Origin of the sequence: Novosphingobium lentum NBRC 107847 (assembly GCF_001590965.1) — a bacterium.
In the GTDB taxonomy this organism is placed as follows: Bacteria; Pseudomonadota; Alphaproteobacteria; order Sphingomonadales; family Sphingomonadaceae; genus Novosphingobium; species Novosphingobium lentum.
The window spans coordinates 1-57,671 of the sequence record NZ_BCTW01000022.1; the positions used below are offsets into that span (position 1 = coordinate 1).

Annotated in this window: 51 protein-coding genes (1 of these 51 running past the window's edge); 32 read left to right on the top strand and 19 right to left on the bottom strand. The window is 66.6% G+C overall.

Annotation, left to right across the window (positions count from 1 at the left end; genetic code table 11):
* The 10 genes from NL2_RS17160 to NL2_RS17205 all read left to right on the top strand — a co-directional run.
* Positions 1-2,226: beta strand repeat-containing protein (locus NL2_RS17160; protein ID WP_218006123.1), on the top strand; the 2,226-nt coding region annotated here is incomplete at its 5' end.
* A gap of 117 nt (positions 2,227-2,343) precedes the next feature.
* Complete coding sequence (gene cysS, locus NL2_RS17165; RefSeq protein ID WP_068077127.1) at positions 2,344-3,888, top strand: cysteine--tRNA ligase; 1,545 nt, start codon at positions 2,344-2,346, stop codon at positions 3,886-3,888.
* Between the two features lie 142 nt (positions 3,889-4,030).
* Positions 4,031-4,543, top strand: coding sequence for an endonuclease domain-containing protein (locus tag NL2_RS21790; RefSeq protein WP_084356177.1), 513 nt, complete (start codon positions 4,031-4,033; stop codon positions 4,541-4,543).
* Positions 4,540-5,484 (top strand): D-2-hydroxyacid dehydrogenase, encoded by a 945-nt coding sequence (locus NL2_RS17175; RefSeq protein WP_068077034.1) that lies wholly within the window; start codon positions 4,540-4,542, stop codon positions 5,482-5,484. The genes NL2_RS21790 and NL2_RS17175 overlap by 4 nt, the downstream gene beginning before the upstream one ends.
* A gap of 184 nt (positions 5,485-5,668) precedes the next feature.
* Positions 5,669-7,345, top strand: a complete 1,677-nt coding sequence (locus NL2_RS17180) for an acetolactate synthase large subunit (RefSeq protein WP_068077036.1) — start codon at positions 5,669-5,671, stop codon at positions 7,343-7,345.
* A gap of 154 nt (positions 7,346-7,499) precedes the next feature.
* The gene (locus tag NL2_RS17185; RefSeq protein ID WP_068077038.1) at positions 7,500-8,936 is read left to right on the top strand and encodes an aldehyde dehydrogenase family protein; all 1,437 of its coding nucleotides are present in this window, start codon (positions 7,500-7,502) and stop codon (positions 8,934-8,936) included.
* 263 nt (positions 8,937-9,199) lie between these two features.
* A complete protein-coding gene (locus NL2_RS17190; protein WP_068077040.1) occupies positions 9,200-10,618 on the top strand; it encodes a multiheme c-type cytochrome in 1,419 nt (472 codons plus the stop codon).
* A 1-nt stretch (position 10,619) separates the two neighbouring features.
* Entirely contained in the window at positions 10,620-12,608 is a 1,989-nt protein-coding gene (locus tag NL2_RS17195) for a heme-binding protein (RefSeq protein ID WP_068077042.1), read from the top strand.
* 221 nt (positions 12,609-12,829) lie between these two features.
* Positions 12,830-14,767 carry a hypothetical protein gene (locus NL2_RS17200; protein WP_068077129.1) on the top strand — a complete coding sequence of 646 codons (1,938 nt, stop codon included), beginning with the start codon at positions 12,830-12,832 and terminating at the stop codon, positions 14,765-14,767.
* Entirely contained in the window at positions 14,767-19,407 is a 4,641-nt protein-coding gene (locus NL2_RS17205) for an LVIVD repeat-containing protein (protein ID WP_084356178.1), read from the top strand. Before NL2_RS17200 ends, NL2_RS17205 begins: the two co-directional genes overlap by 1 nt.
* An 82-nt stretch (positions 19,408-19,489) precedes the next feature.
* Here the strand turns inward: NL2_RS17205 and NL2_RS21675 are convergent, their stop codons facing one another.
* Entirely contained in the window at positions 19,490-19,924 is a 435-nt protein-coding gene (locus NL2_RS21675; protein WP_245647739.1) for a hypothetical protein, read from the bottom strand.
* Positions 19,914-20,102, bottom strand: a complete 189-nt coding sequence (locus tag NL2_RS17215) for a hypothetical protein (protein ID WP_068077044.1) — start codon at positions 20,100-20,102, stop codon at positions 19,914-19,916. The genes NL2_RS21675 and NL2_RS17215 overlap by 11 nt, the downstream gene beginning before the upstream one ends.
* 156 nt (positions 20,103-20,258) lie before the next feature.
* Here NL2_RS17215 and NL2_RS17220 point away from each other — a divergent pair, with 156 nt between their 5' ends.
* Both NL2_RS17220 and NL2_RS17225 read left to right on the top strand, forming a co-directional pair.
* Positions 20,259-20,927 carry a S24 family peptidase gene (locus NL2_RS17220; protein WP_068077135.1) on the top strand — a complete coding sequence of 223 codons (669 nt, stop codon included), beginning with the start codon at positions 20,259-20,261 and terminating at the stop codon, positions 20,925-20,927.
* Between the two features lie 201 nt (positions 20,928-21,128).
* Positions 21,129-21,812 carry an MBL fold metallo-hydrolase gene (locus NL2_RS17225; RefSeq protein ID WP_439646908.1) on the top strand — a complete coding sequence of 228 codons (684 nt, stop codon included), beginning with the start codon at positions 21,129-21,131 and terminating at the stop codon, positions 21,810-21,812.
* A 48-nt stretch (positions 21,813-21,860) separates the two neighbouring features.
* Here the strand turns inward: NL2_RS17225 and NL2_RS17230 are convergent, their stop codons facing one another.
* Positions 21,861-22,247: an MAPEG family protein gene (locus tag NL2_RS17230; RefSeq protein ID WP_068077046.1), complete on the bottom strand. Its 387-nt coding sequence runs from the start codon at positions 22,245-22,247 to the stop codon at positions 21,861-21,863.
* 229 nt (positions 22,248-22,476) lie between these two features.
* On the opposite strand from NL2_RS17230, the gene rpmF reads away from it, so the two are divergent.
* From rpmF to NL2_RS17255, 5 genes are all read left to right on the top strand, one after another.
* Positions 22,477-22,656 carry a 50S ribosomal protein L32 gene (gene rpmF / locus NL2_RS17235; protein WP_068077048.1) on the top strand — a complete coding sequence of 60 codons (180 nt, stop codon included), beginning with the start codon at positions 22,477-22,479 and terminating at the stop codon, positions 22,654-22,656.
* 27 nt (positions 22,657-22,683) lie between these two features.
* On the top strand, positions 22,684-23,778 hold the full coding sequence (gene plsX, locus NL2_RS17240) for a phosphate acyltransferase PlsX (RefSeq protein ID WP_068077050.1): 1,095 nt from the start codon (positions 22,684-22,686) through the stop codon (positions 23,776-23,778).
* The gene (locus NL2_RS17245; protein ID WP_068077052.1) at positions 23,775-24,752 is read left to right on the top strand and encodes a beta-ketoacyl-ACP synthase III; all 978 of its coding nucleotides are present in this window, start codon (positions 23,775-23,777) and stop codon (positions 24,750-24,752) included. Before plsX ends, NL2_RS17245 begins: the two co-directional genes overlap by 4 nt.
* A gap of 126 nt (positions 24,753-24,878) precedes the next feature.
* On the top strand, positions 24,879-25,175 hold the full coding sequence (locus tag NL2_RS17250) for an integration host factor subunit alpha (protein WP_068077054.1): 297 nt from the start codon (positions 24,879-24,881) through the stop codon (positions 25,173-25,175).
* Positions 25,175-25,606, top strand: a complete 432-nt coding sequence (locus NL2_RS17255; protein ID WP_068077056.1) for a MerR family transcriptional regulator — start codon at positions 25,175-25,177, stop codon at positions 25,604-25,606. Before NL2_RS17250 ends, NL2_RS17255 begins: the two co-directional genes overlap by 1 nt.
* 18 nt (positions 25,607-25,624) lie before the next feature.
* On the opposite strand, the gene NL2_RS17260 is transcribed toward NL2_RS17255, so the two are convergent.
* The 6 genes from NL2_RS17260 to NL2_RS17285 form a co-directional block, all read right to left on the bottom strand.
* Positions 25,625-26,296, bottom strand: coding sequence for a hypothetical protein (locus tag NL2_RS17260; RefSeq protein ID WP_068077057.1), 672 nt, complete (start codon positions 26,294-26,296; stop codon positions 25,625-25,627).
* A 167-nt stretch (positions 26,297-26,463) separates the two neighbouring features.
* Entirely contained in the window at positions 26,464-27,009 is a 546-nt protein-coding gene (locus NL2_RS17265) for a SixA phosphatase family protein (protein WP_068077058.1), read from the bottom strand.
* Positions 27,010-27,022: 13 nt separating this feature from the next.
* Entirely contained in the window at positions 27,023-29,773 is a 2,751-nt protein-coding gene (locus NL2_RS17270; RefSeq protein WP_068077059.1) for an ATP-dependent DNA helicase, read from the bottom strand.
* 388 nt (positions 29,774-30,161) lie between these two features.
* Positions 30,162-30,710 (bottom strand): fasciclin domain-containing protein, encoded by a 549-nt coding sequence (locus NL2_RS17275; protein WP_068077060.1) that lies wholly within the window; start codon positions 30,708-30,710, stop codon positions 30,162-30,164.
* 91 nt (positions 30,711-30,801) lie between these two features.
* Positions 30,802-31,506 carry an anti-sigma factor gene (locus tag NL2_RS17280; RefSeq protein ID WP_068077061.1) on the bottom strand — a complete coding sequence of 235 codons (705 nt, stop codon included), beginning with the start codon at positions 31,504-31,506 and terminating at the stop codon, positions 30,802-30,804.
* Positions 31,503-32,063, bottom strand: a complete 561-nt coding sequence (locus NL2_RS17285; protein WP_068077062.1) for a sigma-70 family RNA polymerase sigma factor — start codon at positions 32,061-32,063, stop codon at positions 31,503-31,505. The genes NL2_RS17280 and NL2_RS17285 overlap by 4 nt, the downstream gene beginning before the upstream one ends.
* Before the next feature lie 121 nt (positions 32,064-32,184).
* Between NL2_RS17285 and NL2_RS17290 the strand changes: the two genes are divergently transcribed.
* Positions 32,185-33,813, top strand: a complete 1,629-nt coding sequence (locus tag NL2_RS17290) for a lysine--tRNA ligase (RefSeq protein ID WP_068077063.1) — start codon at positions 32,185-32,187, stop codon at positions 33,811-33,813.
* Positions 33,813-34,352 (top strand): DUF1003 domain-containing protein, encoded by a 540-nt coding sequence (locus NL2_RS17295; protein ID WP_068077065.1) that lies wholly within the window; start codon positions 33,813-33,815, stop codon positions 34,350-34,352. The genes NL2_RS17290 and NL2_RS17295 overlap by 1 nt, the downstream gene beginning before the upstream one ends.
* 121 nt (positions 34,353-34,473) lie before the next feature.
* On the opposite strand, the gene NL2_RS17300 is transcribed toward NL2_RS17295, so the two are convergent.
* On the bottom strand, positions 34,474-36,330 hold the full coding sequence (locus NL2_RS17300) for a DUF885 domain-containing protein (protein ID WP_068077067.1): 1,857 nt from the start codon (positions 36,328-36,330) through the stop codon (positions 34,474-34,476).
* 13 nt (positions 36,331-36,343) lie between these two features.
* Positions 36,344-37,024, bottom strand: coding sequence for a prolyl hydroxylase family protein (locus NL2_RS17305; RefSeq protein WP_068077069.1), 681 nt, complete (start codon positions 37,022-37,024; stop codon positions 36,344-36,346).
* Between the two features lie 321 nt (positions 37,025-37,345).
* Between NL2_RS17305 and NL2_RS17310 the strand changes: the two genes are divergently transcribed.
* Together NL2_RS17310 and NL2_RS17315 are read left to right on the top strand one after the other, a co-directional pair.
* Positions 37,346-37,744, top strand: coding sequence for a winged helix DNA-binding protein (locus NL2_RS17310; RefSeq protein ID WP_245647740.1), 399 nt, complete (start codon positions 37,346-37,348; stop codon positions 37,742-37,744).
* 61 nt (positions 37,745-37,805) lie between these two features.
* On the top strand, positions 37,806-38,369 hold the full coding sequence (locus NL2_RS17315; protein ID WP_068077071.1) for a cytochrome b: 564 nt from the start codon (positions 37,806-37,808) through the stop codon (positions 38,367-38,369).
* 126 nt (positions 38,370-38,495) lie between these two features.
* Here NL2_RS17315 and NL2_RS17320 read toward each other — a convergent pair whose 3' ends face one another.
* Both NL2_RS17320 and ettA read right to left on the bottom strand, forming a co-directional pair.
* Positions 38,496-39,512, bottom strand: a complete 1,017-nt coding sequence (locus NL2_RS17320) for an RcnB family protein (protein WP_068077072.1) — start codon at positions 39,510-39,512, stop codon at positions 38,496-38,498.
* 167 nt (positions 39,513-39,679) lie between these two features.
* Positions 39,680-41,359 (bottom strand): energy-dependent translational throttle protein EttA, encoded by a 1,680-nt coding sequence (gene ettA / locus NL2_RS17325; RefSeq protein ID WP_068077073.1) that lies wholly within the window; start codon positions 41,357-41,359, stop codon positions 39,680-39,682.
* A 195-nt stretch (positions 41,360-41,554) separates the two neighbouring features.
* On the opposite strand from ettA, the gene NL2_RS17330 reads away from it, so the two are divergent.
* A complete protein-coding gene (locus NL2_RS17330) occupies positions 41,555-42,928 on the top strand; it encodes a M28 family peptidase (RefSeq protein ID WP_068077074.1) in 1,374 nt (457 codons plus the stop codon).
* 177 nt (positions 42,929-43,105) lie between these two features.
* Here NL2_RS17330 and NL2_RS17335 read toward each other — a convergent pair whose 3' ends face one another.
* Positions 43,106-44,356: an acetyl-CoA C-acetyltransferase gene (locus NL2_RS17335; protein WP_068077075.1), complete on the bottom strand. Its 1,251-nt coding sequence runs from the start codon at positions 44,354-44,356 to the stop codon at positions 43,106-43,108.
* Between the two features lie 171 nt (positions 44,357-44,527).
* Here NL2_RS17335 and NL2_RS17340 point away from each other — a divergent pair, with 171 nt between their 5' ends.
* The 5 genes from NL2_RS17340 to NL2_RS17360 all read left to right on the top strand — a co-directional run bounded on the left by NL2_RS17340 (position 44,528) and on the right by NL2_RS17360 (position 48,809).
* Positions 44,528-45,739 (top strand): M20 metallopeptidase family protein, encoded by a 1,212-nt coding sequence (locus tag NL2_RS17340; protein ID WP_068077076.1) that lies wholly within the window; start codon positions 44,528-44,530, stop codon positions 45,737-45,739.
* Positions 45,736-46,170, top strand: a complete 435-nt coding sequence (locus NL2_RS17345) for a hotdog fold thioesterase (RefSeq protein ID WP_084356182.1) — start codon at positions 45,736-45,738, stop codon at positions 46,168-46,170. The genes NL2_RS17340 and NL2_RS17345 overlap by 4 nt, the downstream gene beginning before the upstream one ends.
* A gap of 124 nt (positions 46,171-46,294) precedes the next feature.
* On the top strand, positions 46,295-47,377 hold the full coding sequence (locus NL2_RS17350; RefSeq protein WP_218006124.1) for a PAS domain-containing protein: 1,083 nt from the start codon (positions 46,295-46,297) through the stop codon (positions 47,375-47,377).
* The gene (locus tag NL2_RS17355; protein ID WP_245647741.1) at positions 47,374-47,775 is read left to right on the top strand and encodes a response regulator; all 402 of its coding nucleotides are present in this window, start codon (positions 47,374-47,376) and stop codon (positions 47,773-47,775) included. The genes NL2_RS17350 and NL2_RS17355 overlap by 4 nt, the downstream gene beginning before the upstream one ends.
* A 206-nt stretch (positions 47,776-47,981) precedes the next feature.
* A complete protein-coding gene (locus tag NL2_RS17360; RefSeq protein WP_245647742.1) occupies positions 47,982-48,809 on the top strand; it encodes a tyrosine-protein phosphatase in 828 nt (275 codons plus the stop codon).
* Between the two features lie 61 nt (positions 48,810-48,870).
* Here NL2_RS17360 and NL2_RS17365 read toward each other — a convergent pair whose 3' ends face one another.
* Positions 48,871-49,620, bottom strand: coding sequence for a hypothetical protein (locus tag NL2_RS17365; protein ID WP_068077077.1), 750 nt, complete (start codon positions 49,618-49,620; stop codon positions 48,871-48,873).
* A gap of 166 nt (positions 49,621-49,786) precedes the next feature.
* Between NL2_RS17365 and trxB the strand changes: the two genes are divergently transcribed.
* Positions 49,787-50,758, top strand: coding sequence for a thioredoxin-disulfide reductase (gene trxB, locus NL2_RS17370; protein ID WP_068077079.1), 972 nt, complete (start codon positions 49,787-49,789; stop codon positions 50,756-50,758).
* A 367-nt stretch (positions 50,759-51,125) separates the two neighbouring features.
* Here trxB and NL2_RS17375 read toward each other — a convergent pair whose 3' ends face one another.
* The 4 genes from NL2_RS17375 to NL2_RS17390 form a co-directional block, all read right to left on the bottom strand.
* Complete coding sequence (locus tag NL2_RS17375; protein WP_068077081.1) at positions 51,126-51,938, bottom strand: hydrolase 1, exosortase A system-associated; 813 nt, start codon at positions 51,936-51,938, stop codon at positions 51,126-51,128.
* Complete coding sequence (locus tag NL2_RS17380) at positions 51,935-52,609, bottom strand: alpha/beta hydrolase family protein (protein ID WP_157083227.1); 675 nt, start codon at positions 52,607-52,609, stop codon at positions 51,935-51,937. Before NL2_RS17380 ends, NL2_RS17375 begins: the two co-directional genes overlap by 4 nt.
* On the bottom strand, positions 52,606-52,890 hold the full coding sequence (locus NL2_RS17385; RefSeq protein ID WP_174522627.1) for a phosphopantetheine-binding protein: 285 nt from the start codon (positions 52,888-52,890) through the stop codon (positions 52,606-52,608). Before NL2_RS17385 ends, NL2_RS17380 begins: the two co-directional genes overlap by 4 nt.
* A 77-nt stretch (positions 52,891-52,967) precedes the next feature.
* Entirely contained in the window at positions 52,968-53,966 is a 999-nt protein-coding gene (locus NL2_RS17390) for a GNAT family N-acetyltransferase (protein ID WP_068077087.1), read from the bottom strand.
* Positions 53,967-54,002: 36 nt separating this feature from the next.
* On the opposite strand from NL2_RS17390, the gene NL2_RS17395 reads away from it, so the two are divergent.
* The 4 genes from NL2_RS17395 to NL2_RS17410 form a co-directional block, all read left to right on the top strand.
* Complete coding sequence (locus NL2_RS17395; RefSeq protein ID WP_068077089.1) at positions 54,003-55,532, top strand: acyl-CoA ligase (AMP-forming), exosortase A system-associated; 1,530 nt, start codon at positions 54,003-54,005, stop codon at positions 55,530-55,532.
* Complete coding sequence (locus NL2_RS17400; protein WP_068077091.1) at positions 55,529-56,755, top strand: pyridoxal-dependent decarboxylase, exosortase A system-associated; 1,227 nt, start codon at positions 55,529-55,531, stop codon at positions 56,753-56,755. The genes NL2_RS17395 and NL2_RS17400 overlap by 4 nt, the downstream gene beginning before the upstream one ends.
* Positions 56,756-56,943: 188 nt before the next feature.
* Positions 56,944-57,591, top strand: coding sequence for an XrtA/PEP-CTERM system exopolysaccharide export protein (locus NL2_RS17405; protein WP_068077093.1), 648 nt, complete (start codon positions 56,944-56,946; stop codon positions 57,589-57,591).
* A 41-nt stretch (positions 57,592-57,632) separates the two neighbouring features.
* Positions 57,633-57,671, top strand: partial view of an XrtA system polysaccharide chain length determinant gene (locus NL2_RS17410; RefSeq protein ID WP_068077095.1) — the start only. 1,488 nt of this gene lie beyond the right edge of the window; 39 of the gene's 1,527 nt are visible here — the first part of the coding sequence; the start codon lies at positions 57,633-57,635; its stop codon lies beyond the right edge, outside the window.

Here is a 57,671-nt window from a genome sequence, read left to right on the forward strand (position 1 = left end):
ACGGTAGGTCGCAACGCTAGCGTGACGGCAGGCGCGGGCGCGTTGGCAGTGACGGGCACGTTCGCCTCGACCGGCGCGACGCAGGCCACGGCTTCCTCGATCACCGGCGGTACGTTCAACACTGGCAGCAGCCTCACGCTGACCAGCCCCGGCGCGATCGAGCTCGCCGGTGCGACCAGCGGTACGACGCTGACCATCGACGGATCGACCATCGAAGCGACCACGCTGGGAGCGGGCACCGACCTGTCGATCACCAGCACCGGCGCGACCACGCTCGGCACGGCCACGGCGAGTGGCAAGCTGCGCGTCGATGCGGCGGTGTTCGATTACGGCACGCTTGCCGCAGGGGGCGACATCGGCATCGCCGCCAATTCGGTTGCCGGCGGGGATGTGACCTCGACCGGCGGCGGGCTGGCCATCACCACCCCCGGCGCGGCGAGCCTGGGCCAGGTCAAGACCGCAGCCGACGTCACCGTCAACGCCGCCTCGCTGGCCTTTGCCGGGCTGAACGCGGGCGGGTCGGCGACGCTGACCGTGGGCTCGCTGGCGGGCGATGCGATCACCGCCGGGCAGGACATCACCGTGCGCAGCGGGACGCAACTGTCGTTCACCACGCTCACGGCCGGGCGCAACGTGCTGCTCGTGGCGAGCAGCGGCGGCGTGGCGGTGCTGGGCAATCTGGTTGCAGGCGGGGCCGTGTCCGCGTCGGGCGATGCGGTGCTGCTCAACGCCACCGGGCCGCTCAACGTGGCGACGGTCGTGGCGGACAATGGCGATATCGATATCGTCGCGGGCGGGGCCTTGCGCGTTAATCGTGGCGAATCGGTCGGCGACATCAACCTGACCTCGAAGCAATCGACCGTCAGCGTCGGCTTCCTCGCGGCGGGGTACAAACCGCAGACGACGCTGGGCAACACCACCTTGGCCACCAGCATCGGCAAGCCGGGGCCGGGCAACATCGCGTTGTCGGCGGCCAGCGGCATCCTGGCCGATGGCATGGTCGATGCCGCTGCCGGGCTGACCGCGACGACCGGCGGCGCGATCGACATCCGTGCGCTGGCGACGGCCAAGACCATCGCCTTCACCTCGGCCGACCTCGCGATCGGCGCGACCGGGCAAGTCGGTCAGGGCAGCCGCACCACCGCCATCGCGCTGACCGACAACGGCAGCGGCGGCACCGTGCTGGGCGACGGGTTCGACAGCAACGGCGGCTACATCGTCAACAACGCCGAGTTCGCGCGGATCCGCTCGGGCGGCAACCTGACCATCGATGCGGGCACTGCATCCACCCAGCAGACCGGCGGCACGGCGCGGCTGACCATCGGCACGCTGGCGGCGAACGCGGCGGCGGGTACGGCCGAGGGCAATGTCGGCGCGGACGGCACGTTGCGGCTGGTTTCGGGCAACGATGCGGCCATCCTGGGCGCCGCCACCTTCGGCAACGCCGCCAGCAACACGCTGGCGCTGACCGCCAACGGCAACGTGATGCTCGATGCGACGCGCGGGTCGCTGCGGTTGATCGAGGCCACCGGGCGCGGCGGGCAACTGTCGCTTTCCGCACAACGCGTGTTTGCCGGAACCACGCAGGCGCAGACCGACACGCTCGCCGCCGCAGACCTTGGCGCGGTGACCACCCGGCTCGGCATGAACGACACGATCGCGCCGGGGGCGACCTTGCTCGAGGCGGGGACGCTGCAGGTTACCGTGGCGAACGGGTTCTTCGTGCAGAACACCGCCGCCACGACCGCGTTCGACGATCGTCGCGGGCTGGTGGCGGACACGCTGACGATCACGGCGCGCGGCACGACCCCGATCGATATCGTCATCAACGACATCGTCGGCGGGCAGACCGGCAAAGCGGCGATCCCGCTCACGCAGATCGCCGGCGCGGCGAACAGCCTGTCGACGATCAATGGCTGCATCATTGCGCAGACCGCATCGTGCGGCGCGGTCGAAACCGGGGGCGACGGCACGATTCAGGAAATCATCAACGGAGCGATCGATTCGCGCGGGATCGAACAGGGCGCGATCCAGTCGGTGGGTGACGGCTTTATCGAAACCCCGCTGATGGAGATCAACCAGATCGCCCCGGCGGGCTTCCAGCCGCTGATCGACGAGCCGGTCACCGGCACCGGCAACGACGATCTGCTGGGCGATGGCGGCAAGTGCCCGGCCGAAGACAAGGACTGTGCCGAAAAGACCGCAGGCGCGCCGAAGGACAAGTGATCGCGCGGCGCGGCGTTCGGCGCGACCGGACCTTGCGCTGCCCGGCGATGGACTTGACCGGGGCGGGCGAGGACGGGCAAGGCACGCGCCATGCAGTCCGATCCCGCACGCCCCGCCATGCCTGATACCCCGCTGAAGCTGTTCAACAGCCTGACGCGCAGCATCGAAACCTTCGTGCCGGTCCATGCCGGTGAGGCGCGGGTCTATTCGTGCGGGCCCACGGTCTACAACTACCCGCACATCGGCAACATGCGCGCTTATGTGTTTGCCGATGTGCTGGGCCGGGTGCTGAGCTATTCGGGCTACAAGCTAACCCACGTCATCAACATCACCGATGTCGGCCACCTGACCGACGATGCCGATGCGGGCGAGGACAAGCTGGAAAAGGCGGCGAAATCCAGCGCGCAGTCGATCTGGGACATCGCCCGGCATTACACCGAGGCGTACTGGTCCGATATCAAGGCGCTGAATATCCGTGGCCCCATGCAGATGGGCGTGCAGGACGAAAGGAATTGGTCGATCGCTACCGATTATATTCCGCAGATGATCGCGTTTGCGACGTCGATTGCACCGGAGCATTGTTACGAGTTGCCGTCTGGGTTGTATTTCGATGTTTCGAGTGTGGCCGATTACGGCCGCCTCGCCAGGGCGCACACCGACGAAGGAGAGGGCCGCATCGACCCGGTCGATGGCAAGCGCAACGCCGCCGACTTCGCGATCTGGCGCAAGACGCCGGAAGGCGAGACGCGCCAGATGGAATGGGATTCCCCGTGGGGCCGGGGCGCGCCCGGCTGGCATCTGGAATGCTCGGTGATGTCGGGCGCGCTGCTCGGCTTTCCGTTCGACATCCACACCGGCGGCATCGACCACCGCGAAATCCACCACCCCAACGAGATTGCGCAGAACCAGGCGCATTGCTGCACCAACGGACTCGACGTCGCGGCCAACAGCGGCGCGCGCATCTGGATGCACAACAACTTCCTGGTCGAACGGTCGGGCAAGATGAGCAAGTCGAGCGGCGAGTTCCTGCGGCTGCAACTGCTGATCGACCGGGGCTACCACCCGCTCGCCTACCGAATGATGTGCCTGCAGGCGCATTACCGCAGCGAGCTGGAGTTTTCATGGGAAGGTCTGGGCGCGGCGCTGACGCGGTTGAAGCGGATGGTGATGGGGGTGGAGACCCTCAAAGCCCGTCATGCTGAACTTGTTTCAGCATCCATCGCGCCTCCCACTTCGGCCGTGCGTGGGGAGGAATGGACCCTGAAACAAGTTCAGGGTGACGTCGGGGAAAAGTTGGCTCAGTTCGTTCAGCGCTTCGAAGCCGCAATTTCGGACGACCTCAACACTGCTGTGGCATTGACCGTGCTGGAAGAAGTCGTCGCGCTGAAGAAGGTCGATGCCGGCGAAAAGCTTGCGGCAATCGCGGCGATGGACGCGGTGATGGGCTTTGGACTGCTAAATTTGGATCGCAAGGACTTACGAATTAGACCAAAGGATGCAGAACTTACAGGAGAGCATGTCGACGCATCCATTGCGTTTCGGAAGGAACTGCGGGCACAGCAAAACTTTCCAGCACTAGACCGCCTGCGCGACGAGCTCGCCGCCAAGGGTGTGGAGGTCATGGACGGCGATCCGCTGGGCTGGGACTGGAAGCTGGGGTGAGGGCTGAATTGCCCCTCCACCACTCGCTGCGCGAGCGGTCCCCCGCCCCATCGCAAGTCGATGGGGAGGATCGGTTTGTGCCTTCCTCCCCATCGACGTGCGATGGGGAGGTGGCAGCCCGCAGGGCTGACGGAGGGGCCGGATGATCCGTCCCGCCAAACCGGGAAAAACCGTCCGACGCGCGAAAGCGCTCCGCCGGGCGATGTCGCTGCCCGAAGTCCTGCTGTGGCGCGAATTGCGCGCCGCACCCGACGGGTTGCGGTTTCGCAAGCAGCACCCCGCAGGCGATTATATCATCGATTTCTTCTGCGCGCGCGCCAACCTGGCCATCGAGATCGACGGCTTGGCGCACGACATGGGCGATCGGCCGTTGCGCGATTCGGCGCGTGACGCGTGGCTTGGCGAACGGCGGATCGAGACGGTTCGGTTTGCGGCTGCGGACGTCTTGCGTGACCCGAATGCTGCGGCGACAGCGGTTCTGGCATTGGCGAAGCGCAGGCTGGAGGAGTTTGGAAAGGCCCCTCCGTCAGCGCTTCGCGCTGCCACCTCCCCATCGCAAGTCGATGGGGAGAAACACGCAACCGCATCCTCTGCATCGACCTGCGATGGGGGTGGCAGCGCAAGCGCTTACGGAGGGGCAGGAACCACATCATGACCAGAACCATCGCCGTGATGTCCGCGCTCATCCGCCCGCTGATCGAGCCGCGCCTGCCCGACTGGGTCGAGGCGCGGTACTTTGCCAACAAGGCCGAGGCGCTGGAGCTGGCTCCCGAGGCCGAGATCGGCTGGTTCGACATGTACGACCAGGCCAACATGCTGCCGGTGATCCACGCCGCCACACGGCTGAAGTGGCTCAATTCGATCTTCGCAGGTGTCGATGGCCTGCCGCTCGATCTGCTGCGGGATCGCGGGGTGATGTTCACCAACGGCGCCGGCATCAACGCGATCACCATCGCCGAATACGTGGTCATGGGCATGCTTTCGATGGCCAAGGGCTATCGCGAGGTGGTGCGCGCGCAGGACCGGCATGAGTGGCTGGAACGCCCGCCGGGGCGCGCCGAGCTGGCGGGCAGCCGGGCGCTGCTGCTCGGTTATGGCGCGATCGGGCAGCGGATCGACCGGTTGCTGGCGGCGTTCGAGGTGGATGTCGTCAAAGTCCGGCGCGGGCCGGGGGAGGGCACGCTGACGCCCGACGCATGGCGCGCGCGACTCGGCGAATTCGACTGGGTGATCCTCGCGGTGCCGGCCACGCCCGCAACCGAACACATGATCGGCGCGGCGGAGCTGGCGGCGATGAAATCGTCCGCGATCATCGTCAACATCGCGCGCGGTTCGGTGATCGACCAGGACGCGCTGGTCGAAGCGCTGCAGCATAAAACGATCGGCGGCGCGTTCCTCGACGTGACCACGCCCGAGCCGCTGCCGGCCGGTCACCCGTTGTGGAGCCTGCCCGATGCGCACGTCACGATGCACTTGTCTGGCCAGTCGCAGGACAAGATGTTCCAGCGCGGGGCCGACCGTTTCCTGGCGAATCTGGCGGCGTGGCGGCGGGGTGATCCGGTGGCGCCGCAAGTCGATCTGGCGCGCGGTTACTGAACCCGCGATTCATTCGCAAAATCGCGTTGCTGCAGGGGTGACTCGGCTTGCGCCATTTGTTACCCACTGCGGCCAACGGCGGGACCGGGGGCCAAAACTACAACGTCTCCCGCCTGGGGTCGCACCACCGCAATAGCAAAATGGAACGCCGCAGGGCCGCGCGTTCCGGCTACAGGAGTGTGCGATGTCTGAAGTTCCCGGGTCCGCAGGTGCAGGCAAGAAGGCATCCGATCTGTTCATCGAATGCCTTGAGGATGAAGGCTGCGAATACATCTTCGGCGTGCCGGGCGAGGAAAACCTCGATTTCCTCGATTCGCTGTCGCGCTCCACCAAGATCAAGCTGATCCTGACGCGGCACGAACAGGGCGCGGGCTTCATGGCCGCCACGTATGGTCGCCACACCGGCAAGACCGGCGTGTGCATCGCCACATTGGGGCCGGGCGCGACCAACTTCGTCACGGCCGCCGCCTATGCCACGCTGGGCGGCATGCCGATGCTGATGATCACCGGCCAAAAGCCGATCAAGAAATCCAAGCAGGGCCGGTTCCAGATCCTCGACGTCGTCTCGATGATGGGGCCGATCACCAAGTACGCGCACCAGATGGCATCGTCGGACAACATTCCCAGCCGCGTGCGCGAAGCCTATCGCCTCGCCGAAGAGGAAAAGCCGGGCGCCACGCACATCGAACTGCCCGAAGATATCGCCGACGAACACACCGAATCAAAGCCGATCAAGCGCTCGATCGCGCGGCGCCCCTCGGCCGATGCCAAGGCGGTGGCGATGGCCGTCGACCAGATCCAGAAGGCCAAGGCCCCGGTGCTGGTGATCGGCGCGGGCGCGAACCGCAAGATGACCGGCAACATGCTGCGCGAATTCGTGGCCAAGACCGGCATTCCGTTCCTCACCACGCAGCTGGGCAAAGGCGTGATCGATGAGCGCCATCCCAAGTTCCTGGGCTGCGCCGCGCTGTCGGCGGGCGATTTCGTGCACCGCGCGGTCGAGGATGCGGACCTGATCGTCAACATCGGCCACGACGTGATCGAAAAGCCGCCGTTCTTCATGCGCGAAGGCGGCACTCCGGTGATCCACATCTCGACCAAGACCGCCGAAGTCGATCCGGTCTACTTCCCCGAACTGGAAGTGATCGGTGATATCGCCAACGCGATCTGGCAGATGAAGGAAGCGATTACGCCCAATCCGGCGTGGGATTTCAATCACATGCTGTCGTACCGCCAGGCCGAGGTCGACCACACCACGCCGCTGGCCGCCGACGCGCGCTTCCCGATCTTCCCGCCGCATCTGGTGCAGTCGATCCGCGATGCGCTGCCCGACGATGCGATCATCTGCCTCGACAACGGCGTCTACAAGATCTGGTTCGCGCGCGGCTATACCGCCTACCATCCCAACACCGTGCTGCTCGACAATGCGCTGGCGACGATGGGCGCGGGCCTGCCGTCCGCGATGATGAGCTCGATGCTGTATCCCGAGCGCAAGGTCATGGCGATCTGCGGCGACGGCGGGTTCATGATGAACAGCCAGGAGATGGAAACCGCGGTGCGCCTCGGGCTCAACCTCACCGTGCTGATCCTCAACGACAGCTCGTACGGCATGATCCGCTGGAAGCAGGCCAACATGGGCTTCGAGGACTGGGGCCTGACCTATGGCAACCCCGATTTCGTCAAGTACGCCGAATCCTATGGCGCCAGCGGACACCGGGTGGAAAGCGCCGCGCACCTCAAGGAACTGCTCGCGCATTGCCGCGACACGCCCGGCGTCCACCTGATCGACTGCCCGGTCGATTATTCGGAGAACGACCAGATCCTGAACATCGACATCAAGGCGCTGTCGAAGGCGTTGTAAGTTCGCGGGTCCTTCGAGATGCAGGTTCGCCCTTCGGCAAGCTCGGGGCGAACCTGCTCCTCAGGATGGGCGGAGAATGTATATTGCCGCTCATGGTGAGGAGGGACTGAGCCTGGCGAAGGCCCGTCTCGAACCACGCGCCCCGGAGAGTCCAATGGTCCAGCTCAAAGACGTCTACCCGCTTTACCTCAACAACAAGGCGGCGCAGCCCAACGCCGATCTTGAGGTGACCGACAAGTTCACCGGCGAAGTGGCGTTCCGCACCGCGCTGGCCACGCCCGACGTGATCGACGAAGCGATCGCGGGCGCGGTCCGCGCGGCCGAGCCGATGGCGCGGCTCGCCAGCTATGAAAAGCGCGACGTGCTGACCCATTGCGTGACGCGGTTTGGCGAACGTTTCGACGAGCTGGCTTATGCGCTGTGCGTCGAGGCGGGCAAGCCGATCGCCGATGCGGAAGGCGAAGTCACCCGCCTGATCGACACTTTCCGCATCGCCGCCGAAGAAGCCACGCGCAACTACGGCGAAGTCCAGCCGCTCGACGTCAGCGCGCGCGCCAAGGGCTATATGGGGATGTGGAAGCGCGTGCCGATCGGGCCGTGCAGCTTCATCTCGCCGTTCAATTTCCCGCTGAACCTGGCCGCGCACAAGATCGCCCCGGCGATCGCGATGGGCTGCCCGTTCGTGATGAAGCCCGCCTCGATGACGCCATTGGGCGCGATCATCATGGGTGAAGTGCTGGCCGAATGCGACGTGCTGCCCGAAGGCGCGTTCTCGATCCTGCCCGCCGCGCGCGCCGGGTCGGATCTGTTCACCACCGACGAACGGCTGAAGCTGCTGTCGTTCACCGGATCGCCCGGCGTGGGCTGGGACCTGAAGGGCAAGGCGGGCAAGAAGAAAGTCGTGCTCGAACTGGGCGGCAACGCGGCGGTGATCGTCGACAAGGACGCCGATCTCGACCACGCGCTCGCCCGCATCGTGTTCGGCGGATACTACCAGTCGGGGCAAAGCTGCATCCACGTGCAGCGCGTGATCATCCATGCCGACATCTACGACAGCTTCCGCGACATGCTGGCCGCCAAGGTCAAGACGCTCGTCTCGGGCGATCCGAAGAAGCGCGAAACCTTCATCGGCCCGATGATCTCGGCGCGCGAGGCCAGCCGCCTGAAAGGCTGGATCGACAGCGCGGTGGCGGGCGGCGCCACGCTGCTCGCGGGTGGGGCATGCGCGGGCAACATGCTGGAAGCTTCGCTGCTCGAAGGCGTCAGCCGCGACAGCGAGCTGTACCGCGAGGAAGCGTTCGGGCCGGTGGTGATCCTGTCGAAGTTCACCGAGTGGAAGGCCGCGATGGACGAAGTCAACGACAGCAAGTTCGGCCTGCAGGCGGGCATCTTCACCCGCGACATTCACCAGGTGCTCGATTCGTGGGATCACCTCGATGTGGGCGGCATCGTGGTCAACGACGTTTCGTCCTACCGGGTCGACAATATGCCGTATGGCGGGGTCAAGGATTCGGGGCTGGGCCGCGAAGGCGTGCGGTTCGCGATGGAGGATATGTCGGAAATCCGCAATCTGGTGATCCGTCGGCTCTGATCGCCAGTAAACATCGGGATTCTTTGCGGTTATGGTTAACGCGGCGTAACCGGTGGAAGCGGTCCGTGCCGGTGTGGCGAGACGCATCAGGCCGCCCGATGCAAGCACCAAATCGTGCGATTGGCGCAATTCCGTGCTTGAACACTCGTCGCAGACTGGCATAGTCTTCCGATAAGGGGTCGCATTGCAAGTCAATCGCTGGGCGTGGGTGCCAGAAGCTTAAGCTTCGGCCCAAGGCGCGCATCGGGCTGGAACGAGGGGCAATGCTGGACCATTCCATGTCACTGCGGCGGTTTTTGACCGCTTGCCGCTCGGTATCGCGCTCCGGTGCGATGGCGATCGTCGTGTGTGTCCTCATGGCTGCTGCCGCGCTTGCCGCTGCGCTGTTCGTCGCGCCCGCACCGCTTCAGGCGCAAGGCGCCGGTGGCTCGATGCGGGCCCATATGGGCGTGGCCAGCTGCGCGGGATCGACCTGCCACGGCCACAGCGTGGGCGATGGCACGCCGGTCCGGCAGGACGAACTGCTGCGCTGGCAGGAAGAATCGTCTCCCACGGGCGCGCACAGCCGCGCCTATCGCGCCATTCAGGAAGCGCGCGGCCAGGCCATCATCCGCCGCATGGGGCTCGATGGTGCCGGCGTCGGTCGCGAATGCCTTGGCTGCCACACCACGACGGGCGCGCAAAAAGTTGCCGACGGCGTCGATTGCGAAGCCTGCCACGGCAATGCCGGCGGCTGGCTGTCCACACATTACACCGTCGGAGCTAGCCACCAGCGCAACGTGTCGCAAGGGATGACCGATCTGGTCAATCCACGCGTCCGCGCGCAAGTCTGCCTCGACTGCCACTTGTCGGGCGATGGTCCGGGGCAGTTCGTCGCGCACCGCATCATGGCGGCGGGCCATCCGCGCGTGTCGTTCGAACTCGACCTGTTCTCTACGCTGCAGCAGCACCACAACGAAGATGCCGACTATGCCGCGCGCAAGGGTGGCAAGACCGATTCGATGCGGATGTGGGCGGTCGGCCAGGCCGAGGCGGTCAAGCGGTCGATGGAACTGTTCAGCGAGCCGGGCAAGGCGAACGACGGCATCTTCCCCGAATTCACGTTCTACGATTGCCACAGCTGCCACCGCCGCATCTACGACGGCGAACAGGCGAGCGTTTCGGTGCTGCCCAACCCGGGCCGTCCGATCCACGCCGGCATGCCGCCGTTCAACGATGAGAACATGATCATGCTGCTCGCCGCAGCCAAAGTCGTGGCGCCCGATATCGCCGCGACGTTCGATGCGCGCAGCAAGGCGTTCCACCGTGCGATGGGCGAAGGACGCTCGCAATCGGTGGCCGCCGCGCAGGCGCTGCGGCAGACCGCCGATGCGCTGTCTGCGCGGTTTGCCGGTACGCCGTTCAGCAAGGCGCAGACGTTCGCGATCATGGATGCGATCGCCAGCAACGCGATTTCCGACCGTTTCACCGACTACGAAGGTTCGGTGCAGTCGGTGATGGCGATCGACACGCTGCTCAACGGGCTGGTCAACCAGGGCATGGTATCGACCGGCGCGGCGAACGGCCTGCGCGTGCAGATCAACCAGGCCTATTCGGCGGTGCGCGAGCCCAACAGCTACCAGCCGCTCGCGTTTCGTCGCGCATTGGGGGGCGCTATCGGTTCCATTCGGAGCTTGCGCTGATATGCCCTTCAAAGCCGCTTTTCATCGTACGACCGCGATCGTTTCCGCGCTGTCGCTGACGCTTGCCGGTTGCGGCGGCGGCAGCAGCAGCCCGGCGCCATCGCCCACGCCGGCGCCCAGTCCGTCGGCCACGGCGGCCAAAGTGTTCGACGCGCCGATCCAGGCGTCGCTGACGGTGGCCGATGTGCAGCAGGTGATGGCGCAGGCGGTAAGCGAGGCGCAGGCGCTCAACCTGCCCGCGATCATCGCGGTGACCGACCGCGTCGGCAACGTGCTCGGCGTATTCCGCATGAACGGCGCGCGCACGCGCATGAAGACGAGCAAGTACAACACCGAGCTCAACGGCGCGATCGCGACCCCGGTCGATGCGCAGGACCTCGACGTCGAGGCCACGATGGGCGCGATCTCCAAGGCGGTGACCGGTGCCTATCTTTCGAGCAGCGGCAACGCGTTTTCCACCCGCACCGCCAGCGAGATCGTCCAGCAGCATTTCCCGCCCGCGCCGGTCACGCCGGGGCTGGAAAGCGGGCCGCTGTTCGGCGTGCAGTTCAGCCAGCTGCCGTGTTCGGACCTCAACACGCGGTTCCTGTCGGGCGGCGGCCCGGCGGCGCTGATCGGCCCCAAGCGCGCGCCGCTTGGCCTGGCCGCGGATTCGGGTGGGCTGCCGCTGTACAAGAACGGCGCGATCGTCGGCGCGATCGGGGTGATGGCCGATGGCGACTATGCGTTCGATCCCGACGTCACCAACGTCGATGGCGATCCCGAGGAATTCATCGCGCTCGCCGGCATCCAGGGCTTTGCGCCCGATCCCTCGATCACCGCCGACAAGATCACGGTCGATGGTTCGACCTTGCGGTTCAGCGATGCGCGGGTCGAAGGGCTGGCCCCGCTCAAGACCGATTTCGCGGCGATCAACAACGTCGTCGGCACGCTGATCCCGGTCAACGGCTATACTGCGGGCGCGATCATCGCCGGCACCACTTATGGCACCGAGGCGAGCGGGTTGCGCTATGCCACCCCTGCGGAGTTTTCGATACCCGACGCGTTCGTGCTGACCGATGGTTCGGGCAACGATCGCTACCCGATCCGCGCCGGCACCGATGGCGCCGATGTCGGCACGCCGCTGACCGCCGCCGAAACGCGCGCGGTGCTGGAAGAAGCGTTCAAGATCATGAGCCGCGCGCGCGCGCAGATCCGTCGCCCGGTCGACAGCCGGGCGCAAGTTTCGATCAGCGTGGTCGATACTTACGGCACCGTGCTCGGACTGGTGCGCGGGCCCGATGCGCCGATCTTCGGCATCGACGTGTCGCTGCAGAAAGCGCGCACCGCCGCGTTCTTTTCCAACAAGGTCGCCGCCGCCCAGCTGCAGGGCGATCCCGACGGCGAGATCCCGCAGTTCGTGCAGCGCGTCCGCGATTTCCTGGGTGACCAGACCGCGCTGACCGGCAAGATCGCGTTCGGTGATCGCTCGGGCGGCAACCTGTCGCGCCCGTATTTTCCCGATGGGCAGGTCGGCACCGCCAACGGTCCGCTGTCGCGCCCGATCAACCAGTTCAATCCGTTCGGGGTCGGGCTGCAGGTCGCGCTGGTGAAATCGAACCTGCTGCAGCACGCGGTATTCGTGGAAGGCGCGCTGAAGGCGGCGGATACGGCGCAGCAGTGCACCCAGGTCCCCGATGCGCCCAACGGCAAGAAGCGGCTGGCCAACGGCATCCAGATCTTCCCCGGATCGGTGCCGATCTATCGCGGCACCACGCTGGTCGGCGCGATCGGCATTTCGGGTGACGGCATCGACCAGGACGACATGATCAGCTTCCTGGGCGCCAACAACGCCGGGGTGCGGGTCGGGTCGATCGGCAACGCGCCCAAGGACATCCGCGCCGACACGATCGTGGTGCCGGTCGCGCAAGGGGTGCGGCTGCGCTACGTCAACTGCCCGTTCGCGCCGTTCCTCGATACCTCCGAACAGAACGCCTGCGAGGGATTGTGATCCACACCGTCCTCGGCCTCGTCGCTCCCGCCCTGGGCTTTGGTCATCCGGTGCCGCAGGCGCCGGTGCAGCTGCTGCGCGCCGATTCAGCGGTCGACCGGGGCGAGCGCGATGCCGCATCGGGTGCTGCAAGCCGCCAGATTCCGGCGATTTCCTTCCTCACGGCCGGGGCGGTCGCCGCGACCGACCAGGCGCAACATGCGACCGATCCTGCGCCGGTGATGGTCCCGGCTGCTGCGGCAGGCATGGACGGGGCTCCGGCATCGGCAGCGCCTGCCATGAACAGCGCGGCCGATGCCGCTGCGCAATCCGCCGGCGATACCGTCACCGCCGACGGGGCGCTGCTGCCGGGTCGCCGTCGTCCCGGTTTCCGCAAGGGCTTGCCCGAACGCGTCGAACAGATGAACCTTGGCGCGGTTTCGGCCCCGCCGCCCGAGGCGTTCTACGACAAGTACGACGGCGAAGGGCCGATCAACGATCTGGCGCTGAACGTGGCGCTGCCCGATCGCTGGCGCATCACCAACGCGCTGTGTCCGCAGAAGGACCCGGCCACCGGCAAGCAGGACAAGGGCATCTACACGCTCTATCCCAAGCTGGAAAACGTGTGTCATACGATCTTCGATCCGTTCCACCACAGCGTGATCAAGGGTGACCGGCCGCTGTCCAAGGCGCAGCGCCCCGGTTTCCTCAAGGGTGACGACTGGTTCTTCATCGCCAGCGCCATTTCCGACACGGTGGTCGAACCGCGCAGCTTCCCGATTCCCGTCGGCAACCAGACCACCACCAACGCCAACGAGATCGACACGTTCGGCCGCTCGAACAGTCTGGTGCTGGCACAGACGTTCATCACCAGCTTTTCGCTGTTGAAGGGCCTGACCGCGTTCAAGCCGCCGATCATCGAATACCGCGCCACGCTGGCCACCCAGATCAACTATGTCCAGGTGCCCGAAAAGCGCGTGCTGTCGGTGTTGCCGACGGGGGGCACGCACCGCACCGACTATTCGTTCGGCGTGCAGGATCTGTTCGTCGATTATCACATCGGCCGGTTCGATTCGAAGCGGTTCGATTTCGTCTCGATCCGCGCCGGCATCCAGGAATTCACCGCCGATTTCCGCGGCTTCCTGTTCCTCGACAATCAGCTTGGCGTGCGCATCTTCGGCAACCGCGACAACAACCGGGTGCAGTTCAACCTGGCCGCATTCTGGCGGCTGGAGAAGGACACCAACTCGGGGCTGAACTCGATCCAGGATACCCCGCGCCGCGACTGGGTGTTCACCGCCAACCTCTATCGCCAGGATTTCCCCGTGGTCGGCCTCACCAGCCAGGTGTCGGTGACCTACAACATGAACCGCGAGCGCGATCAGATCCATGCCGACGTCAACGGATTCCCCGTGCGCCCGGCGCTGCTGGGCGATCTGCGCGGGCGCGAATACGATGTGGTGTACCTGGGCTACGCGGTGGATGGCCGCATCGGCCGGATGAACCTGACCGCGCAGCTGTACGCTGCGCTGGGTGAGGACCGGAACAACTTCCTCACCAGCCGCCCGGCCAAGATCGCGGCGTATTTCGCCGCTGCCGAAGCGAGCTACGACGTCGACTGGATGCGCTTCCGCCTGTCGGGGCTGTATGCCAGCGGCGACAAGAACCCCTACGACGGGACCGAGGGCGGGTTCGACGCGATCTTCGAGAATCCGCAGTTCGCCGGCGCCGATACCAGCTACTGGATCCGCCAGACGATACCGTTTGCCGGCGGTGGCCGCGCGGTGTCGATCAACGGCCGCAACGGCATCCTCAATTCGCTGCGCAGTTCCAAAGAGGAAGGCCAGTCGAACTTCACCAACCCGGGCACCATCCTGCTGGGCGTGGGGGCCGATTTCGACCTGACGCCCGAAGTGCGCGTTTCGACCAACGTCAACCACTTGTGGTTCGACAACACGAAAGTCCTGCAGGTGCTGCGCAACGAAGGCTCGATCCCGAAATCGATCGGTTTCGATACGTCGGTGTCGGCGGTGTGGCGGCCCAATGCCTCGCAGAACATCGTGTTCCGGCTGTCCGCCGCGACATTGTTCGCGGGCGCGGGCTTCCGCGACCTGTTCGCCCAGCAGGGTAGGGGCAACCGCTTCTACTCGGTCCTTGCCAACGCGATCCTGGCTTTCTGATGACCCTGACCCACCCTTCCGCCGTTGTCCGCCTGATCGCCCGGCGCTGGAATGCAGGGCTGTCGCGCCTGCCGCTGCTGTGGCTGCTGCTGGCGCTTGCCGTGCTGGCATTGCCGGCGGCGTTGCGCGCTTCGGAGGAAGAAGCGCCGCAGAAGGTGCACTTCGATCGCGCACCGTCTGCGCCGCGCGGGCAGCCGGGCGAAACGGCTGAAGAGCAGTGGGCGTTCGTCGACGGCAAGAACAAGGGCTGCGTAAGCTGCCACACCGCCAGCGACCACCGCACGATGCACGCCAGCCAGGCGGTCGTGCTCGCCTGCACCGATTGCCATGGCGGCAACGCGCAAGTGGTGGCGGATCGCGGCTGGAAGCTCGACGGGCTGGAATACACCACCGCGATGACGCAGGCGCACGTGCTGCCCAAGTATCCCAAGACCTGGGGCTGGCCGCGTTCGGCCAACCCGCAGCGCAGCTATGCCAACCTGGCCAAGGAAAGCCCCGAATTCGTCCGCTTCGTCAACCCGTCGGATTATCGCGTGGCGCGCGAGGCGTGCGGCGCCTGCCACATGAACATCATCGAGGCGTCGGAACGTTCGCTAATGAGCACGGGCGCGATGCTGTGGGGCGGCGCCGCCTACAACAACGGCATCGTGCCGTTCAAGAACTACATCTTCGGCGAAAGCTTCACGCGCGGCGGCGAACCGGCGTTCGTCAAGTCGGCGTCGAAGGAAATCGGCCCCGACGGCAAGCCGATGTGGGGCACGGTCACCCCGCAAGAAAAGGCGCGCGGCGCGCTGCCGGTAATGTACCCGCTGCCGCGCTGGAACGTGATTCCGCCGGGCGACGTGTTCCGCGTGTTCGAGGATGGCGGTCGCGTCATCAATCCGCAGTTCCCCGAGATCGGCATCCCCAACTCGACCGGCTCGATCCAGAAGCTGGATGAAAACGGCCGTCCCGATCTCAAGCAGTCGAACCGCGGCATGGCCACCGGCCTGCGCGTCGCGATCCCGGTGCTGAACATCCACAAGACCCGCCTCAACGATCCGTTCCTGTTCCAGATGGGCACCAACGACCAGCCGGGCGACTATCGCAGTTCGGGCTGCGCGGCGTGCCACGTGATCTATGCCAACGACCGCGAACCGCGCCACGGGCTGAACTTTGCCCAGTGCGGGCGCGACGGGCAGACAGTGACGGTCGATCCGACGATCAACCGCCTGCGCGAAGGCGAGGAACGCCACGGCTCGTACGGCAGCTTCGATGCCGACAAGGCGCACGAACACAAGGAACTGGTCCGCGCGACCGTGCTGGGCGGCCACGGCAAGTACCTGGGCGGCGATGCCAGCGATCCCGAGGAATCGGCCGACATGGCGGGCAACTGCGCGCGCGCCATCGCCTCGCCCGAACAGCTGACGTTCACGCCCGCCAGCGGCAACGCGCCGCATGGAGTGATGGCGGCGCACCAGATGTCGCAGGGCGAGGCGCATGCCGCCGCCGGGCTCGATGCCGCGGGCAAGCCGGTGGCGACGCCCGAAGCCGCCGCCATGGCTGACAGCGGCCCCGTGCCGATGCAGGAGCGTGAACGCGGCCACCCGCTGGTCCACGCCTTCACCCGCGCGATCCCGACGCAGCAGTGCATGAACTGCCACATGCACCAGCCGAACATCTTCCTGAATTCGTACCTCGGCTATACGATGTGGGATTACGAATCCGATGCGCCGTACATGTGGCCCGGGCCTGAAAACAAGGCGCCCAAGCCCGAAGGGCTGACCGAAGCCGATTACCAGAAGGCGTTCAAGCAGCAGTTCCATCCCACGATGTCGCAGGCGCGCGAAGTGCTCGATCGCAACCCCGAGGCGGCAAGCGCGCACGGGCTGTGGCGCGACGTGGAATTCCTGCGCAACGTCTACGATCTCAACCCCAAGCTGCAGCGCACGCAGTTTGCCGACTACCACGGCCACGGCTGGAACTTCCGCGCGATCCTCAAGCGCGACCGGCGCGGCAACCTGCTCGACGAAGACGGCGACATGTCGACCTACGGCACCGACACCGCGCACATCGTCTCGCCCGACGATCCGGAGAAGTTCCGCAAGGGGACCGAACCCAAGTTCGTGCCCGCCGGACCCGACAATCCGGGCAAGACCGTGCACATGATGGATATCCATGCCCAGATCGGCATGCAGTGCGCCGATTGCCACTTCGCGCAGGACAGCCACGGCAACGGGCTGATCTTCGGCGAAGTCGCCAACGCGGTGGAGATCGGGTGCAAGGATTGCCACGGCACGCCCGACGCCTATCCCACGCTGATCACCTCGAACCTGGCGGCCCCGCCCGAAGGGCACAACCTGTCGCTGCTGCGCAATGCCGATGGCCAGCGCCGCTTCGAATGGTTCCAGGACAAGACCGGCCGCCGCGTGCTGGTGCAGCGTTCGATCATCGATCCTGAGAAGTCCTGGCGCGTGAGCCTGGTCAAGGATTCGGTCGATGCGCGTTATGCGGGCATGGTCGATGACCTGGGCAAGCCGATCTTCAACCCCAAGGCGGCGCGCGCCAAGCTGATGGCCAAGTCGGCGGCGCAGGACGGCATCTATCACTTCGGCACCGGCGTGCCCAAGGAACAGCGCGCCCACCGCGACGACGACATGGCGTGCTTCACCTGCCACCTGTCATGGACCACGAGTTGCGCCGGTTGCCACCTGCCGATCGAGGCGAACTGGAAGTCGACCGTCCACAAGTACGAGGAAGACTACACCCGCAACTACGCGACCTATAATCCGCAGGTTGCGCGCGATGACATGTTCCAGCTGGGCAAGCATCAGCGCAACAAGTCGAGCGGGTCCGATCCGGTGCAGTTCGACAAGGATGGCTACCCGGTGGCGGGCACGGCGATTACCGCGCCGATCCGCTCGACCTCGGCGCTGATCCTGTCGTCGACCAACATCAACCGCGAACGCATCTATGTGCAGCAGCCGCCGATCTCCGCGATCGGCTATTCGAGCCAGGCGTTCGCACCGCACTTCCCGCACACCGTGCGCAAGAACGAGACCAAGCAGTGCACCGATTGCCACCTCAGCCAGGCTGACGACAACAACGCGATCATGTCGCAGTTGCTGCTGCTGGGCACCAACTACGTGAACTTCGTCGGCATGAACGCGTACTTCGGGCTCGACGGCGGGTTCGAGGCGGTGCGCGTGACCGAATGGGACGAACCCCAGGCGGTGATCGGCAGCTACCTGCAGCGCTACGCCTATCCCGACTTCTACAAGCAGCACGTCGAACGGAACAATCGCGAGCTGAAGGACTGGACGCGCGGCAAGATCATCGACGGCAAGCTGTCGGGCGAGAGCACAGGTCGCGAAAGCTTCCTCAACACCACGCAAGGCACCAGCGACGCGGTCCACTGCCTGCAGATGCGCGGCGAATACATGTTCGTGGCCGAGGGCAAGGGCGGTTTCCGCGCCTATGACATCGCGTCGGTCGGCAACAAGGGCTTCTCCGAACGCATCATCACCGCGCCGTTCTCGCCGCTGGGGCATGACACACACATCGGCACCGCCAACGCGACGTGCATGGCGCTGCCGACCAACCAGGCGATCGCGCCCACGCGCAACACGCCCGAACTGCGCACGGTGAACGAGGAACAGCCGTTCTCGCCGATCTACCACTACGCCTTCGTCACCGATGCCGTCGAAGGGCTGATCGCGGTCAACGTCGATACGCTGGCCGATGGCGAGTTCCGCAACAACTTCTTCCACCGCGCCGCCACGTTCAATCCCGACGGGGTGCTCACCGGGGCACGGCACATCACGCTGGCGGGCGATTATGCCTATGTGGTGACCGACAAGGCGCTGGTCACGGTGCACCTGACCAAGCCGTGGTCACCGGCCCACCCGTGCGAAGTGACCGAGGGCAAGCAGGCCGAAACCTGCCTCGATCCGCAAGTCACCTCGGTGGTGCCGCTGACCGATCCGCGCGCCACGGCGGTGCAGTTCCGCTATCTGTGGGTGACCACGGCGAACGGGCTGGAGCTGATGGACATCACCGACCTGGGCAAGCCGGTGCCGGTGCCGCAGGCGACCGTGCCGCTGGCCGATGCGCGCCGCGTGTACCTGGCGCGCACATATGCCTACGTCGCCGCCAAGGGGCAGGGGCTGGTCATCGTCGATATCACCAAGCCGACGCAGCCGTCGATCTACCAGGCGTTCACCGCCGGCGGTCAGCTCAACGATGCCGAGGACGTGATCGTCGCCTCGACCAACGCCTCGCTGTTCGCCTATGTCGCCGACGGCAAGAACGGGATGAAGGTGCTGCAGCTGACCTCACCCGACAGCCAGCCCAACTTCTATGGCTTCTCGCCCGAACCCAAGCCCGAACTGATCGCCTGGGCGCACACGCCCAGCCCGGCCATCGCGCTGTCCAAGGGGCTCGACCGCGATCGCGGGGTCGATGAAACCGGCGGCCAGATGGCGGTGTTCGGCCGGCTCGGCTCGCGCCCGTTCAACCGCAAGGAAATGGAAGCGCTGTTCCTCGGCAGCGACCGCAAGCCATTCAAGGTGTCCGACCAGGTCGACATGAGCCTGTGGATCGGCGCGAAGACCCCGCCGCGCTACATGGCCAAAGGCGAAGACCAGCCCACGGGCGGCTGAGCGGGCGGCTGATCCGGGGGGAGTTACGCCGGCCCATTCCGTCGTCCCGGGCCTGACCCGGGACGACTCCGTTGTCCGCACCCTAGTTGTCGTCGAGCAGCAGGATTTCCGCCACGACCTCCAGCGATGGCGTGGGCAGCTGTGCGTGGCTGGCGGCCACGATCGTCGCGTCGGCAACCAGGCGACCCGGCACGGTGAATTCGTGGTCGGGCAGCGTGGCGATCAGCGCCTCGCCCTCGGCGATGGCGTCAGGTCCGGTAAACGCCAGTGTGAAGCGGTGCCGCGATCCGCTGAAGGTGATGCTGGCCCACGGCGTTTCCTCGCGTGCGACCAGCACCGCCGACGGCGCGACGGCGCGCAAGGCATCGACCAGCCGCTCGCCCGCACCGCGGCGGGCACGGGGCGGTGGCGGACAGCCGCCATCGACGGGATCTGCTTCGGTGTCGGTGTCGGCGTCGGCAAGGGTGGGCGCCAGCGCGGTGTCGGAAGCGGCGAAGGCGTGGGGATCATGCAGCATGCTGGGTCTCGCTATAAATGTTCATGAAATGTTCTACGCGATGGGTCAAGGCGCGGCGCAGTTCGCGGCCGTTGCGCATGTCGAGCACCAGCCGCGGATCGTGCGCCACCAGCCGCCCGAACTTGGTCGCCGGCATTCCGGTACGGTCGAGAAAGCGCTCGATCTTGCGCAGCAGCATGGTGGGCCCCCGTCGACGTCTACCGGCATGTGGAATCGCCCGTAGGAATAATCTTTTGTCTCGTGTGAAATCCTACTTGTCTAGGAAAAATCCTTCGAATATGGTGGCACCCATGACACCGATACTCACCGAGGCCCGCCATGCTGGATGACCGCCATGCCCGATGACGATGCTCGTTCGCGCCTGCTCGACCTTGCCGCCGCGCGCGGGGTGAGCCTTGCCGCGCTGTCTGCCATGCTTGGCCGCAACGCGAGCTACCTGCAGCAGTTCGTGCGCAAGGGCAGCCCGCGCAAACTGGAGGAGACCGATCGCGGCGTACTCGCGCGGTTCTTCGCGGTGGACGAGGCGGCGCTGGGCGGGCCCGGGGCGTTGGCGTCGGCAACGTTGCCGGCGCGGTCGCTCGGGCCGCGTCGCGCTCTGGCCGATTGGTCGGACATTCCCCGCCTGCCGCTGGGCGCGTCGGCGGGCCCCGGCAGTCTGGCGGGCGAGGAAGTGCCGAGCGGCCAGCTGCGGTTTTCGGCGCGCTGGCTCAAAGGGCAGGGGCTTGAACCGGCGATGCTGTCGGTGATCGCGGTCGAGGGCGATTCGATGGAGCCGACCTTGCGCGATGGTGACGAGATCCTGGTCGATCGCACCCCGCGCCCCTTGCGCGCCGGCATCCACGTCGTGCGGCTCGACGACGTGCTGCTGGTCAAGCGGCTTGAGGTCGGCGGGGCGGGCCACGTACACATCATCAGCGACAACCCTGCCTACGGCCGCAGCGAGCGTGCGGCGGGCGATGTCGAGGTGATCGGCCGCGTGGTGTGGAAAGGCGGGCGGCTGTAGATTTCGAAGGAATTGACTACAGCATTCCGTCTCCGCTCATGTCGAGCGTAGTCGCGACACGTTGCGCATGAGGCAAATTTTGTGCGGCATCCCTCGACTTGGCTCGGGACGAGCGGGGTGCGGGGCCGTGATCGCGCGCTGGATAAAACCGGCGGACAGGCAAAGGTTGATTCGCAAGCCATGTGACGCCACATCGGGGCCATGACCGAAACCGCGACCACCGCAACGCCATCCGCCCCCCCGATGAAAGTCGCGATCATTCCGGTCACGCCGTTCCAGCAGAACTGCACGCTGGTGTGGTGCACGCACACCATGAAGGGTGCGTTCATCGATGCCGGTGGCGATCTCGACCGGCTGAAGCTGGCGGCGGAGCGCGCCGGAGTTACGGTGGAAAAGCTGCTGGTGACGCACGGCCACATCGATCACTGCGGCGGCACCGCCAAGCTGGCGCGCGAACTGGGCGTGCCGATCGAAGGGCCCGAGGAAGCAGACCGCTTCTGGATCGCCAAGCTGGGCGAGGATGGCAAGGGCTACGGCATTCCGGGCGAAGTGTTCGAACCCGACCGCTGGCTGCACGATGGCGAGACGGTCACGATCGGCGACCTCGTGCTCGATGTGATCCACTGTCCCGGCCACACGCCCGGCCACGTGGTGTTCGTCCATGCGCCGTCGCGCTTTGCCATCGTCGGCGACGTGCTGTTCCAGGGATCGATCGGGCGCACCGACTTTCCGCTGGGCAACCATCAGGACCTGATCGATTCGATCACGCAGAAGCTGTGGCCGCTGGGCGAGGATATCACGTTCGTGCCCGGCCACGGGCCGACCAGCACGTTCGGTCGCGAGCGCAAGACCAATGCCTACGTCAGCGACTATGCGCTGAGTTAGAGGCGATGATGTTGGCCGGCGCGGGGAATGCCCGCGCCGACCATACGCTCAGTGCAGGATGATCCACACCGCCCAGATGGCCAGCGCCAGCTGGCTGACCATCGTGGTCAGCGTCCCGATCATCCGGCCCGCGCCCAGCGCGCCGCCGTCCATGCCCAGGCCATGCGCCACGCGGCCAAAGATGAAGATCGCGGCGATCACCATCAGGTAGATGTTTTCGCCGCGCGCCAGTTCGATGGCGGCGATCACCACCAGCACCAGCGGTACGTTCTCGACGAAGTTGAGCTGCGCGCGCATCCGGCGGACCAGCGCTTCGTTGCCGCCGTCGCCGACGCTGATCTTGAACTTGGTGCGCAGCGCGCCGATGCGCATCGACAGCCAGATATTGATGATGGCGGCCGCAGCGGCGGCGGCCAGTGTGATCGATAGGATCATGTTTTGCGTGTCCCCTCCTGTTGGAATGCGCGTGCTAGCCGTCCCGCGCTTGCAAAGCACCCAAAAATCCGTATAGGCGCGCCTTCGCCCGCGATGGTCGATATGCCTCCTGCATCCCGTACGGCCGCTCTTTAGGCAGAGCGGCTTTCGCATGGGTTGTGCCGGTGGGCCAATCCGCCTATCGCGCACGTTGACATAGAAACTTGCAGATTCAGGAACAGGTGCCGCAATGGCCGTCCCCAAAAGAAAGACTTCGCCCTCACGTCGGGGCATGCGCCGCAGCCACGATGCGCTGAAGGTTGAGGCATTCCATGAATGCACCAACTGTGGCGAACTGAAGCGCCCGCACAACCTGTGCCCTTCGTGTGGCCACTACAACGGTCGCGAAATCATCGCCGTCGGGCTCTAAGCCCGTTCTGGGGGGGATGGACGGACAATGACCCTGCCGCGTATCGCTGTTGACGCGATGGGCGGCGACGAGGGCGTGCGCGTGATGATCGAAGGCGCGGCGCTGGCCCGCCGTCGTCACGATCGCTTCAAGTTCCTGCTGGTGGGCGATGAAGCGCGCATCAAGCAGGCGCTGGAAAGCCACCCGAACCTGCGCGCCTCGTCCGAAATCCTCCACGCTCCCGATGTCATCACCGGCGAGGACAAGCCCAGCCAGGCGCTGCGCCGGTCCAAGACCACCTCGATGGGCATGGCGATCAACGCGGTGAAGACCGGCGATGCCGGCGCTGCGGTCAGCGCAGGCAACACCGGCGCGATGATGGCCATCGCCAAGCTGGCGTTGCGCACGATGCCAGGCATCGATCGCCCCGCGCTCGCCGCACTGCTGCCCACGCTAGGCGAAAACGACCTGGTCATGCTCGATCTGGGCGCAAACACCGAATGCGATGCGCGCAACCTGGTGCAGTTCGCGATCATGGGCGCGGCCTATTCGCGCATCGTCACCGGGCTCGCCAGTCCGCGCGTGCGCCTGCTCAACATCGGCACCGAGGAAATCAAGGGCACCGGCGAACTGCGCGATGCCGCGATGCAGCTGAAAGAGGCCGACACCGCGCTGGCGATGTCGTTCGACGGGTTCACCGAGGCGGACAAGCTGTCGCGCGGCGATGTCGATGTGGTGGTGACCGACGGATTTTCGGGCAACATCGCGTTGAAGGCGCTGGAAGGCACCGCGCGCTTTGTCGGCGACTTGCTCAAGCGCAGCTTTTCCAGCTCGATCCGTTCCAAAGTCGGCTTCCTGATCTCGCGGCCGGCGACCGAACTGCTCAAGCACCACCTCGATCCCAACAACCACAACGGCGCGGTGTTCCTCGGGCTCAACGGCATTGTGGTCAAAAGCCACGGCAGCGCCACTGCGCTCGGCGTGGCCAACGCGGTCGCGGTCACCGCGCGGCTGCTCGAAGAAAATCTGACCGAGCGGATCGCGGCCGACCTGCACAAAGTCGGTGCCGATGTCATCCGCAAGTCCGGCCGCCCCGGCTCGCCGCCCGAAAAAAGCGCGCCGGCTGAAGGAGAAATAGCGTGACTATCCGTTCGGTCGTCCGTGGCAGCGGCTCGGCCCTGCCGCGCCATGCCGTATCGAATGCCGAACTGGCGCAACGCGTGGACACGACCGACGAATGGATCACCGAACGCACCGGGATCCGCAACCGCTACCTCGCCGATCCTGACGAGACGACCTCCACGCTGGCCATCGCTGCAGCGCGCGCCGCGCTCGAGGCCGCCGGGATCGACGCATCGCGGGTTGACCTGATCGTTCTGGCCACCGCCACCCCCGACCAGACGTTTCCCGCCACCGCCACGCAAGTGCAGCACGCGCTGGGCTGCCACGGCGGCATGGCGTTCGATGTCGCGGCGGTGTGCTCGGGCTTTCTTTACGCGATGGGCGTGGCCGATTCGATGCTGAAAACCGGCATGGCGAAGTGCGCCGTGGTGATCGGCGCCGAAACGTTCAGCCGTATTCTCGACTGGGAAGATCGCGGCACCTGCGTATTGTTCGGCGATGGCGCGGGCGCGATCGTGCTCGAAGCCGTCGATGTCGATCTGGCCGATCCGCTGGCGCCGGGAATCATCGCCACGCGGCTCCACGCCGATGGCCGGCACAACCAGTTGCTTTATGTCGATGGCGGCCCGTCGACCACCGGCACGGTCGGCAAGTTGCGCATGAAGGGCCGCGAGGTGTTCCGCCACGCCGTGGTCAACCTCGCCGAAGTCTTGACAGAAGTACTTGAGGCAGCAGGGAAAACCTCCGCCGACATCGATTGGGTGGTGCCGCACCAGGCCAACGCCCGCATCCTTGACGCCACCGCGCGCAAGCTGGGCCTGCCGCCCGAAAAGGTCGTGGTCACGGTCCACGATCACGCCAACACCTCGGCCGCATCGGTGCCGCTGGCGTTCGACACCGCCGTGCGCGACGGGCGGATCAAGCCCGGCGATCTGGTGATGTTCGAGGCGATGGGCGGCGGATTTACCTGGGGCGCCAGCCTGGTCCGCGTCTGATTGGGCCCGCTTCGGCGCAAATTCTGCACCACTATTCCGTTGTAACCCAAGGCATTGATTTGCCTTTTGGTTATACTGCGTTATGCAGGGAACGGGGTCGCACCCATGGATGGGAGAACGAAGGGGATGCGTTCTGTCGGTACTCTTACGCGCGCCGATTTGGCTGAAAGCATAAACCGCAAGGTTGGCCTTTCGCGCGCCGATTCGCTGGGCATGGTCGAAGCGATCTTGCGCCACATGTGTCAGGCCTTGTCCGAAGGCGAAAATGTCAAGGTTTCGGGCTTCGGCACGTTCCTGTTGCGCGACAAGGCGGAGCGGGTCGGCCGCAATCCGAAGACCGGGGTCGAAGTTCCGATCACCCCGCGTCGCGTCCTGACCTTCCGCGCCAGCCAGATGCTCAAGGATCGCATCTGCGACGAATGATGAGCCAGCAGCCCACGCTTGATTTTCCGGGCTTCCACGATGGCCCTGTCTTTGATGACGGTAAGGAGCCGGGCGCGCTGCGCACGATCGGGGAAGTGGCCAGGGCCCTGGGCGTGCGCCAGCACGTCCTGCGCTATTGGGAAGAACAGTTCCCGATGCTGCGCCCGCTGACCCGCGCCGGCGGGCGGCGCTATTACCGCACCGAAGACATCGCCTTGCTGGGTGAGATCAACCGCCTGCTCTACCGCGAAGGCTTCACCATCCGTGGCGCGCGGCAGGCGCTGGAAGGCGCGGGTAGGGCGGCGCTGCAGGGCTTGCAGAAGCCTGTGGTGGATGAGCCGCCGGTGGCGCGTTCCGCCGGACCCGATGCGCCAATCACCGACCAACTGCGCGCGCTGCGCGATCGTCTGGCCGAGGCGTTACGGGCGTAGGGGCTTGCGGCGCCGTGTCTATTTGAGAGCGTTGTTGAAGCAGGCTTTGAACGCATCCATCCGTGCATTGTCGGTGGCCAGCAACGGCTTGCATTTTTCATAGGCCGCCTTGCGGATCAACGATCGCTCTTCGGGTACTTGGCCGGCGGCTGGGGCAACCGGCAACATCCCCGGTCCTGCCACCGTTCCCGTTCCAATCAGGCCGTTCGTGGAATAGGCGAGCAACTGGTTATGGGCGATCAGATCGGCACAGGTGAACCCGGGGAGAACACCCTGGAGATTCACTTCGATCTGGCTGTGGCTACGATCGACCGGGACCGCCATTTCCGCAAAGCCAGTCGTGCCATCGGCCCTGCGATAGGGCGAACCGAACATCGGCGACACTGTGATGAGCTTGCCGGTGTCGGCATTGGCAAGGCAAAAGGCGCGTTGGTTGCTGCGCTGCAGCTTGCTGTAAGTGACGGTGTAGCCCAGTATTCGAACGCTTCCGGCCGACTGTACGCCATTGTTGACGCCGTCGTTCACACCTTGCTTCACCGCCGCACCGAGTTGACCGAAGAAGCCTTTCTTGGCCGGTGGCGGTGCAGGATCGTCGGCCAGCAGGGGCGTCGCCAGGCAACCCAGCACGATCGGCAACGAAATCGCAGTCCAGCAGCGCACGATGACCTCCCCAAACCGATTCGACAGCATGGGGTTGGATCATAGCATAGATGCTCAAATCGTGAATATTGGCACGATCAGCGTCACTGACGATGATTTTGATCCGGCCCGTTCAACTTCGATTTCAAGCAGCCAATGCCGCACATCTACCAACGATCAGGTGATCTTGTCCGGGATCAAGCGTTGAATTGACACGCTCAATCCGCAACCTCCGGCCCCAGCGCCGCGTCGAGATCGCGCGGGCGGGTGAGTTCGACCAGCCGGGCGCTGCCTTCCTCGATCTGGTCCCAGCTGGCGATGTCGAGTTCGAGGACGGCGAAGGCGGCGGTGGGGAATTTCTCCTCGACCATGTCGCGCAACGGGCTGGAGCCGTCATCGGGCACCAGATCGAAGATCACGTCTTCCAGGCCCGGGTTGTGGCCGACCATCAGCACGCTGGCGGGATCGCCCTCCAGGTCGCGCAGCAGGTCGATCAGCGTGGCCGAGCTGGCGAGGTAGATCCGCCGGTCCCATTCCACCGGAAAGCTGTGGCCCCAGGCCTTGCTCGCCTGTTCGATGGTTTCGGCCACGCGCACCGCCGGGCTGGCCAGCATGCGATCGAACGCGCGCCCGCTGCCCTTGATGTACGCGCCCATCACTTGCGCGCCGGTTGCCCCGCGCTGGTTGAGCGGACGATCGAAATCGCGCGCGCGCGGATCGGCCCATTCGGACTTGGCGTGGCGGAACAGGGCCAGCGTCTTCATGGCGCAAAGCTTTTCACGGGGTTCCCTCGGGCGTAACGGTCGCAGGGCTTTCAGAAACACTGCCCGCGACCGTTTGTAAAGCCGCATCCAGCGTGACGCGGCGCACCGGCGTGCCCGGCGGGAACGCGGTGAGCAGGCGTGACGGAAATGCGGCCGACAGCACCACGAAATGCCCGCGATCGCTGCCGGTGCGGATCAGCCGCCCGAACGCCTGCGCCAGCCGCGCGCGGATGATCCGGTCGTCGTAGGCCGAGCCACCGCCGGCCAGGCGCCGCGCGCGGTGCAGGATCGAAGGCTTGGGCCACGGCACCTGCTCCATCACCACCAGCCGCAGCGACGATCCGGGTACATCGACCCCGTCACGCAAGGCATCGGTGCCCAGCAGCGAGGCGCGCGGATCGTCGCGGAAGATGTCGACCAGCGTGCCGGTGTCGATCGGATCGACGTGCTGGGCATACAGCGGCAACCCGGTGCGGGCAAGCCGGTCGGCGATGCGGCCATAGACCGCGCGCAGGCGGCGGATCGCGGTGAACAGCCCCAGCGCGCCGCCGCCCGACGCCTCGATCAGCCGGCCATAGGCGGCGGCGAGGCTGGGGATGTCGCCTTTGGGCACGTCGGTCACGATCAGCACTTCGGCCTGGCTCGCGTAATCGAACGGGCTTTCGGCGACCATCAGCCGGGGCGCGATGTCGAGATGGTTGGCACCCGATCGCGCGATCGCGCCGTGCCACTGTTCGTCGCGCGGTTCGCCTTCGGGCCCGCGCTCGACCAGCGTGGCGCTGGTCATCATCGCGCCGTGCGCGGGCGCGAGTACCACTTCGGCGAACGGCTTCATCGGATCGAGATAATGGCGGTGCAGCCCGACGTCCCATTCGCGCCCGTCCGACCGGTCGAGCGCCAGCCAGTCGACGAAATCGGGGTCGGCGGGGCCACCCAGCCGCCCCAGCAGCGCGATCCACCCGGCGAGCAGGTCGCAGCGCCAGCCGATCGCGCCGCGCGCGCCCTCGATCCGTGCGCGGGCTGGGCCATCGAGCCAGTCGGGCCCTTCCTCGACGATTGCTTCCAGCCGCAATCCCAGCCGGACGAGCGGCTGGCGCAGTGCCTCGAGCGCTTCCTGCGCGGCGCCGGCAATCTCGACATAGCCGCCTTCGAGCTGCGCCGCCTCGGTTTCCAGCCCGTAGCCTGCGTCTTGCCCACCGCTTTCATCACGCGCATGGACCAACGCGCGCGTGGCGGCGAGCAGCTCCTCGATCGGGCCCGACGGCGCGCCTTCCTGCAGCCGCGCCAGCCAGCCTTCGGACGGCAACGCCTCGGCAGCGTCGCGCGCGCGGGTGACCGCCTTGGCGCCGTCCTCGTCATAGCTGGCGACATCGGCCAGCCGCGCCGCCAGCCCGCGCCGTCGCCCGCGCGACTTGCCTTCGGGGCCGATCACCCAGCGGCGCAGCTCGATCGCCTCGGCCCCGGTCAGCGCGGCGGCAAAGGTCGAATCGGCGGCCTCGAACACGTGGTGGCCTTCGTCGAACACGATCCGCGTGGGGCGCTGCGCAATGTCGCGGCCCCGCGCGGCGTTGACCATCACCAGCGCGTGGTTGGCGATCACCAGTTCGGCGTCGGCGCTGGCGCGCGCGGCGCGTTCGATGAAGCATTTGCGGTAGTGCGGGCACCCGGCATAGACGCATTCGCCGCGCTGGTCGGTCAGCGCCGCCAGCCCGCGCTTGCGGAACAGCGTGCCCAGCCAGCCGGGCAGGTCGCCGCCGATCATGTCGCCGTCCTGGCTGTAGGCGGCCCAGCGCGCGATCAGCTGCGCCATGATCGCGGGCCGCCCGGCAAAGCCGCCCTGCAGCGCGTCTTCCAGGTTGAGCAGGCACAAGTAGTTCTCGCGGCCCTTGCGCACCACCACCGGCGGCTTGCCGTTGCGCTCTGCCGGAAACGCGCGGCGGCTTTCGCGGCGCAGCTGGCGCTGCAGCGCCTTGGTGTAAGTCGATACCCACACCGTGCCGCCCGACTTTTCCGCCCACAGCGACGCCGGCGCAAGATAGCCCAGCGTCTTGCCCACGCCGGTCCCCGCTTGCGCCAGCAGCACGTGCGGCTGGCGCAACGCGCGGCGCGGGGCGAAGGCGTGCGCGGCTTCGCGGGCATAGGCGCGCTGGCCGGGGCGTTCCTCCGCCCCGCGCCCGGTCAGCAGCGCCAGCCGCGCCTCGACCTCGGCGGGATCGAGCAAGACTTGCGCCGGCTGGGGGCGTTCGGACCCTTCCTCCCATTCGGGCAGGCGGGTGAACAACCACTTCTCGGCGCGTTCGGGGCGACGGATGCGCGGGGTGAGCAGCGTCGCCCACTGCCAGCGCATGCGGATAAGCGATTGCAGCGAAGTCCAGGCGCCTTCACGCGCGGCCCAGCTGTCGCTCTCGCAAGTGGCAAGCAGTGCCTCTGCCGCCACCTGCAGCAGCGCGGGCACGGCATCGTCGGCGGCGGGTTCGGACAAGTCCAGCGCGTGCGCCAGCCCCTTGGGCGTGGGCACCATGAACTGCGCGGGATGGACGAACGCGAACAGCTCGAGCAGGTCGAGCCCCGACAGATCGGGATAGCCCAGCCGGTTGGCGACGAGTGGGGCGTTGAGCATCAGCAGCGGCGTGTCGGCCGCCGCCATGATCGCCTCGCCCTTGGCCAGCCCGCGCGTGGCACCCTCGCCGCTGCGCAGCCAGCATCCGCCGTGGCTGGCGTGGATCGCGGGGAGGGGGAGTGCTGGCGGGAGATGCGCGGGCATCGCCGGTCGATAGAACGAAATCGGAACGCGTGGGAAGGGGCTTTGCGCGCGGGATCATGATTTTACGGGCCCCACGGCCTTTTGCCCTTCGATTCATCGATCCCATCCCCGTTCGTGTCGAGCAAAGTCGAGACACGCCGCACCACAAGTCAATCTTGCGCGAGACCCCTCGACTTCGGCCGACACGGCCTAAGTTATCCTGAGCATGGCGAAGGGCTCGGGATGAGCGGAGGTGGGGTTTATGGGCGGGGTTGGTTGAAAGTCTCATGCCGCAAACACGGCGGCGCCCGCAGCCGCAGGGAAGTCGGCTACGGGCGCCCCGGTACCAAGGCCGTCCCGGGGAAAGAGGGAGAACCCCGGGCGGTGGATCAGATCCGTGGTGATCCGATCACGGCATCAGCACCGTATCGACGACGTGGATCACGCCGTTCGATTGCATCACGTTGGCGATGGTCACCATCGAGCGACCACCCTTGGCGTCGGTCAGGATCAGGTGCTTGCCGCGCATCGTCGCGGTCAGCGGCTCGCCCTGCACGGTGGTCAGCGTGGCGCTGCCGTGCCCGGCCTTGATCGCGGCCATGATGTCGGCGCTGGTCATGCGGCCGGCGACGACGTGGTAGGTCAGCACCGACGTCAGCGTGCCCTTGTTCTCGGGCTTGAGCAGCGTGTCGACGGTGCCGGCGGGCAGCTTTGCGAACGCGGCGTTGGTCGGCGCGAACACCGTGAACGGCCCGGGGCTGGCCAGCGTATCGACCAGTCCGGCGGCCTTGACCGCGGCGACCAGCGTGGTGTGATCCTTGGAATTGACCGCATTCTCGACGATGTTCTTGGTGGTGAACATTGCCGCGCCGCCGACCATCGGGTTGGCCAGGGCCAGGCCGGCCAGCGGGGTGACGGCCAGCGCGGCGATGGCCGCAAGCGTGTGGAGTTTGCGCATTGGAAAAATTCTCCTGTTGGGTGACGGTCCGGTTGTCCGGTCGTCGCAGGAGGTACGAGGCGAAGCGCGCGGCGGATGCACGCGCGCACGGTCAGGCGCCGGATATTTTTCCGCTGCCCACGATCGGCCCGGTCGCCTTGCCGGTGGGCGATCCGCCGCGCGGCTCCAGCGTGATCGCGAACGTGGCGCCTTGCGCGATCAGCGCTCGGGCATCGGCGCGGGCCTGCGTGACGGACGGGTGCGCCGGATCGATCGTGCCGAGCGATCGCGCGGTGCCGCCTTCCGGGATGATCCACAGTTCGGCGTCGTGCTGGCTGGTGTCGAGCTTGCCCGGAACGATGGTCAGCTTCGCCGAGGTGCGGTCGTAGGCAATGGTCGCGGCGAGGCCTCTGTCGCCCGAAAGGCTGGCGAGCAGCGTGGGTGCAGGGGCGACAGGAGCGGGGGCCGGGGCGGGGGATACCGCACTCGGCCCGCTGGTTGGCACCGGGCGCAGCGCGATCACCGCGCCCAGCAGCGCGGCCACCAGCGTTGCGGCCAGCGCGGCAGCACGCCAGCGTTGGGCGCTGGCGGCGGCGTTGTCGTTACCCGGCAGCATCGCCTCGATCCGCGCCCACAGCGCATCGCTCGGCTCCACGCGGTCGGCGGCGGCCAGCGGCTCGAAATGATCGCGCCACCAGTCGACTTGCGTGGCCAGTGCGGTGTCGGCCGCCACGCGCCGACGCGCCGCCTCACGCTCTGCCCCGTCGAGCAGGCCCAGCGCATATTCGGCGGCAAGGATATCGTCCTCTTGGTTCATGAAAGGCAGGCCCGAAGTTTTATAAGCGCGCGCCTGATTCTGCTCTTGATCGTGCCAAGAGGCATGCCGGCGCGCGTTGCCAGTTCGCCATAGGTGGCTTGTTCGAAAAAGGCTGTGCGCACCAGCACAGCATCGCCCGGCCCCAGTTCCTCGATACAGGCGGCCATGTCGTGCTCGCCTTCGGCCTCGATCAACCGGTCGAGCGCGCCGATGCTGTCATCGGCGGGTTCGGCCACGCCCTCGATTGGGGTGAGGATGCGGCGCCCGCCGGCGCGCAGCCGGTCGATCGCGCGGTTGCGCGCCATCGTCGCCAGCCACGTGATCGGGCTGGACCGCGCGGGATCGAACTGCGCGGCTTTCTGCCAGACCGTGACGTAAACCTCCTGCAACACGTCCTCCGCCTCCTCGCGATCGCTGGAGATACGCAGGCAGACGCCCAGAAGTTTCGCGGCGGTGCGCCGGTACACCTCGCGGAACGCCGCCCGGTCGCCCGTGGAAACGCGCTGGAGGGCGGCGGTGAGGAGGGATCGCTCCGTGTCCTTGGGATCGGATGGCATGGCTGGCAGTGCTATCACCGGTCTTTGCGGGCGACAATGGGGCTCGCCCGGCGTCACGCCACCGCCAACCTTGGCCACCTTCGCACTTGCAGAACCGCCGCAAAGCCGCAAAGGCCCCGGCATGACCGACACCGCGATCCTGACCGCCGCCCGGACTTCCAAGGCATGGCCCTTCGAAGAAGCCCGCAAGCTGCTGAAACGCTATCCGCAGGGCAAGACCGGTGCCGATGGCAATGTCGTGCCCGTGGTGTTCGAGACCGGCTACGGGCCGTCGGGCCTGCCGCACATCGGCACGTTCCAGGAAGTGCTGCGCACCACGCTGGTCCGCCGCGCCTATGAGGCGCTGACCCTCACGGGCGAGGGCACCCATGCGCCGACGCGGCTGGTGGCGTTCAGCGACGACATGGACGGGTTGCGCAAGGTGCCCGACAACGTGCCCAACGCCGAACTGCTGCAGGCCAACCTCGGCAAGCCATTGAGCCGCATTCCCGATCCGTTCGGCCAGTTCGAAAGCTTTGCCGCGCACAACAACGCGCGGCTGCGCGAATTCCTCGACCGCTTCGGGTTCGACTACGAATTCGTATCGTCGAGCGATCGGTACAATTCGGGCGCATTCGACGATGCGTTGCGCAATGTGCTGCGCCACTACGACGCGATCCAGGCGGTTATGCTGCCCACGCTGCGCGCCGAACGCGCCGCGACATATTCGTCGGTGCTGCCGGTCAGCCCGATCAGCGGCGTGGTGCTGCAGGTGCCGGTCACGGTGGTCGATGCCGACGCCGGGCTGGTGCGCTTCGAGGATGAGGGCAAGCTGATCGAGCACTGCATCCTGGGCGGGCAGGCCAAGCTGCAGTGGAAGGTCGACTGGGCGATGCGCTGGGTCGACCTTGGCGTCGATTACGAGATGTACGGCAAGGACCTGACCGACAGCGGCGTGCAATCGGGCAAGATCGCCGCCGTGCTGGGCGGGCGCAAGCCCGAGGGGCTGATCTACGAGCTGTTCCTCGACGAGAACGGCGAGAAGATCTCCAAGTCCAAGGGCAACGGCCTCACCATCGACCAGTGGCTTGAATACGGCAGCGACGAATCGCTGGGCTTCTACATCTACCGTGAACCCAAAAGCGCCAAGTCGCTGCACCCCGGCGTGATCCCGCGCGCGGTCGATGAATACTGGCAGTTCCGCGAGAAATTGGCCTCCCAACCCGTCGAGCAGCAGCTGGGCAACCCGGTGTGGCACCTGCTGGGCACCACCGATCCCACGCGGGCCGGGGCGGGCGAAACGCTGCCGGTCACGTTCGGGCTGCTGCTCAATCTGGTCGGTGTGCTGGGCGCGGGCGCAACACGCGAACAGGTGTGGTCGTACCTTGGCAACTACGTCGAGAATGCCGATCCCGCCGCGCACCCCGCGCTCGACGCGCTGGTGGGCAAGGCGCTGGCGACCAACCGCGATCTGGTTGCGCCCACGCTGGTGCGGCGCCAGCCCGCCGCGAACGAGGCCGCAGCGCTGGCCGCGCTCGACGCCGAACTGGCCCGGCTGGGCGAGGGCGCCACGGCGAGCGAACTGCAGGATGCGGTCTATGCCATCGGCAAGGACGAGGCGTTCGGGATCGAATCGCTGCGCGACTGGTTCAAGGCGCTGTACGAGACGCTGCTGGGTTCCAGTCAGGGTCCGCGCATGGGCAGTTTCATCGCGCTCTACGGTGTCGCCAACACGCGCGCCCTGATCGCGGAGGCGCTGAAAGGAACCTGATGAAGCCCGAGGCCGATCCCGAAGCGCTGGCAGAGGAACTGCTGGGACGGCCGTTCTGCGATCTCGATCCCGAAGAGCAGCGGGTGCTCGAACGCATCGCTTCGGGCAACGTCATCGGGATGGATTCCGATGAGGCGGCGGCGGCCACGTCCTCACCCGCCGATCATTTGGCGGATCGCGTTGCGGCGGTGGGCGGCAGCTGGGGTTTCATCATTTTCTTCACCGTGGTGCTGGTGGTGTGGATGGCGCTCAACGGCAGCGAAGCCGCCGGCTGGATCAAGCCGTGGGATCCTTATCCCTACATCCTGCTCAACCTGGTGCTGTCGACCATCGCTGCGCTGCAGGCGCCGGTGATCATGATGAGCCAGAACCGGCTGTCCAAAAAGGACCGCATCACCGCGCGGCACGATTACGAGGTCAACTTGCGCACCCAGCTGGAAATCATCCGGCTGCACCGCAAGTTCGACAAAGTGCTGGCGATCATCGGCCAGGCCAAGCGCGAGGCTTCGGGCGGGCCGGGGGTGAACGACGCCGATTAGTGCAGATGGGATCGCGGCTGGGGCCGTTTTGCTCCCCCGCGAAGGCGGGGGCCTCGTGCGTTGGCGCGCAACTGCCTGAGGTCCCCGCCTGCGCGGGGACGCACCGTTGCCCGCGACCTGCCTATCTCTCGCTGCTGTCCTGCGCCGCGATCCAGCCGTCGATCTTGGCTTCGAGCACGGGCAGCGGCAGCGCGCCCGATCCCAGCACCTGGTCATGGAACTCGCGGATGTCGAAACGCGGGCCCAGCGCGGTTTCGGCCTTGTGACGCAGGCGCTGGATGGTCAGCGCGCCGATCTTGTAGGCCAGCGCCTGCCCCGGGTTGGCGATGTAGCGTTCGACTTCGGCGGTCGCGTCGCTGCGGCCCATGCCCGAATTGGCGAGCATGTAGTCGATCGCCTGATCGCGGGTCCAACCCTTGGTGTGGAGCCCGGTATCGACCACCAGCCGCATCGCGCGCAGCATCTCGTCGTCCAGCGTGCCCCAGTGCTGCCATGGGTCCTTGTAGAACCCCATCTCGTAACCCAGCGTCTCGGCATACAGCGCCCAGCCTTCGACATAGGCGGTGTTGCCGCCAAACCGTTGGAAGTCGGGCAGGCTGGTGTTTTCCTGCGCAAGGCTGATCTGGAAATGGTGCCCTGGCGCGCCTTCGTGGAGATACAGCGTGGTGATCCCGGTGAGGAACCGGCTTTTGAGATCATACGTGTTGAAGAAGAATATCCCCGGGCGCTTCCCGTCGGGCGATCCCTGGTTGTAGCTGCCACCCGCCTCGAACTTTGAGCGGTAATCGGGATAGGCCTCGATTAGCAACGGTGTGCGCGGCAGATGCAGGAACAAGCGCGGGGCCGCCGCATCCACTTTTTGCCCCACCCCGCGAAAGCCGTCGGCCAGCTGATCTGCCGTGTCCGGGTGATATTGCGGATCGGTTCGGATGTGATCGAAGAACGCGCGCAGCGGCCCGGTGTAGCCCATCTGCAGCTTGACCGCGTCCATGTCCCGCTGGATTCGCGCCACTTCGTCCAGCCCCAGCCGGTGCACCGCATCGGGCTGAAGATCGAGCGTGGTGTGGCGGCGGATCAACAGGCGGTACAGCCGGTCGCCGCCCTTCATCGCCGAAAGCCCGACCTGCGGCCGCGCGGCGGGCAGGTATTCGTCCGCCAGAAACGTGCGCAGGCGGTGGTAGGCGGGCAGGATGCCGTCCTCGATCGTCGCGCGGTACTCGTCCGACAGCCGCTTGCGCGTCGGCTGGTCGAAGCGCGCGGGAAACTGCGAGACGGGTGAATAGAATGGCGATTGCGCCAGCGGCTGCGCGGTCAGCCCATCGATCTGCGCGATCATGTTGCGCACGGTCAGCTGCGATTCCACCACGCCGCTGGCCATGCCTTCGCGGAACCGGGCTATCGCCTGGTCGATCACCCGCGCGAACACGCGGTCGCGCGCCAGGTTGCTTTCGAACTGCGCCACGGTGTTCAGCGGCACTGCGCCCTGGCCGGCGGCGATGCTGGGATATTCGACATGCAGCCCGCCGAAATGGTTGAACGGGCGGACGGCAGTCAGCGCCAGGTTTTCCGGCCGCAGATCGTCCTGGTCGTTGTGCTTTTCCTCGGCGAACACGTCGTACGAAATGCGGTGCCCGGGATCGAGCGCGGCGCGGTCGATCCGGCCGAGCCGCGCCAGCACCGCCGCGTTGGCCGTGCGCTCGCGCCGGTCGAGTTCGGGCGAGAACACCATGGCGAACTGGCTGGCCGGCACATCCTCCCCGCGTTCGAGCCCGCCGATCGGATCGAGCTGCTGCTGCGTGCGTGCATCGTCGGCGAACAGGCGATCGAGCGCGGCATCGGCCAGTGCCGTCCGGGGCTGGGCCGCCTGGCCCCATTCCGCTGGCGGGCGTCCTGCCGTTCCCGGTGGCGCGGCAGCGGTACACCCGGCCAGCACCAGCGCCAGCAGCGCCGGGCGCCATCCGGTTGCGGTTCGCCCCATGAGTGTCACCGGGTCAGTGCCACTTGCGCGCGCGATACCACTTGGTCAGCACGTACTTGACCCCGCGCACCACTGGCCGCCCGGCGTGCAGCGCCTTGTCGTTGGGCAGGCCTTCTGGCGTCATGTTGTTCCACACCAGCAAGGCGCCGGCCTGCGGCGGAACGCTGAGATTCACGCGCGGAAAATCGGTCGATCCGCCTTCCTCGACATCGTTGAGATAGGCCATCGCGGTCCAGCTGCGCTGGCCGCCGCGTTTCTGTTCGTCCTGCCAGTATTTGTGCTTGATGTTGAAGTGATCGTAATGCTCCTGGAACTGCTGGCCGGGAGTATAGCGCTGGCCCTGGATCGTCTCGCCGAAATCGGGATCGATGCCCAGCAGGTCGTCGATCCGCCGCTCCAGCATCAGGATGAACGGATCCCACGGATCGACGTCGCCGGTAAAGCTGGTGCGCCCGCTGTCGCCGCTGCCGCCGTAATATGTCGGGGACGGGCGCGCCACTTCATCCACCGTGACAATCAGCCGCTCGCGCTCCGCCGGGGTGAAGAACTGGCCGATCGCGTAAATATCCAGTCCGTCGACCGGCAGGCGATAGGCCGAGGGATCGGCCCCGAGCCGCGCCTGCACCGCATGGCCCACCCGTGCCAGTTCGGCGGTGTTGACCGGATCCACGACCTTCTTGCGTCTTGAGAACATTGCCCGCCGGTCATGGCGCATCGACGGGCGGTCCACAAGGGGGCCGCCGCCGACATGTAAAATCGTGTCACGTTTAGTCCGGAATGGACTGACATTGTTGCAATTAGCGGAAAATACAGTGAAGACCGTCACAAGCAAACCAGTAAACATATGATTTTTCTGGCGCACAATTCAGCATGCGGGGACCGGCGCGACACAACCTAAGTAATTCACGCAGATGAGATTGGCTTGTGATCGCTGCCGTATTGGGGGCGATGGCAAAGCTGGCTGGTTACATGATGATTGGGACGCAAGACTTTGGCACATGATAGCGAGGATGGAGTGGACCTGGCAGTTCGCGCACGCGCACTCTATCAATTCCGGCGTCGCCGCGACCGGGCGCTCGCACAGGATTCGCTGTTCGGCGAACCGGGTTGGGACATCCTGCTCGACTTGTTCATCGCCGCCATGGAAAAATCCGATATTCAGGTGTCGAGCGTGTGCGTGGATGCCAATGTGCCGTCCACCACGCTGCTGCGCTGGATCGCACGGCTGGAACGGGAAGGCCTGCTCTATCGCACCGCCGACGAAGGCGACGGTCGCCGCCGCCATGTGCGGCTGACCGAAGCCGGCATCGACAAGATGCGTCAGGCGCTGGTCGCGATCGGGCCGTTCACGCCCGGCCCGGCCGCCGCACGCGGCGCCGTTCCCTTCGGCGCATCCGTTGGCGGGGCGCACTGACGCCCGCCCGCTTGCTTCCAATACACTTGCCCATCCGATCGCCAGCGGGCAGGTTGCAGCCATGATAAACGTCGCAACGCGCAACCCGTCGACCCGGTATTCCACCGGCGCGATCGTCTTCCACTGGCTGATCGCCCTGCTGATCGCGGTCAACTTCGGCCTGGTCTGGACCGTGGACAGCGTGTCGAAGGCGGCGGGCGACAAGCTGGTCGCCAACCACAAGGCCATCGGCATCCTCGTGCTGCTGCTGACGCTGGGGCGCATCGCGTGGCGGCTGATGAACCGTCCGCCCGAACCGATCCCCGGCCGTGCGCGCTGGGAAACGCTGCTCGCAACTACGGTCCACTCGCTGTTCTATGTGCTGATGATCGGGCTGCCGTTTGCCGGTTGGGCGCTGCATTCGCTGTACAGCGGCGGGCATCCGGTCTCGATCTTCGGGCTGTTCGATTTCCCCGGCCTGCCGTTTGCGCAGGACAAGCAGGGCGGCGAAGTGGCGATGAACGTTCATGGCCTGCTGGCCGATGTTCTGCTGGTGCTGGCCGCGCTGCATGTCGCCGGAGCATTGAAGCACCAGTTCCTCGACAAGGACGGCGAAATCTGGCGGATGATCCCGCGCCGGAGGTGAGGGGCGGCGCTCGGTTGAGCACCCCAGCCCAAACGAAAACCCCCGCCCGTTGCGGGGCGGGGGCTCCAGGGAAGCAGGGAATGCGCGCCCTGCTGTTCCGTTGATCCGGTTGTACACCGGATATGGTTACCAGAATATGTCGTAAATCACATCGACCACTTCGCCGGTGTAGATATCGACCAGCAGCGCATCGTCGTAATAGCGGACCCAGCGATAGGGACCATAGACGTCGGGCAGGCGGTAGTCGTACGGATTGTCGATCCAGTAGTCCTGCGCATAAAACCCGGAGTCGAGGTAGATCCCGATGCCCAGCCGGCTGTAGTTGTAGCCGCGATAGGGCGAGGAATACCGGCCAAGGCGATAGACATCGCGGTGGCTGGCGCGATAGCCCGACCAGTTGTAGCGGTTGTCGCGGCGCCAGTCGTTGTTCCACGCGCGGTTGCCGCCCTGATAGCGCGAGCGATCGCCACTCCAGTTGCCGCCGTTGCCGCTCCAGCTCCCACGGTTGCCGGTCCAGCCGGTGCGGTTGCCGTCCTGACGCCCATCGCGATGATCGTCGCGCGCCCGGTCGTTGCCGCCGCGCCAGCCCTGGTTGCGCGCCGGATCGGCGTACGTCTGGTTGCGGCCGCGCCATTGCTGCTGCTGCGCTTCGCGATTGACCTGCGGGGTGTTGTCGACGGTGCTCGACCGGCCACGCCAGCCACCCTGGATTTGCGGATTGCCTTGGGCCTGAGGGTTGACCTGGCCCTGCTGCGGACCACGCCCCTGCCAGTTGCCACCCTGCTGCGGACCGCGACCCTGCCAGTTGCCACCCTGCCGCGCCTGAGCCTGCGCCTGAGCTTGCACCTGGGCCTGAGCGGCATCGCCACGACCCTGCCAGTTTCCGCCACCCTGCCAGTTGCGCGTCGGCTGCTGCTGCTGGACCGGAGCCTGTTGCTGGACCTGTACCTGCTGCTGGGGCTGCGCCTGAGGACGTTCGCCGCGCTCGCCGCGCTCGCCGCCGTTCTGCTGGGCCCCACGACCGCCCCAGCGTCCGTCACCGTTGCCCGGATCGGCGCTCGCCACGGCGGGAAAAGCGGCAACCGCGATCACGGCCGCCAACGCGCTCAGCGCGGTCGATTTCAGAGTAGATTTGCCGGCCATGCCGAGCCTCCATCCATGCGTTCGCCCATATGGCGATCTGTTGGACACGGTCTAGGCGAGTCGCACTTACGGCGGGCTGAATAGGGAACATGGCCTCCCGTTCATGTTCGTAACGTGTTTGCTGACAGTTTGGGCCGCCGTCCGCAGGAACAGCGACCCTGCGTCGGTCAGCGCGTAAGCTTCTTGTACGCCAACCGGGTCGGCCGATCCGCCGCATCGCCCAGCCTTCTCCGCTTGTCTTCCTCGTAAGCCTCGAAGTTGCCTTCGAACCATTCGACGTGGCTGTCGCCCTCGAACGCGAGGATGTGCGTGGCGAGGCGATCGAGGAAGAAGCGATCGTGGCTGATGACCACGGCGCAGCCGGCGAAGTTCTCGATCGCGTCTTCCAGCGCGCGCAGCGTCTCGACGTCGAGATCGTTGGTCGGTTCGTCGAGCAGCAGCACGTTGCCGCCGGCTTTGAGCATCTTGGCCATGTGCACGCGGTTGCGTTCACCGCCCGAAAGCTGCCCCACCTTCTTCTGCTGGTCGCCACCCTTGAAGTTGAACGCGCCGACATAGGCGCGGGTGGACATTTCCTGCTTGTTGACGGTCATGTAGTCATGCCCGCCGGACACTTCCTCCCACACGTTGTGCGTGGCATCGAGCTGGTCGCGGCTCTGGTCGACAAAGCCCAGCCGCACCGTCTCGCCGATCGCGATGGTGCCGGTGTCGGGCTGTTCCTGGCCGGTGATCAGCTTGAACAGCGTGGACTTGCCCGCGCCGTTGGGGCCGATGATCCCGACGATGCCGCCCGGCGGCAGCAGGAAAGACAGGTTCTCGAACAACAGCTTGTCGCCATAAGCTTTCGAGATGTTGGTCGCCTCGATCACCTTGCCGCCAAGGCGTTCGGGCACCTGGATGACGATCTGCGCCTTGTTGATGATCCGCGTCTCGGTCGATTCGACCAGCTGGTCGAACGCCTTGATGCGCGCCTTGCTCTTGGTCTGGCGGCCCTTGGTCCCGGCGCGGATCCATTCGAGCTCGTCGCGGATCGCCTTCTGGCGGCCTTCGTCCTCGCGGCCTTCCTGATCGAGCCGCTTGGCCTTCTTTTCCAGATAGGTCGAATAGTTGCCTTCGTAGGGGAAGTACTTGCTGCGGTCGATTTCGAGGATCCAGCCGACCACGTTGTCGAGGAAGTAGCGATCGTGGGTGATCATCAGCACCGCGCCGGCATATTCCTTGAGGTGGTTTTCCAGCCAGTTGACGCTTTCGGCATCGAGGTGGTTGGTCGGTTCGTCGAGCAGCAGGATGCCGGGCTTCTGGATCAGCAGCCGGGTCAGCGCGATGCGGCGCTTTTCACCGCCCGACAGGTTGTCCACCGGCCAGTCGCCCGGCGGGCAGCGCAACGCTTCCATCGCGATCTCGAGCTGGTTGTCGAGCGTCCAGCCGTCGACCGCGTCGATCTTTTCCTGCAGCGTGCCCATTTCCTCCATCAGCGCGTCGAAATCGACGTCCTCGGGCGGATCGGCCATCAGGTTGCTGATTTCGTTGAAGCGATCGACCAGGTCGGCAGTCTCGCGCGCGCCATCCTTGACGTTTTCGAGCACGGTCTTGCTGGTGTCGAGCTCGGGCTCCTGCGGCAGGTAACCGACCGTGATGTTCTCGCCCGGCCATGCTTCGCCGGTGTAATCGGTGTCGATCCCGCCCATGATCTTCATCAGCGTGGACTTGCCCGCGCCGTTCGGGCCGACGATGCCGATCTTGGCGCCCTGATAGAACTGCAGGCTGATGTCCTTCAGGATCGGCTTGGGCGCGCCGGGGAAGGTCTTGGTCATGCTCTTCATGACATAGGCGTACTGGGCGGCCATCGGGAACGTCCTTGGGGCAAGAGCCTTGTGCAGGCTGGGAGGGCAAGAGCCTGCGAAAGGCTGGAAAGTCGCCGCGCTCCTACCCAAGCCGTCGAAAGTCGGCAAGCGCGTCTTGGCGGCCGTCGGGCAGCCAATGCGGCCGGAGGTGCAGTGCGGGGGTTGGCAGAGCGGCATGGCGAAGATAGGCACGGTTTCATGCGAAACAAGTTTGCCGCCCCGACCCGCGCCGCCGCTTCCGCCGCCGCGCTCCTGTCCCTCGTGCTGGTGCCACAGCTTGCCATGGCGGACGAGCCGAAGGGCGATGTCGCGTGGGACATCGTCGCGGGGCTGACCACCGAAGTCGGCGAGCGGCTGGCGGGCAGCGAGGCCGAAGCGCGCGCGCGCAGCTGGGCGGAGGCACGGCTGAAGGCGCTGGGCTTTGCCAACGTGCGCGTCGAGGGCTTCCCGATCCGCGGTTTCGTGCGCGGGATCGACGAGGCGCATCTGGTCGCGCCGGTGCCGCAGCATCTGGCGATCACCGCGCTGGGTTACAGCGCGCCGACGCCGGCCAAGGGGATCGAGGGCGAGGTAATGTACTTCCCCTCGCTCGATGCGCTGAAGGCCGCGCCAGCCGGATCACTCAGCGGCAAGATCGCGTTCGTCGACCATGCGATGCGCGCCAACCAGGATGGGTCGGGCTACGGCCCCTACGGCAACGTGCGGCGGCAGGGCCCGGCGATCGCCTCGAAGCTGGGCGCGATGGCGGTGGTGATCCGCTCCGCCGGGACCGACAGCCACCGCAACCCGCACACCGGGGCGACCAACTTCACCGACGGGATCAAGCCGATCCCGGCGGGCGCGGTCTCCAACCCCGACGCCGATCTGATCGCGCGCACGTTTGCCCATATGCAGCCGGGCGGCAAGCCGGTGCGCCTCGCGCTGACGCTCACCAGCCACGCGCAGGACAAGATGCCCTCGGGCAACGTGATTGCCGATCTGCCGGGGCGCGACCCGTCGCTGCCGATGATCGTGATCGGCTGCCATCTCGACAGCTGGGATCTGGGCACCGGCGCGATCGACAACGCGGCCGGCTGCGCGATCATCACCGCCGCCGCGCTGAAGGCGCAGGAGGGCGGGGCGCCGTTGCGCACCATCCGCGTGCTGTGGGCAGGCAGCGAGGAACTGGGCGGTTACGGCGGCGATGCTTATGCCAAGGCGCACGCCGGCGATAAACACGCGCTGGGCATGGAAAGCGACTTCGGCGCCGACCGGGTGTGGCGCGTGCAGTATGCGTTCGCCGACGCCAACAAGCCGCTGGCGGACAAGATCACCGCCGCGCTCAACCCGCTGGGCATCGTCACGTCAGCGGGCAAGGCCGATGGCGGCACCGATGTCGAACCGATCATCGCTGCGCAGAAGCTGGCGGTGATCGGGCTGGGGCAGGACGGCACCCACTATTTCGATCTGCACCACACCCCCGACGATACGCTCGACAAGATCGACCCGGCGATGCTGGACCAGAATGTCGCGGCGTGGACGGCGGTGCTGAAGATCGTGGCGAATGAAGCGGGGGTTATCGCGGCGCCGTAAGGGGAGCGCACGATAGTCGAATCGACCAAACTGCCCCGCTCATCCCCAACCTACCCCGCTCATCCCCAACCTACCCCGCTCATCCCGAGCGAAGTCGAGGGATGGTGCGCCACATTCAACTGTAGCGCGACGTGTCTCGACTTCGCTCGACATGAGCGGGGATGGCGTGGGCTTAAATCAAATCCGCTCGATGATGATCGCCGGGGCCATGCCGCCCGCCGCGCACATCGTGACCAGGCCATAGCGGCCGCCGGTCCGTTCCAGCTCATCCAACGCGGTGCCGATCAGCATCGATCCGGTCGCGCCGATCGGGTGGCCCAGCGCCATCGCGCCGCCGTTGGGATTGACCTTGGCGCGGTCGAGATCGAGGTCGCGAATGAACTTTTCGGCCACCACCGCGAACGCCTCGTTGATTTCCCAGACGTCGATGTCGTCCTTCTTGAGGCCGGCCTTTTCCAGCACCTTGTTGGCGGCAGGGACGGGCGCGTTGAGCATCAGCGTGGGATCGTCGCCCTGGTTGGCATAGGCGACGATGCGCGCGCGCGGCTTCATCCCGTGCTTGTCGGCATATTCCTTCGAAGTGATCAGCAGCGCGCCCGCGCCATCGACCACGCCCGAGCTGTTGCCCGCGTGGTGGACCGGCTTGATCTCGACATCGGGATAGCGGCGGTTGATCTGCTTGCGGAAGGTGACGCCGTTGCCCAGATCGAAGTCCATCAGCCCGGTGAACGCGGGCTTCAGGCTGGCGAGGCCTTCCGCAGTGGTTTCGGGGCGGGGGAATTCCTCATGGTCGAGCGCGACGCTGCCGTCGGCGTTGAGGACGGGCACGACCGACCGGGCAAAGCGGCCTTCCTTGATCGCCACGTCGGCGCGCTGCTGGCTGACCAGCGCGAGTGCGTCCAGCGCCTCGCGGCTGATGCCCTCGATCGCGGCGATGGCATCGCCGCACACGCCCTGGTGCGATTGCGGGTGCACCGCATCGAGCACTTCGTTGCCCGAACCCATGAGCATCGGCGCGATCCCGGCATTGGCTTCGGCGGCGTTGAGTTGGGCGTGGTAGCTCATCATTTCGGTGCCGCCGGCGATCACGCAGTCTTCCATGCCCGACATGACCGAGGCCGCCGCGAAGTTGACCGAGCTGATCCCGCCGCCGCAGAACCGGTCGAGCGTGGTGCCGCTGGCCTTGACGTCGAACCCGGCGGAGAGCGCGGCCATACGGCCCAGATCGCCGCCCTGCTTGCCCTTTTGCGTCGAGGTCGACCACACGATGTCGTCGACCGTTGCGGTGTCGAGGTGGTTGCGGTCCTTCAGCGCGCGCATCACCGTGGCGGCGAGTTCCTGCGGGTGAAGGTGCGACAGCGCGCCCTTGCCGGGCTTGCCGATTCCGCGCGGGGTGCGGACAGCGTCGATGATATAGGCTTCGGCCATGGCATTCTTCTCCTGAGGCAATTATCGTCCGCGCTGGCGGTCGGTCCGTCGGCGTGGTTTAACCGGACGATTAAGCCCGCCAAGGGCTGCCCGCAAGTCGGATTCGCACACTCGCCGGAAAGATATGCTTGCATACGATCCTTGCGCACCACGCCGGAAAGGTTGTTCCCGATGCTTCATGCCCATTTGCTCGAACAAGCCCGCGCGGCGGGAGACGGGATCGTCGCGCTGCGCCGCGCGATCCACGCCGAGCCCGAACTGGGGCTGCACACGCCCAAGACCCGCGACAAAGTCCGCGCCGCGCTGGCGCAGCTGCCGCTCGAATGGCGTGAGGGTCCATCCACCACCGGGCTGGTCGCCACGCTGAAAGTCACTGCTGCGGCGGGCGATGGCCCGCGCCGGTCGGTGTTGCTGCGCGGCGACATGGATGCGCTGCCGATGACCGAGGAGACCGGGCTCGACTTTTCCTCGACCACGCCCGGCGCGATGCACGCCTGCGGCCATGACACGCACACCGCGATGCTGGCGGGCGCGGCGCAAGTGCTGTGGGCGCGGCGCGAGACGCTGGCCGGTGACGTGCACTTCATGTTCCAGCCGGGCGAGGAAGGCTATCACGGCGCGCGGTTCATGATCGACGACGGGCTGCTGGATCCGCTGCCCGATGCCGCGTTCGCGCTGCACATCATGCCCAACAGCCCGCACGGCATCATCGCGGGCCGGGCGGGCGCGCTGCTCGCCTCGGCCGACCAGTTCGATATCACGGTGACCGGGCGCGGCGGCCATGCCTCGATGCCGCACCAGACGCTCGATCCGGTACCCGTGGCGTGCGAGATCGTCACCGCGCTGCAGGCGATGGTCACGCGCAAGTTCAGCGTGGCGGACCCGGTGGTGGTGACTGTGGCGCAGATCAGCGCGGGCACGGCGCACAACGTCATCCCCGACCGGGCGACGCTGCGCGGCACGATCCGCACGCTGTCACCGGCATCGCGCACCCGCATCGGCGGCGAAGTCGAGCGGCTGGCCACGCTGATCGCCGCCGCGCACGACATGGTGGCAACGGTCACGGTCACGCAGGGCTTTCCGGTCACGGTGTGCGATCCGCGCGCGGTGGATCTGGGCGAAGCGGTGGCGCAGGACCTGTTCGGCGCCGCCGCGTTCCACCGGCTCGATCACCCGATCATGGGCGCGGAGGACTTTTCGTACGTGCTCGAAAAAGCGCCCGGTGCGATGTTTTTCCTGGGCGTGGCGCACCAAGGCGCGGACTGGCAGGCCTGCTGCGGCATCCATTCGACGCGGATGATGGTGGACGAGGCCACGCTGCCGCTGGGCACCGCGCTGCTGGCGGGCTGCGCGGAACGGTTCCTGGCGAAAGGCTTCGCATGATCTGGTGGAACGGGGAAAAGCCCTCGGCCGAGCGGCTCACCCGGCTGGGCGCGCAGGCGATGCCGGGCCATCTCGGCATGGAGTTCGTGGCGATCGGCGATGACTGGGTGAAGGCCCGGATGCCGGTGGACGAGCGCACCCACCAGCCGTTCGGGCGGCTTCACGGCGGGGCTTCGGTGGCGCTGGCGGAAACCGTGGGATCGATGGGCGCCGGGATGGTGATCGATCGCGACAAGTTCGTCGCGGTGGGCATGGAGATCAACGCCAACCACATCCGCCCGGCCTACAGCGGCTGGGTCTATGCCACCGCGCGCGCCGAATCGATCGGCCGGTCCACGCAAGTCTGGACCATCCGCATCGAGGATGAGGCCGACAAGTTGGTGTGCCTGTCGCGGCTGACCGTGGCGATCGTGGCGCTCGACCGGAAATAGGCGCCGGTCCGTTTCGGGGCTGAAATTCGGGGCGAACCGATGGAACCGAATCCGCTGCTGCCGGGTTCTGGAAGTTCATTCGAAACTATCCCATGAAATTCAGCATTTAACGGAACGACACATCTTGCCAGATGACCGCACCGAACAGGCCTTCCAGATCCATGACGACAGCCCCGCGCGATTCAGGGCGAACCATCGCGAGGATTCGTTCGCGGGCGCATCGGGCGTGCTGTTCGAACAGGCGATGGCGCAGACGCGCATGGCGATCTGCCTGTGCGATCCGACCCAGGCCGACATTCCGATCATTTTCTCCAACCGCGCGTTCCGCAAGCTGACCGGCTACGACGAAGGCGAGATCCTTGGCCGCAACTGCCGCTTCCTGCAGGGGCCCGAAACCGATCCGGCCGCCGTTGCAAAAATTCGCGCGGCGCTGACCGCGCAGGAAGTGGTCGTGGTCGAACTGGTCAACTACCGCAAGGACGGCTCGCGGTTCTGGAACGCGCTCCACCTCGGGCCGATCTACGACGATGCCGGCGGGCTGCTCTATTACTTCGGCAGCCAGTGGGACGTGTCCGAAGTGCGCGCGGCGCGGTCGGAAGAACAGCACGCCCGCGAAATGGCGCGCGAACTGTCGCACCGCATGAAGAACATGTTTTCGGTGATCGGCGGCATCGTCAACATCACCGGGCGCAGCCGGGGGATCGAGGCCGAGGCGCGCGAGATCAACGAACGCATCCAGGCGCTGGGCCGTGCGTATGAGACCACACTCGACGATTCGTCGCGCGGCACGGTCGAGATCGGTCAGTCGATCCGCGCAGTGGTCGCGCCCTATGATCCGGCGGGCAACCGCATCCGCCTGCTGGGCAACGGATTGCGCACCAACTTCGGCGCGGTATCGGTGCTGGGCCTGACCTTGCACGAACTGGCCACCAACGCGCTCAAGTACGGTGCGCTCTCGGGCGACGAAGGCACCGTCGATATCGACTGGCAGAGCGACCGGCTGGAACGCGACCCCACGTTCCGCATCGACTGGATCGAACGCGGCGGGCCTGCCGTGAACATCGACGAGATGCGCCCCATCACCGGCACCGGCACCGAAATCGTCGACCGCCTGCTGCGGATGTCGGGCGGAACGATCGAGCGCGGCTGGGATCCGCGCGGCCTGCAGGTGACCGTGCGGTTGCCGCTGCAGGTCGATCGCGCGTGAACCCGGTGATCGTGAGCCCGGTGCTGCATCCGCACATCCTCGTTCTCGACGATGAGCCGATGATCCTGCTCGATCTGGAATTCGCGATCGAGGACATCGGCTGCATTCCGCTCGCCGCGCTGAACACCACGCAGGCATTGCGCCATGTCGAGAACGGCTGCGTCACCGCCGCCATCCTCGACGTATCGCTGGGCGGCGGGCAGACGTGCGAATGCGTCGCCCGCGAACTCGCGGCGCGCGGCGTGCCCTACATCCTCCACACCGGCGATCTCGACCGAATGGACGAAGCGGTGCGCCAGCTGGGCGGCAAGCTGGTGCCCAAGCCCACGCCGGCTTCGGTGGTGGTTTCGACCATGCTGGAAGCTGCGCAGCAGAGCCGGGCGCCGGAACCGCAGTAACGCCTGCGCACCCTTGGGTGAGGCGCAAAACTAGGAAGCTTGCGAACGAATTTGCTGGCAACTGGCGCTACGTGCCATATTTATGAAGCCTTGGCGGCGGATCATTGTTAGCGGTTGCAGCATCGACTCGCCCCGCAACGGGCGCCGCAATGTCTGTCCGGATCGGCATGCGCCATCGGATCAGGCCCACACATCGGGATACGGTTATGAACGAGCATGCTTCGGGGATGGACAGGGCCGACCGCGTCGCACCCGGCCCGGATCGCACGATCACGCTGGAAGGCATCCACAACTTGCGCGATTACGGCGGCTATGAGGCCCGCGCGGGTACGCTGAAGCGTGGGCTGCTGTGGCGCTCGGGCCAGCACGCCGAAGCCACGCCCGCCGATCTCGACGTCATCCACGACCTCGACTTGCGCACGATCATCGATTTGCGCGGCGATACCGAGCGCGGGCAATATCCATGCCTGCGCCATTCGCAATTTGACGCCATCGTGCTGTTCGAACCGGGCGAAACCGCCAGCGGCCATGGCCGCGCCGTGCACGAGGAATTCGCCGATCGCGTGCGCGACGAAGCCAGCGCGCACCAGGCAATGGCCACGCTCTATCGCGAACTGCCATGGCGCCCGGCGCTGGTCGGCACGTACCGGCTGTATTTCGATGCGCTGGCCCATCGCGACGGCGCCAGCCTGCTGCACTGCTTTGCCGGCAAGGACCGCACCGGGCTGGCCGCCGCGCTGGTGCATCGTATCCTGGGCGTCCACGCTGACGATGTGATGGACGATTACCTGCTGACCAACACCGCCGGCAATTCCGAAGCGCGCATCGCCGCCGGGGCCGAGCATTTGCGCGGCAGCGGCAAGACGATGGACGACGCCGCCTTCCGCAAGCTGATGTCGGTGCACGAGGATTTCCTCGACAACGCGTTCGACGCGATCATCCAGCGCCACGGCACGATCGAAGCGTATGCGCGCGATGTGCTGGGCGTAACCCCGGCGGTCACTGCGGCGATGGAAGCGCGGCTGGTGGACTGAGGTCGGTGTAGGGGCAGCCGTCGTCCCGGGCTTGACCGGGACGACGCGCGTCCGCCCCCCCTCAGAACTCCATTTCCAGGTTCAGCCGCAGCTGGCCCTTGCTGTCGTCACGCGCCGCGCCCAGTGCGAACAGGTAGCCGAATTCGATCCCCAGTTCGGGGCCAAGGCCCTCGATCTCGGTTTTCACCACGGGACCGGCGAAATGTTCGGCGCGCGGGGCGAAGTTGTCGAAATCGCCAAGGTCGCCGAACGCGGCCATGCCCAGCCGCCAGTCCTCGCCCACCGCCAGGTCGGCCGAGGCGGCATAGCTCAGCGCCAGTTTTTCGCCGCCCTTCAACGGCTTGTTGCCGATCAGGTTCAGCCGGGCGTCGAACGGTCCGGCGCGCTTTTCGAGCAGCAGCTTGCCTTCCAGCGCATCGGGGCCGTGGAACACCGCTTCGTATTCGCCATAAATCGCCACGTCGATTCCGGCGACTTTGCCCAGGCTGTAGATCGCTTCGAAGCCCATCGCCTCGGCCTTGCGCGATTGGCCGGCCTCGCGCTCGAACTCGATCTGGGTGCCCAGCCGCAGGCGACTGGTCGGCGCATAGGCCAGTTCCAGCTTAAGCGCGTCCTCGCCGCTGTCCGCCCCGCCGGCCAGCCGGCCATAGCGCGCCTCGGCCTCGACCTCGCCCTGCTCGATCGTGGCGCCATAGACTTCGTCGCCCAGCCCCGGTGCGGCATGGGCCGTGCCGGGAATGGCCAGTATCAGCAGCGCGGCCAGGGCGGCGGCGCGCGCGCGGGCATGGGTCAGGCTGTTCGGTCGGCGCATGAAAATCCCCTCTGAAGCGCCGTCCGCTAATGAGAACAAGTCGCATTTGCAAGTCGCAAATAATTCCTGTGGCCGCTTTCGTGCCGAACCTGCGGGAAAACTGGCGCGGCGGACTCGCCTTTCGCCGCGTCACTCCCTATTTCGCCGGGCGACGACTGGAGGCCCCATGGCAACGACCCACACCACCCGCATGCTCATCATCGGTTCCGGCCCGGCCGGCTTGTCCGCCGCGATCTACGGCGCGCGCGCCGGGATGCAGCCGATCGTGGTGCAGGGATTGCAGCCGGGCGGCCAGCTGACCATCACCACCGATGTCGAGAACTATCCCGGCTTTCGCGACGTGATCCAGGGCCCGTGGCTGATGGAGGAAATGCAGGCGCAGGCCGAACACGTCGGCACGCGCATGCTGTGGGACACCATCACCGAGGTCAGCCTCGATGGCTCGCCGTTCCGCGCGGTGGGCGACAGCGGCGATATCTACGAAGGCGACGTGCTGGTGATCGCCACCGGTGCGCAGGCCAAGTGGCTCGGCGCGCCGGGCGAGGTCGAGTTCGGCGGCAAGGGCGTTTCGGCGTGCGCCACCTGCGACGGGTTTTTCTATCGCGGCAAGAAAGTCGTGGTGATCGGCGGCGGCAACACTGCGGTCGAGGAAGCGCTGTACCTCACCAACCACAGCCCCGACGTGACGCTGATCCACCGCCGCGATTCGCTGCGCGCGGAAAAGATCCTGCAGGACCGGCTGTTTGCGCACCCCGGCGTGAAAGTGCTGTGGAACAAGGCGGTCGACCGCTTCGTCGGCGATCTCGGCGGGGCAGGGCTCACCGGGCTCGACCTGCTCGACACCGTCACCGGCGAGAAAAGCCACGTCACCACCGACGGCGCGTTCGTGGCGATCGGCCATGCGCCCGCGACCGAGCTGTTCAAGGGCAAGCTCGATCTCGACGATAGCGGCTATATCCTGGTCGAGCCGGGCACGCCCAAGACCGCGATCCCCGGCGTGTTCGCCTGCGGCGACGTGATGGATCAGATCTATCGCCAGGCGGTGACGGCGGCAGGCACCGGCTGCATGGCCGCGCTGGACGCCGAACGCTTTCTGGCCGAACGCGAGTTCGCGGCGCATCGCCAGGCTGCGGAATAGCGGGGCCGGTCTGGAGAGTGACGACATCGCACTGACCCACCCCGACCCCGTTCATGTCGAGCGAAGTCGAGACACGTCGCGCGTTGGGTGAACGTGACGCACATCGCTCAACTTCGGCCCACCGAGCCGAAGTTTATCCAGAGCCGGTCGATGGGCTCAGGATGAGCGGGTCCGGGTGATCCCGCCAGGCATTATCGCTGTCCTACAGCCATCGGTCTGCGGTATGGCCTGCCGATGCGCCAAATTTCATCTAGCATCTGCAATGTTTTAGGTGGGCTATCTGCCATCACTTGGCAAATGCCGCGGCTCCGCCGTCCTGGCGATGTTGGATGTGTAAACTTCGTCAACTTCAGCAGCAAAACCGCGCTCAAGCTGAACGAAGCGCCTCCAGCAGGCGATCGAACAACCAGTCGCGCGCCGCATCGTCGGAGAAGCTGTGCGATGCGCTGGCGATTCGCCGGACCCGCTGATCGCCCTTCGGCCACGCCCCGATGAACGCCTGCGCGGTGCGGTCGCCCTCTGCCAGCAGGATCGTGACGGGGCCGGAAAAGCCTGCCAGCCCGGCCTGCATGTCCCCCGCCAGCGAGGATGGCGCGGCGGGCGTGGCGGCGGCGCGCAGGCCCCTTGCCAGCTTGGCGAGGTTGACCCCGCCGCTCAGCAGCCGCCAGATTTCGCGCGGATTGGTCAGCTTGGCAAGATACCGCTGGCGCACCGCTGCGGCCGAAAGTGCGGGCGCGTCGCCCTCGGCCGGTTCGTCGGTGGCCTCGATCGTCCACGGGTTGGCCAGCACGAGCGCGTCCAGCGCCAGTGTCGGCGCGCCGAGCGCCAGTGCGCTGGCGGCGTCGCAGTTGCCGAACGCCACGATGCGGTCGAGCCCCGGCGCTTCGGTCCGGAATGCGGCGAGCGCGGCGGCAATATCGGCCTGTTCGTCCCGAAAGCCCCGGTTTTCGCCGTCGCTGTCGCCCACGCCCCGCCGGTCGAAGCGCAGCACCGGGAACCCGGCGGCGGCAAGGCGCGCGGCCAGCTGCGCCTGTCCCGCCCAACTGCCCGATCGCACCTCGTTGCCGCCCGACACCAGCAGCAGGCCGGTGGAGCGGCTTGCCATCAGGCCCGCCGCCGGGTCGACCGTGGCCGCCAGCGCGACACCCTCGCAGTCGAACGTGAAATGCCGCCGGCTCATCCGGCGATGCCTGCTGCCAGCAGCGCCGCCAGCGCCGCCGACTGGGCCGGATCGTCGGCCGGTTCGCTGCGCAGCCACAGTGCGCCGCCGCCAAGTTCGGCCTGGCGGATGATGGCGGTGCCGCTGTTCTCGCTCACCGTTGCCGCTTCGAGGTGGCGGATCAGCCCCGCACCACAGCGGTATCCGGCCAGTTCGAGGCCTTCGGCGCGCCCGATCTCCAGCAGCGCCGCGCCGTTTTCAACACGCCCCGCCTCCTTGGCGGCGATCGAGCGAGCGCGCAGCAACTGGCGCAACAACGCCGCCCCGGCGACCGGCTCGAGCAGCCAGCGGGGCAGGTGCGTCGGCGCAACCAGCGCGCCGCCGCGCAGCGAAAACACATGCGTCGCGCCGAAATGCGCGGCCGCCGTCGCCATCGCGGCGCGCCATGTGTCGAGGTCTTGTTCGCCGAACGGCGCGGTGCTTTCGAGGCAGCCCGGCAAATCGGGCAGCAGGCTGTCGATCCCGGCATCATCGAGCTGCCGCATCGCCCCCATCAGCAGCCGCCGCGTGCGGTTGGCTTCCTCGAACAGCGGCGGGACCACCAGCAGCCGCGCCGTGCGGTTCCGGTCGAACACCAGCGCCCGCTCGTGGCGTATCCCGCCGGCGGCAGGGCAGGGCCAGTCGGCGATCACGCCCCTTGGGCGGCGGCGCGTTTGGATCGGGCAAAGTCGAGGAGATTGCCGTAATTTTCAAGCAGTTCGCCGTCGACTTCATCGTCGTCTATGACGATGTCGAGGCGATCTTCCATTTCGGTGAGCAGCCCCGCCACGGCCATCGAATCGAGTTCGGGCAACGACCCGAACAGCCCGCTGTCGGCGGTCAGCGCATCGGTCCGTTGCTGGTCGAGCCCCAGCACGTCGCGCAGGATGCCACGCAGGATCGTGTCGGCGTCGCTGTCATTCACACCCGTCACCGGCTGCTGCCCTCCGTATTTCCCTCAATTTCCGGCCATTAGCCAGCGGGCCGGGCCGAAACAAGCCCCCGTCAGAGCTATCGGTTGCGCAGCGAACGCGCCAGCCGACGGGCGAGGCGCGGCCACTGCCGCACGGCGAGCGGGCGGAACGCCTCGATCCGCAGGCGCGGTCGCACCGCCTCCATCCAGTCGCGCTTGTACGGATCGTCGCCGGTGCCGAAATCGACCTCGGCCACACCGTCGCGGTCGATGACATGCTCGAACAACGCGGCGCTGAGCAACGTGCCGGGCGAATGCTTCTTCACCGATTCATCGTGCGCCAGCTTGTGGATGAAGGCGGTGCCCGCCTCGACCGTCCAGAATTGCGCGGCGACCGGCTGGCCGTCGATCGTGGCGATGCCCATGCGCAGCCGCCCCGCCGCGCCTTCGGCTTCGGCAAAACGGCGCAGTAACGCGGGGTTGCCTTCCTCGGGCTTCCAGCTGAGGCCGTATATCGCTTCGTATGCCGCCCAGTCGGCGGGATCGAACGCGGTCGCAATGCGCAACTCGACCACGCCCTTGCGCCCCTTGCGCCGCACCGTTTCGCGCAGTTGCCCCGGCCGCGCCGCCCAGTATTCTGCGAAACTGCGACCTGCCACGGGCAGGAAATGGTTGACGTCGCAGGCTGTGCAAAATGTCGTCCAGCCACCGGCCCGCAGTGCCTGGTCGAGCAGTGCTGCATCGGATTCGGGCAGATGCGAGACCGTCAGGCGATCCGCCCGCCGCGCAAGGTCGCGAACGAGGGCCGGCAGCAGGCGCCCGGCGGCGGCGGCATCGCTGGCGAGCGGGCGCAGCCAGAAGCTGTACCAGTTGGCCAGCCCGGCTAGGGCCCGCGTTCCGTCGGTGCGCAACGGCAGCGCGACGCTCCCAGCCGCATCCTGCGCCTGTGCGATCAGCGGGGCGTGAGGCGTAAGGCACTCCTGCGCCAGCAGCGCGAACCAGTCGATCCGGTCGAACGGTCCGGCCGATGCCAGCGGATGGCGCGCGGCATCGCCTTGCGCTTCGTTAATATCGGCATGATAGACGACGCGTTCCAACAAACCCTGCCTTCAGTTTCCAACTCCGAGAACCGCGTGCCTGCCGATCCCGATCCGACGCCCTATCCGCTCGACCATCTGGCCCTGCGCGGTGCCCCACGGGCCCCGGCGCTGATACTGCGCGACCGCACGCTTAGCTTCGAGGAGTTAAATGCACGTGTAGGCCTGCTGGCGGGCTGGCTCGCCGCGCAAGGGTTCGAACGCGGTGCGCGCGTGGCGACGTGGCTGCCCAAGTCCGAACTGGCCTGCCTGATGCCGCTGGCGGCGGTGCGTGCCGGGCTGGTGCATGTGCCGGTCAATCCGCTGCTCAAGCGGGCGCAAGTCGCGCATATCCTCGCCGACAGCGGTGCCGCACTGCTGATGGCCAATGCCGCGCGGCTGGCCACGCTGGAGCCGGGCGACGCCGCGTCAGCGGGGCCGGTCGACGAAGCGCAGGCGTGGCGCGATGCCGAAGCACTTGGCGATGTTCGCGAGCCGGGCAGCGGCGGGGCGCACGATCTGGCCGCGATCCTCTACACCAGCGGATCGACCGGCAAGCCCAAGGGCGTGATGCTCAGCCATGCCAACTTGTGGCTCGGCGCCGTCAGCGTGGCGCATTACCTCAAGCTTGCGCCGGACGACCGGGTGCTGGCGGTGCTGCCGCTGGCGTTCGATTACGGGCAGAACCAGCTGCTTTCGAGTTGGTACGCCGGGGCTGGCGTCGCCCCGCTCGATTACCTGACGCCGCGCGATGTGGTGAAGGCGGTCGGTCGCCACGGCATCACCACGCTGGCCGCCGTGCCGCCGCTGTGGTTGCAGCTGGTCGAGCAGGCCTGGCCCGACGATGCGGCGCAACGCCTGCAGCGGCTGACCAACAGCGGCGGCGCGCTGACCGTGTCGCTGGTCCGGCGGTTGCGGGAGACCTTTCCGCTGGCCGATCTCTATCCGATGTACGGGCTGACCGAGGCGTTTCGCTCGACCTATCTCGACCCGGCGCTGGTCGATGCCCACCCGACTTCGATCGGCGGCGCGATCCCGTTTGCCGAGGTCATGGTGGTGGCTGACGATGGGGCGCTGGCCGGGCCGGACGAGGAAGGCGAGCTGGTCCATGCCGGGCCGCTGGTGGCGCAAGGCTATTGGCAGGACGCAGCGCGCGCCGCCGAACGGTTCAAGCCTGCGCCCTCGTTCTCGGACATGGGCGGCAGCGCGGTGTGGTCGGGCGACCGGGTGCGCCGCGATGCCGAGGGCCTGCTCCACTTCGTCGGTCGGCGCGATGCGATGATCAAGACCTCGGGTACCCGCGTCAGCCCGCAGGAGGTCGAGGATGCGGCAGTCGCGACCGGTCTCGTCGCCGAGGCGGTCGCGATCGGCCTGCCTGATCCGCTGCTAGGCGCAGCGATCCACCTCGTGGTCCGCGCCATGCCCGGAGCTGATCGTGACGTGCTGCTGCCGGAGCTGGCACGATCGCTGCCCAACTTCATGGTGCCGCGCGCGGTTCACTGGCGCGATGCGATGCCGGTCGGGCCGAACGGCAAGCTCGATCGCGTCGCGCTCGCCGCAGAACTTGCCAAGGACACTGTTGCATGAAGCCGCTTGGCCCCATTCCACCGGGATTTTCCCCGATCGACGGCGAACTGGCCATTGCCGGGCGCAAGGCGCGCGAGCTGGTCGCGCAAGCGGGGCGGACGCCGCTGTTCGTCTATTCCGCCGCGATGATCGATGCCCGCATTGCGCAACTGCGTGCCGCGATGCCCGATCGGCTGGCGATCCACTATGCGGTCAAGGCCAATCCGTTCGATCCGCTGCTGCGCCACATGGCGCCGCTGGTCGATGGGTTCGACATCGCGTCGGGCGGCGAACTGGCGCTGGTCGAGGCCGCCGGGATCGATCCGAAACGGGTCAGCTTCGCCGGGCCGGGCAAGCGCGACGATGAACTGACCGCCGCCCTCGAGCGCGGCGTGACGCTCAACCTCGAATCCGAAGGCGAGGCAAACCGCGCGCTGGCGATTGCCGAGCGACAGGGGATCACGCCCCGGCTGGCGGTGCGGGTCAATCCCGATTTCGATCTCAAGGGCTCGGGCATGAAGATGGGCGGCGGAGCCAAGCCGTTCGGCGTCGATGCCGGGCGCGTGCCCGCGCTGGTTCGGCGGATCGTGGCAGCGGGCGCGGAGTGGCGCGGGTTTCACATTTTCGCTGGCAGCCAGGCGCTCGATGCGGCGGCCATTTCCGAAACGCAGGCGCAGACGCTGCAATTGGCCGCAGAACTGGCCGACGAAAGCGGCGTGGCACTCCCGCGCTGCAACCTGGGCGGCGGGTTCGGCATTCCCTATTTCCCCGGCGACGTGGCGCTGGACCTGAACGCGGTCGGCGCGGCGCTGACGGAGCGGTTCGCCGCGCTGCCACCGGTGCTGGCGGACACGCGGTTCTGCATCGAACTGGGCCGGTATCTGGTCGGTGAGGCTGGCGTGTACCTGACGCGGATCGTCGATCGCAAGGAAAGCCACGGCGAGGTGTTCCTCGTCACCGACGGCGGGTTGCATCACCAGCTGGCGGCGAGCGGCAACTTCGGCACGGTCATCCGCCGCAACTATCCCAGCGCCATTGCCTCGCGATTCGGCGCGGACGTGACTGAAGAGGCCAGCATCGTCGGCTGCCTGTGCACCCCGCTCGACCGGCTGGCCGACAAGGGCGGCTTCCCGCGCGCCGACGTGGGAGACCTCGTGGCGATCTTCTGCGCCGGTGCCTATGGCGCCACGGCCAGCCCGGCGATGTTCCTGGGGCAGGGGCCGGCGGCCGAAATCCTGGCCTGATTCATCCCTTGCCCGGAGCCTGTCCCACTGCGGGACGGGCCGCAATCGGCGCTTCCCACTGTCCGATTGCGGGACAAGGCTAACGGTATCTTCACCCTTTTTGGCGATAGCGGTCGGCGAAATGTGAGGCGTGTCCGACCCATCTGCAGGGGGCCGGAACCAGCCTTGCAGGCAAGAAGGACCAGCCGATGCCCGTTAATTCGCGTTTTGCCCGCACCCTGGCCGGGACCGCCATGGCCAGCCTGGCGCTGACCGGGTGCGCCGGGGCCGGCGGCGGGCCGGAACTGCCGCCCGCATCGTTTGTGGCGCTGCAGGAAGGTCCGGGCGAGGATTACGTGATCGGGCCGCTCGACGAACTGACCGTGTTCGTGTGGCGCAATCCAGAACTGGGCGCCAACGTGCAGGTGCGCCCCGACGGACGCATCACCACGCCGCTGATCACCGACATGCCGGCGGTGGGCAAGACCCCGTCGATGCTGTCGGAAGACATCAAGCTCCAGCTGTCACAGTACATCCAGGAGCCGATCGTTTCGGTCATCGTCAACAAGTTCGCGGGCACGTTCAGCCAGCAGGTGCGCATCGTCGGTGCCACCGCCAAGCCGGCCTCGATCCCCTACCGCGCCAACATGACGCTGCTCGACGCGATGATCGCGGTGGGCGGGCTGTCCGAATTCGCGGCCGGTAACAAGGCGCGGCTGATCCGCTTCGACAAGCAGGCGGGCAAGCAGAAGGAATTCGCGCTGCGTCTGTCCGACCTGCTGCGCAAGGGTGAGAGCAAGGCCAACGTCATGCTGATGCCCGGCGACGTCATCATCATCCCCGAAAGCTCGTTCTGAGTGACACGGCAACTGGCACGAACGGGAGCACGGCGGGCGCGATGAGCACCATTTACGAAGAAGTGCGGATCGCATTGCAC

Bases quoted from the DNA above. Each gene is read 5' to 3' on its own strand.
- cysS (WP_068077127.1), top strand. From the start codon at position 2,344: ATGCCTGATACCCCGCTGAAGCTGTTCAACAGCCTGACGCGCAGCATC.
- NL2_RS21790 (WP_084356177.1), top strand. From the start codon at position 4,031: ATGATCCGTCCCGCCAAACCGGGAAAAACCGTCCGACGCGCGAAAGCG.
- NL2_RS17175 (WP_068077034.1), top strand. From the start codon at position 4,540: ATGACCAGAACCATCGCCGTGATGTCCGCGCTCATCCGCCCGCTGATC.
- NL2_RS17180 (WP_068077036.1), top strand. From the start codon at position 5,669: ATGTCTGAAGTTCCCGGGTCCGCAGGTGCAGGCAAGAAGGCATCCGAT.
- NL2_RS17185 (WP_068077038.1), top strand. From the start codon at position 7,500: ATGGTCCAGCTCAAAGACGTCTACCCGCTTTACCTCAACAACAAGGCG.
- NL2_RS17190 (WP_068077040.1), top strand. From the start codon at position 9,200: ATGCTGGACCATTCCATGTCACTGCGGCGGTTTTTGACCGCTTGCCGC.
- NL2_RS17195 (WP_068077042.1), top strand. From the start codon at position 10,620: ATGCCCTTCAAAGCCGCTTTTCATCGTACGACCGCGATCGTTTCCGCG.
- NL2_RS17200 (WP_068077129.1), top strand. From the start codon at position 12,830: ATGGTCCCGGCTGCTGCGGCAGGCATGGACGGGGCTCCGGCATCGGCA.
- NL2_RS17205 (WP_084356178.1), top strand. From the start codon at position 14,767: ATGACCCTGACCCACCCTTCCGCCGTTGTCCGCCTGATCGCCCGGCGC.
- NL2_RS21675 (WP_245647739.1), bottom strand. From the start codon at position 19,924: ATGCTGCATGATCCCCACGCCTTCGCCGCTTCCGACACCGCGCTGGCG.
- NL2_RS17215 (WP_068077044.1), bottom strand. From the start codon at position 20,102: ATGCTGCTGCGCAAGATCGAGCGCTTTCTCGACCGTACCGGAATGCCG.
- NL2_RS17220 (WP_068077135.1), top strand. From the start codon at position 20,259: ATGCCCGATGACGATGCTCGTTCGCGCCTGCTCGACCTTGCCGCCGCG.
- NL2_RS17225 (WP_439646908.1), top strand. From the start codon at position 21,129: ATGACCGAAACCGCGACCACCGCAACGCCATCCGCCCCCCCGATGAAA.
- NL2_RS17230 (WP_068077046.1), bottom strand. From the start codon at position 22,247: ATGATCCTATCGATCACACTGGCCGCCGCCGCTGCGGCCGCCATCATC.
- rpmF (WP_068077048.1), top strand. From the start codon at position 22,477: ATGGCCGTCCCCAAAAGAAAGACTTCGCCCTCACGTCGGGGCATGCGC.
- plsX (WP_068077050.1), top strand. From the start codon at position 22,684: ATGACCCTGCCGCGTATCGCTGTTGACGCGATGGGCGGCGACGAGGGC.
- NL2_RS17250 (WP_068077054.1), top strand. From the start codon at position 24,879: ATGCGTTCTGTCGGTACTCTTACGCGCGCCGATTTGGCTGAAAGCATA.
- NL2_RS17255 (WP_068077056.1), top strand. From the start codon at position 25,175: ATGAGCCAGCAGCCCACGCTTGATTTTCCGGGCTTCCACGATGGCCCT.
- NL2_RS17260 (WP_068077057.1), bottom strand. From the start codon at position 26,296: ATGCTGTCGAATCGGTTTGGGGAGGTCATCGTGCGCTGCTGGACTGCG.
- NL2_RS17265 (WP_068077058.1), bottom strand. From the start codon at position 27,009: ATGAAGACGCTGGCCCTGTTCCGCCACGCCAAGTCCGAATGGGCCGAT.
- NL2_RS17270 (WP_068077059.1), bottom strand. From the start codon at position 29,773: ATGCCCGCGCATCTCCCGCCAGCACTCCCCCTCCCCGCGATCCACGCC.
- NL2_RS17275 (WP_068077060.1), bottom strand. From the start codon at position 30,710: ATGCGCAAACTCCACACGCTTGCGGCCATCGCCGCGCTGGCCGTCACC.
- NL2_RS17280 (WP_068077061.1), bottom strand. From the start codon at position 31,506: ATGAACCAAGAGGACGATATCCTTGCCGCCGAATATGCGCTGGGCCTG.
- NL2_RS17285 (WP_068077062.1), bottom strand. From the start codon at position 32,063: ATGCCATCCGATCCCAAGGACACGGAGCGATCCCTCCTCACCGCCGCC.
- NL2_RS17290 (WP_068077063.1), top strand. From the start codon at position 32,185: ATGACCGACACCGCGATCCTGACCGCCGCCCGGACTTCCAAGGCATGG.
- NL2_RS17295 (WP_068077065.1), top strand. From the start codon at position 33,813: ATGAAGCCCGAGGCCGATCCCGAAGCGCTGGCAGAGGAACTGCTGGGA.
- NL2_RS17300 (WP_068077067.1), bottom strand. From the start codon at position 36,330: ATGGGGCGAACCGCAACCGGATGGCGCCCGGCGCTGCTGGCGCTGGTG.
- NL2_RS17305 (WP_068077069.1), bottom strand. From the start codon at position 37,024: ATGTTCTCAAGACGCAAGAAGGTCGTGGATCCGGTCAACACCGCCGAA.
- NL2_RS17315 (WP_068077071.1), top strand. From the start codon at position 37,806: ATGATAAACGTCGCAACGCGCAACCCGTCGACCCGGTATTCCACCGGC.
- NL2_RS17320 (WP_068077072.1), bottom strand. From the start codon at position 39,512: ATGGCCGGCAAATCTACTCTGAAATCGACCGCGCTGAGCGCGTTGGCG.
- ettA (WP_068077073.1), bottom strand. From the start codon at position 41,359: ATGGCCGCCCAGTACGCCTATGTCATGAAGAGCATGACCAAGACCTTC.
- NL2_RS17330 (WP_068077074.1), top strand. From the start codon at position 41,555: ATGCGAAACAAGTTTGCCGCCCCGACCCGCGCCGCCGCTTCCGCCGCC.
- NL2_RS17335 (WP_068077075.1), bottom strand. From the start codon at position 44,356: ATGGCCGAAGCCTATATCATCGACGCTGTCCGCACCCCGCGCGGAATC.
- NL2_RS17340 (WP_068077076.1), top strand. From the start codon at position 44,528: ATGCTTCATGCCCATTTGCTCGAACAAGCCCGCGCGGCGGGAGACGGG.
- NL2_RS17345 (WP_084356182.1), top strand. From the start codon at position 45,736: ATGATCTGGTGGAACGGGGAAAAGCCCTCGGCCGAGCGGCTCACCCGG.
- NL2_RS17360 (WP_245647742.1), top strand. From the start codon at position 47,982: ATGAACGAGCATGCTTCGGGGATGGACAGGGCCGACCGCGTCGCACCC.
- NL2_RS17365 (WP_068077077.1), bottom strand. From the start codon at position 49,620: ATGCGCCGACCGAACAGCCTGACCCATGCCCGCGCGCGCGCCGCCGCC.
- trxB (WP_068077079.1), top strand. From the start codon at position 49,787: ATGGCAACGACCCACACCACCCGCATGCTCATCATCGGTTCCGGCCCG.
- NL2_RS17375 (WP_068077081.1), bottom strand. From the start codon at position 51,938: ATGAGCCGGCGGCATTTCACGTTCGACTGCGAGGGTGTCGCGCTGGCG.
- NL2_RS17400 (WP_068077091.1), top strand. From the start codon at position 55,529: ATGAAGCCGCTTGGCCCCATTCCACCGGGATTTTCCCCGATCGACGGC.
- NL2_RS17405 (WP_068077093.1), top strand. From the start codon at position 56,944: ATGCCCGTTAATTCGCGTTTTGCCCGCACCCTGGCCGGGACCGCCATG.